This window comes from Embleya sp. AB8, assembly GCF_049739465.1.
GTDB lineage: Bacteria > Actinomycetota > Actinomycetes > Streptomycetales > Streptomycetaceae > Embleya.
On record NZ_JBMHHY010000019.1, the window covers coordinates 172,730 to 229,945 of the forward strand.

The 57,216-nt window shown below is 71.2% G+C and carries 49 protein-coding genes and 2 pseudogenes (1 of these 51 running past the window's edge); 32 read left to right on the forward strand and 19 right to left on the reverse strand.

From position 1 onward, the window contains the following. The 4 genes from ABIA38_RS27830 to ABIA38_RS27845 all read right to left on the reverse strand — a co-directional run. Positions 1 to 172, reverse strand: the beginning of a protein-coding gene (locus tag ABIA38_RS27830) for a hypothetical protein (RefSeq protein WP_424641593.1). It extends 1,025 nt beyond the left edge of the window; 172 of the gene's 1,197 nt are visible here — the first part of the coding sequence; the start codon lies at positions 170 to 172; its stop codon lies beyond the left edge, outside the window. 773 nt (positions 173 to 945) lie between these two features. Further along, a complete protein-coding gene (locus tag ABIA38_RS27835; protein ID WP_424641594.1) occupies positions 946 to 1,242 on the reverse strand; it encodes a hypothetical protein in 297 nt (98 codons plus the stop codon). Further along, positions 1,239 to 1,430 (reverse strand): toxin-antitoxin system HicB family antitoxin, encoded by a 192-nt coding sequence (locus ABIA38_RS27840; RefSeq protein WP_424641595.1) that lies wholly within the window; start codon positions 1,428 to 1,430, stop codon positions 1,239 to 1,241. Before ABIA38_RS27840 ends, ABIA38_RS27835 begins: the two co-directional genes overlap by 4 nt. A 508-nt stretch (positions 1,431 to 1,938) precedes the next feature. Beyond that, positions 1,939 to 2,808, reverse strand: coding sequence for a hypothetical protein (locus tag ABIA38_RS27845; protein ID WP_424641596.1), 870 nt, complete (start codon positions 2,806 to 2,808; stop codon positions 1,939 to 1,941). 555 nt (positions 2,809 to 3,363) lie between these two features. Between ABIA38_RS27845 and ABIA38_RS27850 the strand changes: the two genes are divergently transcribed. Further along, positions 3,364 to 4,683, forward strand: a complete 1,320-nt coding sequence (locus tag ABIA38_RS27850) for a cryptochrome/photolyase family protein (protein WP_424641597.1) — start codon at positions 3,364 to 3,366, stop codon at positions 4,681 to 4,683. Between the two features lie 160 nt (positions 4,684 to 4,843). Here the strand turns inward: ABIA38_RS27850 and ABIA38_RS27855 are convergent, their stop codons facing one another. Further along, positions 4,844 to 5,824 (reverse strand): aldo/keto reductase, encoded by a 981-nt coding sequence (locus tag ABIA38_RS27855; protein ID WP_424641598.1) that lies wholly within the window; start codon positions 5,822 to 5,824, stop codon positions 4,844 to 4,846. A 191-nt stretch (positions 5,825 to 6,015) separates the two neighbouring features. Then, complete coding sequence (locus tag ABIA38_RS27860) at positions 6,016 to 7,014, reverse strand: alpha/beta hydrolase (protein WP_424641599.1); 999 nt, start codon at positions 7,012 to 7,014, stop codon at positions 6,016 to 6,018. A gap of 77 nt (positions 7,015 to 7,091) precedes the next feature. On the opposite strand from ABIA38_RS27860, the gene ABIA38_RS27865 reads away from it, so the two are divergent. Continuing rightward, a complete protein-coding gene (locus tag ABIA38_RS27865; RefSeq protein WP_424641600.1) occupies positions 7,092 to 7,670 on the forward strand; it encodes a TetR/AcrR family transcriptional regulator in 579 nt (192 codons plus the stop codon). A gap of 135 nt (positions 7,671 to 7,805) precedes the next feature. On the opposite strand, the gene ABIA38_RS27870 is transcribed toward ABIA38_RS27865, so the two are convergent. Then, positions 7,806 to 8,405 carry a TetR/AcrR family transcriptional regulator gene (locus ABIA38_RS27870; protein WP_424641601.1) on the reverse strand — a complete coding sequence of 200 codons (600 nt, stop codon included), beginning with the start codon at positions 8,403 to 8,405 and terminating at the stop codon, positions 7,806 to 7,808. A gap of 61 nt (positions 8,406 to 8,466) precedes the next feature. Between ABIA38_RS27870 and ABIA38_RS27875 the strand changes: the two genes are divergently transcribed. From ABIA38_RS27875 to ABIA38_RS27890, 4 genes and pseudogenes are all read left to right on the forward strand, one after another. After that, entirely contained in the window at positions 8,467 to 8,967 is a 501-nt protein-coding gene (locus tag ABIA38_RS27875; RefSeq protein WP_424641602.1) for a DUF3995 domain-containing protein, read from the forward strand. 129 nt (positions 8,968 to 9,096) lie between these two features. Further along, positions 9,097 to 9,639 (forward strand): annotated as a pseudogene (locus tag ABIA38_RS27880) (YbhB/YbcL family Raf kinase inhibitor-like protein); the annotation flags it as partial. Between the two features lie 33 nt (positions 9,640 to 9,672). Beyond that, a pseudogene (locus ABIA38_RS27885) lies at positions 9,673 to 10,125 on the forward strand (SRPBCC family protein); the annotation flags it as partial. Positions 10,126 to 10,250: 125 nt separating this feature from the next. Next, a complete protein-coding gene (locus tag ABIA38_RS27890; RefSeq protein WP_424641603.1) occupies positions 10,251 to 10,895 on the forward strand; it encodes an L-threonylcarbamoyladenylate synthase in 645 nt (214 codons plus the stop codon). Between the two features lie 102 nt (positions 10,896 to 10,997). On the opposite strand, the gene ABIA38_RS27895 is transcribed toward ABIA38_RS27890, so the two are convergent. Next, positions 10,998 to 11,738, reverse strand: coding sequence for a helix-turn-helix domain-containing protein (locus tag ABIA38_RS27895; protein WP_424641643.1), 741 nt, complete (start codon positions 11,736 to 11,738; stop codon positions 10,998 to 11,000). Between the two features lie 542 nt (positions 11,739 to 12,280). On the opposite strand from ABIA38_RS27895, the gene ABIA38_RS27900 reads away from it, so the two are divergent. Next, complete coding sequence (locus ABIA38_RS27900) at positions 12,281 to 14,593, forward strand: HelD family protein (protein ID WP_424641644.1); 2,313 nt, start codon at positions 12,281 to 12,283, stop codon at positions 14,591 to 14,593. 245 nt (positions 14,594 to 14,838) lie between these two features. Here ABIA38_RS27900 and ABIA38_RS27905 read toward each other — a convergent pair whose 3' ends face one another. Further along, positions 14,839 to 15,612 (reverse strand): TIGR03084 family metal-binding protein, encoded by a 774-nt coding sequence (locus ABIA38_RS27905; RefSeq protein ID WP_424641604.1) that lies wholly within the window; start codon positions 15,610 to 15,612, stop codon positions 14,839 to 14,841. 602 nt (positions 15,613 to 16,214) lie between these two features. Here ABIA38_RS27905 and ABIA38_RS27910 point away from each other — a divergent pair. The 7 genes from ABIA38_RS27910 to ABIA38_RS27940 all read left to right on the forward strand — a co-directional run bounded on the left by ABIA38_RS27910 (position 16,215) and on the right by ABIA38_RS27940 (position 24,287). Continuing rightward, positions 16,215 to 16,823, forward strand: coding sequence for a hypothetical protein (locus ABIA38_RS27910; RefSeq protein WP_424641605.1), 609 nt, complete (start codon positions 16,215 to 16,217; stop codon positions 16,821 to 16,823). Between the two features lie 154 nt (positions 16,824 to 16,977). Beyond that, positions 16,978 to 17,094, forward strand: coding sequence for a lasso RiPP family leader peptide-containing protein (locus tag ABIA38_RS27915; protein ID WP_424641606.1), 117 nt, complete (start codon positions 16,978 to 16,980; stop codon positions 17,092 to 17,094). A gap of 235 nt (positions 17,095 to 17,329) precedes the next feature. Next, positions 17,330 to 19,081 (forward strand): asparagine synthase-related protein, encoded by a 1,752-nt coding sequence (locus ABIA38_RS27920; RefSeq protein WP_424641607.1) that lies wholly within the window; start codon positions 17,330 to 17,332, stop codon positions 19,079 to 19,081. Further along, entirely contained in the window at positions 19,081 to 19,398 is a 318-nt protein-coding gene (locus ABIA38_RS27925) for a lasso peptide biosynthesis PqqD family chaperone (protein WP_424641608.1), read from the forward strand. Before ABIA38_RS27920 ends, ABIA38_RS27925 begins: the two co-directional genes overlap by 1 nt. Further along, positions 19,395 to 19,811: a lasso peptide biosynthesis B2 protein gene (locus ABIA38_RS27930; RefSeq protein WP_424641609.1), complete on the forward strand. Its 417-nt coding sequence runs from the start codon at positions 19,395 to 19,397 to the stop codon at positions 19,809 to 19,811. The genes ABIA38_RS27925 and ABIA38_RS27930 overlap by 4 nt, the downstream gene beginning before the upstream one ends. 19 nt (positions 19,812 to 19,830) lie before the next feature. Then, positions 19,831 to 21,696, forward strand: coding sequence for an ABC transporter ATP-binding protein (locus ABIA38_RS27935; RefSeq protein ID WP_424641610.1), 1,866 nt, complete (start codon positions 19,831 to 19,833; stop codon positions 21,694 to 21,696). A gap of 647 nt (positions 21,697 to 22,343) precedes the next feature. Continuing rightward, positions 22,344 to 24,287, forward strand: a complete 1,944-nt coding sequence (locus ABIA38_RS27940) for a spherulation-specific family 4 protein (protein WP_424641611.1) — start codon at positions 22,344 to 22,346, stop codon at positions 24,285 to 24,287. Between the two features lie 99 nt (positions 24,288 to 24,386). Here the strand turns inward: ABIA38_RS27940 and ABIA38_RS27945 are convergent, their stop codons facing one another. The 3 genes from ABIA38_RS27945 to ABIA38_RS27955 all read right to left on the reverse strand — a co-directional run bounded on the left by ABIA38_RS27945 (position 24,387) and on the right by ABIA38_RS27955 (position 26,903). Further along, positions 24,387 to 25,628 carry an MAB_1171c family putative transporter gene (locus ABIA38_RS27945; protein ID WP_424641612.1) on the reverse strand — a complete coding sequence of 414 codons (1,242 nt, stop codon included), beginning with the start codon at positions 25,626 to 25,628 and terminating at the stop codon, positions 24,387 to 24,389. A 1-nt stretch (position 25,629) separates the two neighbouring features. Further along, complete coding sequence (locus ABIA38_RS27950) at positions 25,630 to 26,136, reverse strand: hypothetical protein (RefSeq protein ID WP_424641613.1); 507 nt, start codon at positions 26,134 to 26,136, stop codon at positions 25,630 to 25,632. Positions 26,137 to 26,411: 275 nt separating this feature from the next. Continuing rightward, positions 26,412 to 26,903, reverse strand: coding sequence for a hypothetical protein (locus tag ABIA38_RS27955; RefSeq protein ID WP_424641614.1), 492 nt, complete (start codon positions 26,901 to 26,903; stop codon positions 26,412 to 26,414). Between the two features lie 504 nt (positions 26,904 to 27,407). Here ABIA38_RS27955 and ABIA38_RS27960 point away from each other — a divergent pair. The 10 genes from ABIA38_RS27960 to ABIA38_RS28005 all read left to right on the forward strand — a co-directional run bounded on the left by ABIA38_RS27960 (position 27,408) and on the right by ABIA38_RS28005 (position 37,757). Then, complete coding sequence (locus tag ABIA38_RS27960) at positions 27,408 to 28,640, forward strand: DegT/DnrJ/EryC1/StrS family aminotransferase (protein ID WP_424641615.1); 1,233 nt, start codon at positions 27,408 to 27,410, stop codon at positions 28,638 to 28,640. Positions 28,641 to 29,328: 688 nt separating this feature from the next. Then, positions 29,329 to 30,390 (forward strand): hypothetical protein, encoded by a 1,062-nt coding sequence (locus tag ABIA38_RS27965; protein WP_424641616.1) that lies wholly within the window; start codon positions 29,329 to 29,331, stop codon positions 30,388 to 30,390. Next, positions 30,387 to 31,220 (forward strand): glycosyltransferase family A protein, encoded by an 834-nt coding sequence (locus ABIA38_RS27970; RefSeq protein ID WP_424641617.1) that lies wholly within the window; start codon positions 30,387 to 30,389, stop codon positions 31,218 to 31,220. Before ABIA38_RS27965 ends, ABIA38_RS27970 begins: the two co-directional genes overlap by 4 nt. Positions 31,221 to 31,229: 9 nt before the next feature. Continuing rightward, entirely contained in the window at positions 31,230 to 32,219 is a 990-nt protein-coding gene (locus tag ABIA38_RS27975) for a radical SAM protein (RefSeq protein WP_424641618.1), read from the forward strand. Beyond that, entirely contained in the window at positions 32,219 to 33,175 is a 957-nt protein-coding gene (locus tag ABIA38_RS27980; protein WP_424641619.1) for an NAD-dependent epimerase/dehydratase family protein, read from the forward strand. Before ABIA38_RS27975 ends, ABIA38_RS27980 begins: the two co-directional genes overlap by 1 nt. After that, the gene (locus ABIA38_RS27985; RefSeq protein ID WP_424641620.1) at positions 33,172 to 34,371 is read left to right on the forward strand and encodes a DegT/DnrJ/EryC1/StrS family aminotransferase; all 1,200 of its coding nucleotides are present in this window, start codon (positions 33,172 to 33,174) and stop codon (positions 34,369 to 34,371) included. The genes ABIA38_RS27980 and ABIA38_RS27985 overlap by 4 nt, the downstream gene beginning before the upstream one ends. A gap of 5 nt (positions 34,372 to 34,376) precedes the next feature. Next, positions 34,377 to 35,171, forward strand: coding sequence for a phytanoyl-CoA dioxygenase family protein (locus ABIA38_RS27990; RefSeq protein ID WP_424641621.1), 795 nt, complete (start codon positions 34,377 to 34,379; stop codon positions 35,169 to 35,171). Between the two features lie 74 nt (positions 35,172 to 35,245). Further along, positions 35,246 to 35,845 (forward strand): SIS domain-containing protein, encoded by a 600-nt coding sequence (locus ABIA38_RS27995; protein ID WP_424641622.1) that lies wholly within the window; start codon positions 35,246 to 35,248, stop codon positions 35,843 to 35,845. A gap of 13 nt (positions 35,846 to 35,858) precedes the next feature. Continuing rightward, positions 35,859 to 36,875, forward strand: a complete 1,017-nt coding sequence (locus tag ABIA38_RS28000) for a zinc-dependent alcohol dehydrogenase (RefSeq protein WP_424641623.1) — start codon at positions 35,859 to 35,861, stop codon at positions 36,873 to 36,875. A gap of 21 nt (positions 36,876 to 36,896) precedes the next feature. Continuing rightward, positions 36,897 to 37,757, forward strand: coding sequence for a galactose-1-phosphate uridylyltransferase (locus ABIA38_RS28005; RefSeq protein WP_424641624.1), 861 nt, complete (start codon positions 36,897 to 36,899; stop codon positions 37,755 to 37,757). 68 nt (positions 37,758 to 37,825) lie between these two features. On the opposite strand, the gene ABIA38_RS28010 is transcribed toward ABIA38_RS28005, so the two are convergent. Beyond that, positions 37,826 to 38,965, reverse strand: coding sequence for a glycosyltransferase family 4 protein (locus tag ABIA38_RS28010; protein ID WP_424641625.1), 1,140 nt, complete (start codon positions 38,963 to 38,965; stop codon positions 37,826 to 37,828). 151 nt (positions 38,966 to 39,116) lie between these two features. Between ABIA38_RS28010 and ABIA38_RS28015 the strand changes: the two genes are divergently transcribed. After that, positions 39,117 to 39,749 carry a D-glycero-alpha-D-manno-heptose-1,7-bisphosphate 7-phosphatase gene (locus tag ABIA38_RS28015; protein WP_424641626.1) on the forward strand — a complete coding sequence of 211 codons (633 nt, stop codon included), beginning with the start codon at positions 39,117 to 39,119 and terminating at the stop codon, positions 39,747 to 39,749. After that, positions 39,746 to 40,708 carry a UDP-glucose 4-epimerase GalE gene (galE, locus tag ABIA38_RS28020; protein ID WP_424641627.1) on the forward strand — a complete coding sequence of 321 codons (963 nt, stop codon included), beginning with the start codon at positions 39,746 to 39,748 and terminating at the stop codon, positions 40,706 to 40,708. The genes ABIA38_RS28015 and galE overlap by 4 nt, the downstream gene beginning before the upstream one ends. 32 nt (positions 40,709 to 40,740) lie before the next feature. Here galE and ABIA38_RS28025 read toward each other — a convergent pair whose 3' ends face one another. Next, positions 40,741 to 41,718 (reverse strand): phosphotransferase family protein, encoded by a 978-nt coding sequence (locus tag ABIA38_RS28025; RefSeq protein ID WP_424641628.1) that lies wholly within the window; start codon positions 41,716 to 41,718, stop codon positions 40,741 to 40,743. 161 nt (positions 41,719 to 41,879) lie between these two features. Between ABIA38_RS28025 and ABIA38_RS28030 the strand changes: the two genes are divergently transcribed. Beyond that, positions 41,880 to 43,703: an ABC transporter ATP-binding protein gene (locus tag ABIA38_RS28030; protein WP_424641629.1), complete on the forward strand. Its 1,824-nt coding sequence runs from the start codon at positions 41,880 to 41,882 to the stop codon at positions 43,701 to 43,703. After that, complete coding sequence (locus ABIA38_RS28035; protein WP_424641630.1) at positions 43,700 to 45,559, forward strand: ABC transporter ATP-binding protein; 1,860 nt, start codon at positions 43,700 to 43,702, stop codon at positions 45,557 to 45,559. Before ABIA38_RS28030 ends, ABIA38_RS28035 begins: the two co-directional genes overlap by 4 nt. A gap of 398 nt (positions 45,560 to 45,957) precedes the next feature. Here the strand turns inward: ABIA38_RS28035 and ABIA38_RS28040 are convergent, their stop codons facing one another. Then, on the reverse strand, positions 45,958 to 47,655 hold the full coding sequence (locus ABIA38_RS28040) for a hypothetical protein (protein ID WP_424641631.1): 1,698 nt from the start codon (positions 47,653 to 47,655) through the stop codon (positions 45,958 to 45,960). A gap of 731 nt (positions 47,656 to 48,386) precedes the next feature. On the opposite strand from ABIA38_RS28040, the gene ABIA38_RS28045 reads away from it, so the two are divergent. Next, on the forward strand, positions 48,387 to 48,806 hold the full coding sequence (locus tag ABIA38_RS28045) for a hypothetical protein (protein ID WP_424641632.1): 420 nt from the start codon (positions 48,387 to 48,389) through the stop codon (positions 48,804 to 48,806). A 142-nt stretch (positions 48,807 to 48,948) separates the two neighbouring features. Here ABIA38_RS28045 and ABIA38_RS28050 read toward each other — a convergent pair whose 3' ends face one another. Beyond that, positions 48,949 to 50,121, reverse strand: coding sequence for a serine hydrolase domain-containing protein (locus tag ABIA38_RS28050; protein ID WP_424641633.1), 1,173 nt, complete (start codon positions 50,119 to 50,121; stop codon positions 48,949 to 48,951). A 470-nt stretch (positions 50,122 to 50,591) separates the two neighbouring features. On the opposite strand from ABIA38_RS28050, the gene ABIA38_RS28055 reads away from it, so the two are divergent. After that, a complete protein-coding gene (locus ABIA38_RS28055) occupies positions 50,592 to 51,332 on the forward strand; it encodes a class I SAM-dependent methyltransferase (RefSeq protein ID WP_424641634.1) in 741 nt (246 codons plus the stop codon). 228 nt (positions 51,333 to 51,560) lie between these two features. Here ABIA38_RS28055 and ABIA38_RS28060 read toward each other — a convergent pair whose 3' ends face one another. Continuing rightward, positions 51,561 to 52,457: an SAM-dependent methyltransferase gene (locus ABIA38_RS28060; RefSeq protein ID WP_424641635.1), complete on the reverse strand. Its 897-nt coding sequence runs from the start codon at positions 52,455 to 52,457 to the stop codon at positions 51,561 to 51,563. Positions 52,458 to 53,281: 824 nt separating this feature from the next. Here ABIA38_RS28060 and ABIA38_RS28065 point away from each other — a divergent pair. Further along, entirely contained in the window at positions 53,282 to 54,412 is a 1,131-nt protein-coding gene (locus ABIA38_RS28065) for a CapA family protein (protein WP_424641636.1), read from the forward strand. 49 nt (positions 54,413 to 54,461) lie between these two features. On the opposite strand, the gene ABIA38_RS28070 is transcribed toward ABIA38_RS28065, so the two are convergent. Both ABIA38_RS28070 and ABIA38_RS28075 read right to left on the reverse strand, forming a co-directional pair. Next, complete coding sequence (locus ABIA38_RS28070) at positions 54,462 to 54,899, reverse strand: MarR family winged helix-turn-helix transcriptional regulator (protein WP_424641637.1); 438 nt, start codon at positions 54,897 to 54,899, stop codon at positions 54,462 to 54,464. A 189-nt stretch (positions 54,900 to 55,088) separates the two neighbouring features. Further along, positions 55,089 to 56,330, reverse strand: coding sequence for an FAD-dependent oxidoreductase (locus ABIA38_RS28075; RefSeq protein ID WP_424641638.1), 1,242 nt, complete (start codon positions 56,328 to 56,330; stop codon positions 55,089 to 55,091). Positions 56,331 to 56,414: 84 nt separating this feature from the next. On the opposite strand from ABIA38_RS28075, the gene ABIA38_RS28080 reads away from it, so the two are divergent. After that, positions 56,415 to 57,209, forward strand: coding sequence for a TetR/AcrR family transcriptional regulator (locus ABIA38_RS28080; protein WP_424641639.1), 795 nt, complete (start codon positions 56,415 to 56,417; stop codon positions 57,207 to 57,209). The last annotated feature ends 7 nt before the right edge of the window (positions 57,210 to 57,216 follow it).

Here is a 57,216-nt window from a genome sequence, read left to right on the forward strand (position 1 = left end):
GCAGGGTCAGCCGGCGGTCGCGCACCACCTCCGCGACCATGGCCCGACGGCTCGCGGTGCCGCCCCGGGCGCCCGTGCACAGCAGGCGGAGCAGGTCGACCGCGGTGTGCAGCGGTGAGATCGCGAACCGTGTCCTCCCGAGCGCCGCCGCGTCCATGGACATGCGCAACACGTCGTTTCCCGTCTCTCGTCTCGCGTCGGTCGGGTGCGCCGCAACCCGCGCCTGCCGCGTCGGGGCATCACTCGAACGTCATCGAATCATGCGCCGGCGCACCGATCGCGGCGCTTTCCGGGAGCGGGCCGAAAGCTCTCGTGCGGGCGTCGGTGTGTAGGCGTCGATCGGGAGAGATATCGCGAACACGACCGCTGCGAGCTTCCCGCGCATATTCACGATTCTCCGAATCGGTGGTCGAAGGTGCGCTCCGGACCTCCGGGAATCGGGCCCGGATCCAGTGAATCGAACGCCGGGACGACCGTCGAATGATTCGATCAGATTCGAATTCGCGACGGATTTCCGACCCCGTCGAGCCGCGGCGCGGACCCGGAACCGGCCACAAAACCCCCGAGAGCTACCTCGCCGGCCTCCACCTCCGCGCCGCGATGATCTGGATCAAAGACCTCAGCCGCAGTACCTGTTGATCTCAACTGGATACGCACCCTAGGGCCAGTCCTATGGGCGGCTCACGAACTGCCAGGTGGTGTCTGCAAAGTGAGGGCGCGGGAACACGGGATCCGGGATCCAGGATCCAGCGCCAGGAACCCACCTCGGAACATGTCAGGAACCCACCTCGGAACATTCCTCGCCACCGCCCGCAAACCCCTCGCCCCCCGCAGGAACTCGCAGTGGTGGGAGCAGTGTTGGGCGCAGCGCTGGGGCGCAGCCGAACGCGAGCGACCCCGTGCTGCTCTGTTGTGCCGGCGGGACGGCGCCGCTCGATGAATGTTCTACAGGTCCAGGACCGCGCGCAGGGCTTGGTCGACGCGTGCCATCACGGTGGGGTCGACGGCGCCGACGAGCTTGGCGTCGTCGAAGCGCGTGGTCCGCAGGTGTTGAATGTTGACGGCTACCGCGGTGCACGCCAACGGCTCGTCGAGGACGACGGACATGGCGGTGTCCGGGTAGCGCCCGGCGGGGTGCAGCACGATCGCCAGCAGTGCGGCGTAGGCCTGTTCGAGGCCGTCGAGGGAGACGATCAGGACGTCGCGGCCGTCGCCGAGCGTCCAGATCTCGCCTCGCCTCACAGGGCGTCGCCCTCGTCGCACAGTTCCTCGCCCAGGCCGAGCGCGGCGAGTCGGCGGGCGGCGTCCAGGACGGCCTGTCGGCGGGCGGCGCGCACGATGTACGCGTTCAGGGACATGCCCGCCGCTGCCGCGCCCGCGCGGATCGAGGCGTCGAGGTCGTCGGGGATCCGCAGCGTCATCACCGTCATGCCACCACTCTAGCCACCGTCTAGCGGTGGCATGAAGTGGTGGTATGAAGTGGTGGCGGAGGTGGTGGCGGAGCGTGCCTCGGTCGTCACGGCCGACCGACGAGCCCGAACGTCCCACCGATCCGGCGGAGCTCCGCCGGCGGGTACGCGGTCCCTGGTCTCGCGCCGGAGCTCGCGCAAGAAGTCCGCCATCACCCGCGATGAGCGGCGCGCCGGGGCGATGTTTGCGGCAGCCGTCTCTGGGGTTCCCGGTCACCGAACGCGATCTCGACCAAGCCCGGCCCACGTCGTCCGGCCGTTCCCGTACCGGGCGGGAAGCCCGGTACGCCGCCGCGTGAAACGTGAAAGGGGCCACCGGTGCGGGTCGATCGGGAAGTCCCGGGAGGCGGCGGCTCGTTGCCGCGCTCCATCGGAGGAGACGGGTCGGCGGGCCCGGGCCGAGGTCTGCCTGCGCCGAGGAGGTGACCTACGCCGGGCGCGGGGTGGCGGCCCGGCGTCGTGCCCGGGCTCACAGGAGGTGTGCGAGGGGTAGTGCCGCGACGTCGGCGGCGGGGCGGGAAAGATACAGGTCGGTGTGGTAGTAGCCGTCCGCTTCCTTGCCGGCCGGGTGCAGGCCGTTCGCGGCCAGGGCGGCGAACGTCGCCCGGCGTTCGGCGCTGCCGGTGAAGCGGCGCTGCCGGAAGCTGCGGGCATGGAGCTTTTCCGTTACCAGGCCCGAGCGCGCCATCAGGTCGGCGACCGGCCGGTAGGGCACGGTGCGCAGGACGAACGCCGCGACCCAGGGCGGGCGCGGCGTGCAGGCGAGGAGTCGGGTGAAGGTGGCGGTGAAGATGTAGCCGACGCCGCCCGTGACGGTGATCAGGTCGGCTCCGGCCAGGGCCAGGCGCAGCGCCGGACTCGGTTCGGTGACTTCGAGGTTCTCCGCGAAGGCGTGTTCGAGCAGGCCGGTCGTGTGGGCGTATGCGGTGGCCCGGGCCGCCGTGTCGATGCCCGTCACCCGTGCGGGTTCCGGTCGGCGGCGGTCCGTGAAGAAGGCCCGGTCGTCGGCCGCCAGGTGTCGGGCCGACAGTGCGGCAAGGTGCGGGGATGTGTACCGGGCGTACAGGTCGGCCAGGGACACCCGGTGGTTGAGGAGCGCGGCGTTGATCCCGTAGGAGCAGCACAGGTCGACCACGGTCGGCGGCGTCCGTTCGGGGTGCAGCCGGCCCAGGGCGGCGGCCAGTGCGCGAAACACGGCCTGGCCGTGGTGGGGAACCTGATAGTCGAGGCGGCCGAGTGTGGCGAAGTACGGCCGGGGGTCGGGGCGGTCGTAGATGGCGCCGAAGTCTGCCTTGCCCCAGTCGGTATGCGAGAGGCTGCTGCTCGATCCCGCTGCCATGGGTGGCCTCCTGACGTACGTCGCGGGGGAAGTACCGGACGGCCGCGGCCACGTGGGCCGGGCTCCGCGCGGCCGGCGACCCACGGCCCCCACTGTGACCCGACCGGCGGCCGGCGGCACCCGGAGTTCCGCCGATCGCCGCGTCGGGCCACGCGGAGCCGTGGACGAGATCGTGTCCATCCCGCCCCGCGGCGGCCTACCGGTTCCCCCCGCTCGGCGGTACGGGACAGGCGGGCGTCGGACGTGGCGCCGCGCATCGCGGCCGCGAGGAGTGGTTTGTCGGCGTAGGGGGTGGTGCGTTCGCGCGCGCAGCCGGCCGGGCGGGCCGGCGGGGGACGGCCGGATCGTCGAGGTAGGGGAGGTGGGCGGTGCCCGGTTTCCGGCGTCCGGTCGCGTCGGGCAACGGATTCGGCGGCGGCGGGCCGATACTCGAACGACAGCCGGGTGTCGAACGGTCCGGCTGGGCCGAGTACGCGCTCCGCACCGGCGGCTTCCTGCCGCTGCCGCCGCCCCACGCCCCGGCATCCCCGAACCCACCGACCCCGAGGCCCGCCGATGACCGTAGCGATCGCCCTGTTCACCCAGGACCTGCGTCTGCACGACAACCCCGTTCTGCATGCCGCCGCCCTCGCGGCCGATGAGGTCGTGCCGTTGTTCGTGTGCGATCCCGCCGTCCTGGCGGCGGGCTTCGCCGCCCCCAATCGGCAGGCGTTCCTCACCGAGTGCCTCGCCGATCTGGACGCCTCACTGCGCCGCATCGGCTCCCGTCTGATCGTGCGCCGCGGTGACACCGCCGAGCGGGCGGCCCAAGTCGCCGCGGAGGCCGACGCGGCCACCGTGCACGTCGCCGCGGGCGTCAGCACGTTCGCCCACCGGCGCGAGGAACGGCTGCGTGCGCTGTTCGGCTCCCGGCTTCACGTCCACGACGCCTCGCTGACCGTGGTCGGAGCGGGTCGGATCACCCCGGCCGGTCGCGACCACTACGCGGTCTTCACCCCCTACCACCGCGCCTGGCAGCAGGCGCCCCGTCGCACGGTCCTGGACGCGCCCCGGAAACTCGCCACCCCGAGCAACATCGGCGGCGACGATCCGATCGCCGGCCGCCCGCTCTCCCCCGCCCTGCCCCGCGGCGGCGAGACGGCCGCCCGGGCACGATGGCGGCACTGGGACATCGACGCGTACGCCGACGTGCACGACGACCTCGCGGCCGACGCGACTTCCAGGCTCTCCCCCTACCTCCACTTCGGCTGCCTCTCCGCCACCGAACTCGCCGTGCGCGCCCTGGAACGCGACGGCGAGGGAGCGCGGGCGTTCGTGCGGCAACTCGCCTGGCGCGATTTCCACCACCAGGTGCTCGCCGCACGCCCCGACGCCGCACGCCGCGACTACCGCCCCAGGGGCGACCACTGGCACCGCGACGACCGCGAGGCCGAGGCCTGGCGACAAGGCCGCACCGGCTATCCGATCGTCGACGCCGCGATGCGCCAACTCGCCCACGAGGGTTGGCTGCACAACCGCGCCCGGCTGCTGACCGCGAGCTTCCTCGCGAAGAGCCTGTACTTGGACTGGCGGATCGGCGCCGCCCACTTCCTGTCCCTGCTGGTCGACGGCGACGTTGCCGACAACCAGCTCAACTGGCAGTGGGTCGCGGGCACCGGCACCGACACCCGGCCCAACCGGATCCTCAACCCGCTGCGCCAGGCCGACCGTTACGACCCGGACGGAGCCTACGTGCGCCGTTGGCTGCCCGAACTCGCCCATCTGCCCGGACGGACCGTGCACCGCCCCTGGCTGCTCGCGCCCGACTACCCGGCCCCCATCCTCGAACCGGACGCCCTTACCATCCGGTTCCGGCACGCCCGGGCCCTGGACTGAGCCCGTCATCCGGTGAGTCGCGTGAACCCGCCCGTGCCGGCACGTGCGGGTGGGTGGCGGGGGCGCGGGCCCGGCCCGGCTCGGTTCTCGGGTCCGTGGTCCGGTCGTGGTCGTGGATTGTGTCCGGCCGGCGCGGCCGGCGGAGCGCGCCGGGCCGGTTTCACTGGTCGATCAGGCGGATGCCGTGGTCGCCGTAGCGGGCTCCTTGGGCGCCGGTGCTGGGGACGGCGGCGTCGATGTGGTCGAGGTCGGTCGGGGTCAGGCGCACGTCGAGTGCGGCCAGATTGTCGCGCAGGTGGGGGCGGCGGGAGCTGCCCGGGATGGGGATGATGTCGCTGCCTCGGGTGAGGAGCCAGGCGAGGGCGATCCGGGCGGGGGTGGTGTTCCTGCTGGTGGCGAGTGCGGTGATGGCCTCGACGACGGTGAGGTTGGCCTTCAGGTTGTCGCCGTTGTAGCGGGGCGCGGTGGCGCGGAAGTCGCCGCTGTCGTAGCGGGTGCCGGCGCCGACGGCTCCGGTGAGTACGCCTCGGCCGAGGGGGCTGTAGGCGACCAGGGCGGCACCGAGGTTGCGGAGGGTGGGCAGGATGTCGTTTTCGACGTGGCGTTCCCACAGCGAGTACTCGGTCTGGACGGCGGTGATCGGGTGGATGCCATGGGCGCGGCGGAGGGTACCGGCCGAGACCTCGGAGAGGCCGAGGTGGCCTACCTTGCCCTCGGTGACGAGTTCGGCCAGTGCGCCCACCGACTCCTCGACGGGCACGGCGGGATCGATGCGGGCGAGGTAGTACAGGTCGATGTGGTCGGTGTGGAGGCGGCGCAGGGACGCTTCGCAGGCGCGGCGCAGGTGGTCGGGTGAGCCGTCGGGAACCAACCCCTCGGCGGTACGCCGCACGCCCGTCTTGGTGGCCAACACGATGCGGTCGCGGTGCGGGGCGAGGGTCGTGCCGAGCAGTTCCTCGTTTGCTCCGTCGCCGTAGAAGTCGCCGGTGTCGAACATGGTGACGCCGGAGTCGAAGGCTTCCAGGAGGGTGGCCGCGGCCTCGTGCGGGTCGGCGGGTCCGTAGGTGCCGGTCATGCTCATGCAGCCGAGGCCGAGCCGCGAGACCGCGGGACCGTCGGGGCCCAGGGTGGTGGTGGTCATCGTTTCTCCGTGTTTCTCCGTCAGGGTTGGTGGGGCGATCGGGTGGGCGGGCCGGATCCGCCGGCCCGATGGTGTCGCTGCCTTCCGATGGTGTCGCTGCCTTCTTCTGTATGTGGACAACGTTGTGTCGGCCGTTTGACGACGATGGCCGGCGCGGGATGCGCGTTGAGACGTATCGCCCGGTCACCCGGTCACCCGGCCAGGTGGCCCCGGAGGAACTCGAAGGTCTCCGCTCGGGCGGCCTCGGCCTGTGGCACCACGCCCGGCATGCTGAGGAACGCGTGCCCTGTTCCGGGATATTCGGTAAGGCGCGTGGGCGTCCCGGCGGCTTGCAGTCGTTCGGCGTAGCGGCGGCCGTGATCGGCCAGTGGGTCCCGGGTCGGCACCAGCACGAGCGCCGGCGGCGGCGCGTTCAGGTTGTCGACGTGCAGCGGCGACAGCGCACGAGGATCGGCTCCCGGCGAAACGGCCAACCGGTGGACCAGCCGCAGTTGCGCCACGGTGAGGGTCGGGCTGTGGGCGTGCTCGGTCATCGAGGCGTGGTCGAACATCGTCTCGGTCACCTCGACAACGGGATTGACCAGCACCTGAGCCCGCAGGGGCAGCCCGGACTCGCCGGCCCGGATCGTGGCCAGGGCGGCGATCAGTGCGCCGCAGCTCTCGCCGAAGACGGCGGTGCGTGCCGGGTCGACGCCCCACTGCGCGGCCTGCCGTACCACGAGGCGGAGCACGTCCCAGCAGTCGTCGACGGCCGCCGGCAGTGGGTTTTCCGGGTCGAGCAGGCGGTGTTCGACCGAGACGACGACTGCGGGCAGTCGGGCCGCGAGGTGGCTGTTCACCCAGTCGCTCTGCACGGCCGTGCCGACGAATCCGCCTCCGTGTACGTGGACCACGAGCGGCAGGCCGGGCCGGTCGGTGCCGCTGCGGTCGCGCCCGGGCGAGGGTCGGTACACCCGGACCGGCAACCTGCGGCCGGGCAGCGCCAGTTGGTGCCATCGGATCTCGGCGCCGGGATCGGGAATCCCGGTGATCGCCCGCATCTCGGGGGACGACCGCCTGCGGTTCTCCTCTTCGCGGTAGGCGAAGAGTTCCTCGGCCGTCATCGCCGACCAGTCCCGATCCCCGCCCAGGGCCTGCCGCCGCAACCGGATGTCCGTCGACGGCTGCTCCGCGCCGGTGACCTTGCTCATGTCTGCTCCCCACTCGAATTAGTTTCGCTACCCGAAGTATCGATACCTAAGGTAGCGCAAATGGCTATCGTGTGGGCATGAAACCTGCGGCTGCCTCCGCCAGACCACCCGGTCGCCCGCGAACCAGCGTCGACACAGCGGTGTTCGCCGCCACGCTGGGCACGATCCGCGAACTCGGCTACGCACGTGCCACCGTCGAACGCATCGCCGCCGCGGCGGGCGTCGCCAAGACGACGGTCTACCGCCGCTGGCCCTCGAAGGGCACGCTGATCGTGGACTGCCTCCTGGACACGTTCGGGCCGGCGCCGCTGGAGGGCACCGGTCGAGCCGCGCTCATGGCCTCGACCATGCGCTGGATCGTGGCGAAGATCGGCGAGCCCGGCGTGGGCGACGCGTTCGCAGGCGTGTTCAGCGACGCCGTCAGCGACCCGGCGCTGCGCGAGATCCTGCTCACTCGGCTACAGGACCCTTACCGGCTCGCGCTCCAGGACGCGCTCGGCGAATCGGAGACCCGGGTCCTGTTCTTCATCGACGTCGTCGTCGGAACGTTGCTGCACCGGATGGGCATGACCGGCGAGCCGATGGCCGACGCCGACGTCACCGCTCTGGCCGAGATGGTTCTGCTGTACTTCGCCGACGGTTCCGATCCGGCCTAGAACCTGCGCTTCGGACGCCGCGCGGTGGACCAGGACGGCGGACGAGGGCTGTGCATCGTCGACCGGATCTGCAACCTGCTCCGGATCCGCTCGAACGAAACGGGAACGACCGCACGGTTGCGCGTGAACGTGGCTCTACTGCGGCTGCGTCCGGTGCGGCATGGCGGGTCGGGCCAGTTCGGTGACGAGGTGCTCGAGCGCGGCGGTGGCGATGGCGCCGGTGGTGGCGACTTCGGGCACGATGTCGCAGACGGAGTGGCGCAGTTCGTGCCATCCGAGGTAGGCGGCGTAGGTGACGACCGCCTGACGCCGGGCCGGGGCGGGGGCCAGGCCCAGCTCGGCGAAGAGGTCCGTGAGGTAGGCGATCCGCCGCTCGGTGACCCGGCGCAGGACCTGGGCGACGGCGGGGTGGTCGGCATGGGCGACGATCGCGGGCTCCAAGCCGTTGATGCTCTCCCGCCCCAGTGCGGTGGCGAACAGGACCGTCAGTCGCTGCCGGGGATCGGTGATGTCGCCCAGCTCGGAGATCAGCGCTGTGGTGGTGTGCTGCTCCCACATTTCCAGCGCGGCCGTCAGTAGTGCGTCGCGATCCTTGAAGTGCCAGTAGAAGCTGCCCCGGGTCGCCCCCAGTTCGCCCGCGAGTGCGTTGACCGATACCGCGGCCACTCCGCCGCGTGCCATCGCGCGCAGCGCGGCGTTCGACCAGTCCTGGGGGGTGAGGTGCTCTCTTGCCATGTCCGTACAGTACTGTACGGTCATTCCATACAAGGGTGTATGGAAGAGTTGGGAGAGCGGTATGACGCTGACGAAACTCGCTGGTGGGACAACGGCAATCGCCCTCGGCGCGGCCGGGGCACTGCACGGAATCTGGACCTTCTCCCCTTGGCCACTGGCCGACCGTGCCGAGTTCGCCCGTAAGGTCGTCGGGGTTGCCGAAGCGGACCTGCCCGCACCGGAGTTGACGGCCGCGGTCGCGGCGGCGCTCGGGGCGGCGTCCTATGTGATCGCGGCCGGGGCCGACCTGGTTCCGCAGTTGGGGCCTCGTCGTTTGTTGCGCCAGGGCGTATGGGGCGTCGCAGGCGTGTTGCTGCTGCGCGGTGCGGTTGGTCTGGTCTCCTCCGGTCTGACCGGCCGGTCGACCGATTTCACCCGCCGGGACCTGGCGCTGTACTCCCCACTGTGTCTGACGCTCGGGGGGCTGACGGCATACGTCGCCGTCTCCACTCGTGCCCCTCGCCGCCAAGACCGGCAGCACACCATCAGTGCGCCGGAGGGCCGCGGGAACGAGGGAGGCTGACACCGACCCGGTTGGTTCCCGACTCTTCATGGCGTTCGTGTCCTACGTGCCGTAAGAAGAAGCGCGTGCGGCAACAGCCGCATCACCGCCACTCCGCGACACAACACGACACGACACGGCACGAAAGGCATGACGTTGACGAGCGCCGACGATCCCTTCGCCCGCTTCCCCGAAGCGGCATCCTTCATCGTCACCAGCACGACCGTCACCGACGACGCCGCCCGGTCGCCCGAGCGGCTCTCCGCCATCTCGGGGATTCCCGGCGGGCCGGACGTCTCCCCGCAGTTGTCCTGGAGCGGCGCCCCGGAAGGGACCAAGAGCTACGCCGTCACCGTCTTCGACCCCGACGCCCCCACCGGGTCCGGATTCTGGCACTGGGCGGTCGTCGACATCCCCGCCGCCGTCACCGAGTTGGCCGAGGGTGTCGGCGACGACACCGGCTCGGGCCTGCCGGAGGGCGCCTTTCAGTTGCCCAACGACGCCCGCACGGCCCGCTTCATCGGCGCCGCCCCGTCGGTCGGGCACGACCCCCACCGCTACCTCGTCGTGGTGCACGCCCTCGACGTCGAGTCCCTCGGCATCCCGGTCGACGCCACCCCGGCCCTCCTCGGCCTGACCATGGCCCCGCACATCCTCGGCCGCGCGGTGCTGACCGCCACCGCGGCAACGCCGCGCGTGGGCGAGGACATCGAACGAATCCAGGTTTCCCGACTCGTCCCCGCCCCCGCCGACGCCATCTTCGCGGTCCTGACCGACCCGAAGGGACACGTGGACATCGACGCGTCGGGAATGCTCATCGACGCCGAGGGACAGCCGGTCGAGCGGCCCGGCGACCGGTTCCTGGTCCACATGGATCGGGAAGCCCTCGGGGACCTTCCGCTGGGCAGGTACGACGTCGAGGTCGTCATCACCAAGCTCGTCCCGGGCGAGGAGATCGCCTGGACCGTCGAAGGCTGGATCCGGCCCCATGTCCGCCACCTCTACGGCTATCGGCTGGAGCCGGCCGAGGGCGGCACGCTCGTCACGTCCTACTACGACTGGTCGCAGATCGACGACGCGTGGAGGAGGCGCTTCGTCTTCCCCGTGATCCCCGAATCCGCCCTCAAGGCCACCCTCGGCATCCTCGAGCGCACCGTCCGCCGACGAGCCGCCGCCTGAACACACGCCGCCACCGCTCGCCGGTTCCGACGTCGCTGTGTGCGCTGCGCATCGCCGAGAGTCGGTAACCTGCCGGAGTCAGCGAGCGGGTGCGGGCTGAATGCCCGATGGGATGGAGAACGGCAATGGCTCGTCGTTACGACTGCTCCACGGTGTCCGGGCGTTCCGCCGGGCTGCGCGAGGCCGCTGCGGCGGTGGCCCGGGGTGAACTGGTGGTGTTGCCGACGGACACCGTGTACGGCATCGGCGCCGATGCCTTCGACCGTGGAGCGGTGAATACTCTGCTGGAGGCCAAGGGCCGGGGCCGGGCGATGCCTTCGCCGGTCCTGGTCGCCTCCCCGGATGCCTTGCCCGACCTGGTCACCGACCTCTCCGCGCCGGGCCGGGCGCTGGTCGACGCGTTCTGGCCGGGCGGGTTGACCCTGGTCCTCCGCCACCGGCCGTCGCTGGATTGGGACCTTGGTGAAACCCACGGCACGGTGGCGGTCCGGATGCCGTCGCACCCGGTGGCTCTCGAACTGCTCGCCCGGACCGGCCCGATGGCGGTCTCCAGCGCCAACCTGACGGGACGGCCGTCCCCGCAGGACTGCGATGCCGCCCAGGGCATGCTCGGCGACTCGGTCGCCGTCTACCTGGACGCGGGCCCCACCGAGGCCGCTGTCGCCTCCTCGATCGTGGATCTCACCGGCGCGGTCCCGGTCCTGAAGCGCGCGGGCGCGATCGGCACCGTGCGCCTGCGTACCGTGGTACCCGACCTGCGGGAGCCGTGACCCGGTCCCTCCGTCGACGGCGCTGAGGAGTTCCAACGTTTCCTGTCGGTCACGGTGACTCCCCCGGTCGGCGCGCGTACCTCGCGGCCCGCCGCCGCGTTCTCAACCGACGCGCGGAACCCCGGGCAGGCAATCGACCCACCCCGCCACACCGACACTTCGCCGCACCATCCGGTCGGACCGGAAGCGGCCGGGCGTGCACCCGACCATGCCCTTGAAGGTACGGACGAAATGCGGCTGATCGTGGTAGCCGGCCCCCGTCGCCACCTCCGACCACGACAGCCCCGCCTCCTCGAGCCGCAGCGCCGCACGCAGGCGCAGGACCTGGGCCATCGCCTTGGGCGACGCGCCGACCTGCTCCCGGAACCGCCGCTCCAGGCGCCGTACGCTCCAACCGGTCGAGGCGGCCAGCCTGTCCACCCGGGTCCGTCCGGACACCCGCACCAACTCCTGCCAGACGCCGACGACTTCGGGACAACATCGCGGACCGTCGCGAAGCCGGGAGGCGAGCAGCGCCTCGATCAACGCGAAACGACCGGGCCAGTCGGGGCATTCGGCCAGTCGTTCACCGAAGTACCGCTCCCGCGCGCCGAGCAGATGGACCGGATCCAGCGGACGGTCGACCCACTCGGCCATCGGCAGGGCACAGATCCGGTAGGCCGCGAGCGGATTCAGCAACACCGTGACACCCGCCATGACACCGGTGTGCTCGCCGATCACGGCCTTCGTACATCCTCCGTTGACCAACGAAACGCCGGACACCGAGCGCCGCGGATCGACCGCGTCGATCACCCGCACCGGATCGCCGAACCCGATCATCACCTTGACGACGCCGTCCGGCACGATCAACCGCCGCCTCGTCCCCGCGGCACCGAACCGGAAACCACGCAGCCCCAACACGTACCCGCGCAACGCCGGATCCGCCCGCCGGGACACCAACTCCCGTGCCTCCGAGCCGACTACCGCCGGGCCAGCCCCGCGGCTGCATCCCCGCCCCGCTCGTACCACCACGCCCGTCACGGTGCCTCCCCCTACAGTTGGTCGGCCCCTCGCGTCCTGACGGACGGTATCGCGGTGTTCACGGAACCGACGAGCCCGGAACAGGACGTCCCTCGGCTCGAACCCGCCACGCCCCCCGCGGTGACGCATTCGTGCGATACACGCGCCGGCCGACCCGCCACCCTGGTGGTCGTAGACCGGAGCAACCGGGACACCACCCGGCGGCGCGGCGCGTATTCGGCGATATGAAAAGCCCCGGGCGTCTTGACGCTCGGGGCCTTTTCGCGAGGTATCCTGGGTGGTTCTGAATACTGGTACCACACGGTATTCAAGAACACTATTGACGGCATGATATCCGCCCTGGAGTCGAATTGTCAAACGCCGAATTGCGATACGAGCAGGAATTCGTCGACGTGCTGTACGCGCGCCTCGCGGACCTGCGCGCCCGGGCGGAGGCCGCCGTGACGGGCGCGCTCGGGCGCGAGCACGACGGCACCCGGCAGGCGCGCGTCGAGCGGGACATCGCCGTGTTCGAGTATTCGAGCCTGCTCGCGGCGTTCGACGCCGGTGCGAACGGCCTGTGCTTCGGGCGATTGTTGTTCCGCGACGGCGCCGATCATCACATCGGCAGGATCGGTATCCGCCGCGACGACGCCGAGCACACCCCGATGGTCGTCGACTGGCGTGCCGACGTGGCCCGGCCGTTCTATCTGGCGACCGGGCACACCCCGATGGGCCTGCGACGCCGGCGGCACATCACCACGTCCGGGCAGCGGATCACCGCGCTGCACGACGAGATCCTCGACCTCACGGACGACACCCGCACCGGCTTCGAGGGCTCGGACGCCGACGCGGTGCTGCTCGCGTCGCTCGACGCGGCCCGCACCGGGCGCATGCACGACATCGTGCAGACCATCCGGGCCGAGCAGGATCGCATCATCCGTGCGCCGCACCGCGGCGTCCTCGTGGTCGAGGGCGGCCCGGGTACCGGCAAGACGGTCGTCGCGCTGCACCGCGCGGCGTACCTGCTGTACGCGAACCGCGAGCAGCTGACCCGCCGCGTCGTACTCGTGGTCGGCCCCAACCCCGCCTTCCTCGGCTACATCGAGGACGTCCTGCCCTCACTCGGCGAGACGGGCGTGCAATTCGCCACACCCGGCGAGTTGTTCCCCGGCATCACCGCGACCGCCGTCGACCCGCCGGAGGCCGCCGAGGTCAAGGGCCGGGCCGCGATGGCCGAGGTGATCGCCCGCTTCGTGGCCGACCGACAGGCGGTGCCCGAGACGCCGTTGGTGATCGAGCACGACGACGGCGACCTGTTCCTCGACGCGGGGATCGCGCAGGCCGCCCGGAGCGCGGCGCGCGCAACCCTGTTGCCGCACAACCTGGCCCGTCCGGCGTTCGCGTCGCGCGTGATCGACGGCCTTACCGAGCAGTTGGTCGACCGGCTCGGCGCCGACCCGTTCGGCGGGCCGAACTTCCTCGGCTCTGGGGAGATCGCGCAGTTGGCGATGTCGGTCGCCGAGAATCCGGCCGTCCAGGCGGCCGTCGACGAGCTGTGGCCGCGCCTGACCCCGCAGGGGCTGCTCACGGACTACCTTGCCGAACCGGTCTACCTGTCCGACGAGGACGCCGCGGCGGTCCGGCGTCCGGCCGCGTACGACCCGGTCTTCGGAGCCCGGACGTCCGGCGAATGGACGGTGGCCGACGTGCCATTGCTCGACGAGGCCGCCGAACTCCTGGGCACGGACGACTCGTTGGCGCGAGCCGCGGCGACGGCCGAGCACCGCCGGCGGATCGCGTACGCCCAGGGCGTGCTCGACCTGTCGTACGGCTCGCGCACGCAGGAGTTCGAGGATCGCGACGACGAGGACTCCGAAGTGCTGAGCGCCCACGACCTCGTGGACGCCGAGCGCCTTGCCGAACGCCAGGAGGAGCTCGACCACCGCACCTCCGCGCAGCGCGCGGCGGCGGATCGCACCTGGGCGTACGGCCACATCGTGGTCGACGAGGCCCAGGAACTCTCGGCGATGGCCTGGCGGTTGCTGATGCGGCGCAGCCCCACCCGGTCGATGACCCTGGTCGGCGACCCCGCGCAGGCCTCGGAGCCGGGCGGGTGCGGCTCGTGGGAGCGCATCCTGGTGCCCTATGTCGAGGGCCGCTGGGAGCGGGTCCGGCTGGGTGTGAACTACCGTACGCCAACCGAGATCATGGAGGTCGCGGCGGACGTCATGCGCGCCGTGGACCCGGGGTTCGAGCCACCGGACTCGGTGCGCTCGACCGGCGTGAAACCGTGGTCGCGGCACACCGCGGACCTGCCGGCGACCGTGGCGTGGGCGGTCGACCACGAGGAGGGCGCCCGGCGGGCGGAGCCGGGGAGGGGAACCGGCGGCGACGATTCGCAGGTTTCGGCCCAAGGGCGCCTCGCCGTGATCGCGCCGCGCGAGCTGATCGATGCGCTGGCGGCGGCGATCCCGCGCGCCGAACGAGGCGTCGAGCCGGACCTGACCCGGCCGTTGGTGCTGCTCGACCCCAAGCAGGCCAAGGGCCTGGAGTTCGACGCCGTGATCGTCGTGGAGCCGGCCGCGTTCGCCCTGGCCGACCTGTATGTGGCGCTGACCCGGGCAACGCAGCGGCTCGGCGTCGTGCACACCCGCGACCTCCCGCCGGGGCTCACCGGTCTCGCCCAGGCGGGGTGACCAGGGGCGGTACCGGCGAGGTGGCCGCGGCGCACCTCGGGGCGTCTGCGTCGAGGCCGGCGTGGCCGTGCTCGCGCGCAGTGCGCGGCGCGGCCACGCGGTACTGCGGGTGGTCCCGGCCGGTGGTGAATCGGCCGGGACTCGGCCTCGTTCGGCCGACACCGTCTCCCTCTGTCGGGGTGTTCGCCCGCCCGGTGCCGGTGTCGATCTCCGCGAGTACCCGGGCCGGTTCGGCACCGACCTTCTCAAAGGAACACGCGCGCGATCTCCAGCCACTTCCGCGCGTCCGCACCGACCGCCGTGAGGTCGGTCTCGGCTCGGGGCCTGCGTTGGGTGACGCGGAGGCAGAAGTCGAGGGCGCTGCCCTGGACCCGTTGCGTCGCATGCTCCGGGCCCCACGCCCAGGTCCGGCCGTCGGGACCGGTCAGCTCGACGCGGAACGGCTCTGCCGGAGCCGGAAGTCGGGCGGCGTGGAAGGACAACTCTCGTCCTGCCATGCCCAAGGAGGCCACCTGCCGGAGCCGACTCGTCGGACGGCGTGCGACACCCAGTGCATCGAAGATGTCCTGCCCGTGGGCCCACACTTCCATCAGTCGAAGCGGTGCCATGAGCGCTGCGCTCACCTGCGATCCGTACCAGGGAAACCCTTGATCCCGCGGTACGTCACCCAGCGCCGCCGCCACCTCGGTGCGACCGGCGCGCCAGCGTTCCAGCAGTACCGATCGCGGTTCGGCCGCTCCCGCCGCGGCGTCCAGATCGGCAGATCGGCTGCCCGCGGCTGCCGCCTGTTTCAGCACGGCGTCGAACGCCTCCGGGGTCCGGATGGCGATGAGCACGTTCGCGTCGGCCGCGGCGAGATGCGCGATCTGGTGGGCGATCGTCCACCCCGCTGCCGGTGTGGGCTCGGTCCAGTCGGCGTGCGCCGATACCAGGGCGTCGAGTTCGTCTCCTTCGGCCACCAAGTCGGGCAGGGCAACGTCGCGTTCCAGACCGGACATGTCGAGGTCGTAGTTCAGCATCCGATATCACCCTCCGGTTTCGTCTCCCGGGAAGCAGCTGTCGCAGCTGCACGTCGACAGGCTACGGCCGGGGCGAGTCGGTGCCCGGGTCGGCGGTAGGGCGACAGTTGGGGGCGCACGGCCGCATCGGAGCAGTCCTCGGGAGCTCGCGCACGACCCCCCACGCCCCGCGGCCGACCCACGACCAAACGGTCGTCGCAGCCGCCGCAGCCCCGGGTTCACCGTCCCCAGCCGCGCTCCCGGATCCCGCGAATCGCGCGTGCACGCACCCGAGTTCCGTCGGCCGATCGAAACAACGCCCCGTGACCCGCTCGCTCCGCGAAGTGACGCCTGCGATAATTGCGCGGTCTTGGGCCGACGGATGCCCGAAAGACGAACTCCAAGTGGACGCGAACGCAGCCGGTCGCCGGGCGACCCGTACTCCTTCGGTGGGGTCGAGGCCCGCGCGGCCCGGGGACGACACACTTCGTGTGGCGATGGGCGGCAACCTGCGTGACGCCAAGTGGTGTGCGTCGGCGGATCCTCCACCCGACCTCGAGGGGGAGCACATGTGTTCCGACATAGCCAACTCACCTGCGACGAGGCAAGACGAAGTCCTGGTCGTGCACAGCGCACCCGCGTATCGGTACGGGCTGTCCCTCGGACTCGCCGAACTGGGCTTCACCGTCCACCAGTCCGATTCGATCGACGTGTCCGCGCGGATCGACTGGGACGCCTGCCTGATGCACGTCCCGTCCGCCGACGTGTCGGCGATCGCCCGGTTGCGGCGGGCCCGGCCGTCCCGGACCGTCGTCGCCCTGCTCAACGAGCCCACCGTGGACAGCTATCACTCCGCACTTCGGGTGGGAGCCACTGGACTGGTCACCCACGACGCGGATATCGGCGAGATCGGCGAGGTCTTGCGCTGCGCCCTGCGGGGCAACGTGCGATTACCGATCGCGGTGGTCCGAGCGCTCGTCGATCGGACCACCGTCGCGCCCGGCGAACTGGTCCTCAGCGGGTCGGAGACGGAACTGCTGCGCCAACTCGCCTCCGGGAGAACGGTGGCGGACATCGCCAAGTCCCGCGACTACTCCGAACGGCAGATGTATCGGCTGGTGCGCGATCTGTACCACCGCGTCGGTGCCCGCAACCGCAGCGAGGCGATCGCCACGACGGCGAAGTGGGGGCTGCTCGCGGACGCCAACCACATCCGCAGGGCAGTGGTCTGACATTCCCATGTCAGGCAATTCCCGTTCTCCGGCAGGGGTTTCGCCGAGGCGACATGGTTTGTCCGCAGGTGCGTTCGTAGTCTCGGTGGTGCGGGAGACAGTACGAGCCCGCGGATCGAACGCAGTGATCGGAAATGGAGAGGAGGACTTCGCAATGTACTCCAAGCCCACCGCACTGAAGGTCGGCTCGTTCCGGAAGCTCACTCTGGGCAGCCGTCCGACCAAGAAGGACAACAAGCACCGTCGCCGCCCGAAGGGCACGCTGCTCTGACCGACGATCTTCGATCGGTTCCGGTCCGTGATCGGTTCCGGTCCGCGATCGGCGAACGGTGAAGCGGTGGCGCGAGCCGAAGCACCCTGCGGCTCGCGCCACTTCGCCTTGTTCGAGTCTCGAAGGGACATTGCCGGTGCGCCAATTCAATCGGGACGGCGAATGGCTCGTCGCCCTCCCGGATCACCCGGATACCGCGGCGACGACCGCGGCGATCGGACCGACGTCGCAACGCGTGAACCATCCCTCGGGGCATCCCTGGCTGATCGGCGACTGGGACGCCGCGGACTTCCGGCTCGGCGAGGCCGGCCCGGTCAAGGTGGCCACACTCGGTTTCTGCTCCGCGAGTTCGGCGGAACTCGACGAGTTCGCCGGCGGCGGCAACCTCACCGCCTGGGACGACGTGCACGACGGACCGGCCGGCTGCTTTCACCTCTTCGTCACCGCGCATGGCACGGTGCGCGCGCATGGGAGTCTGTCCGGGCTGCGCCGACTGGTCCACGCCCGCGTCGACGGGCTGACCATCGCCGCGACCCGGGCCGACGTGCTGGCCGCGATCACCGACGCGCAACTGGACGAACGTCGGCTGGTCCTGCGGTTGTTGGTGTCCGAAGCCGCGCTGCACACCGCGGGCGATCCACTGTGGCGAGGGCTCGGCGCGGTGCCGGACGACCACCGTCTGCTGCTCGACCGACAAGGCCGCGGGCGCACGGTGGTGCGTTGGCAACCGCCGGTGGACTCGCTGCCGCTCGACGAGGCGGCCGACCGGCTTCGGGTGGCGCTCGGCCGCGCGGTCCGCACCCGCGTCGACTTCGGGCTCCCGCTGAGCAGTGACCTGTCCGGGGGGCTCGACTCGACGACACTGTGTTTCCTGGCGGCGGGCGAGAGCGCGTTGCTGACCACGTTCACCACCGACACCGCGGATCCGGGCGACGACGATCCGCGGTGGGCGAACCTCGCCGCCGAACACCTGCCGGGGGTACGCCGGTTGGTGGTTCCCGGCGTGGAACTCCCGACGCCGTACGAGGACCTGCTCCGTCCCGGGCCGGCCGGCGAGGAACCGTTCCCCGGCATCGAGGACCGGGCGTCCTATCGGGCGATCGCCACCCTCCTGCGTACCGCGTCCGCCCGGGTCCACCTGACCGGGGACGGCGGCGACGAGGTGGTCACGATCGCCACGACGGGCGTGCTCGACCTGCTGCGTGCCCGGCCGCTGGCGGCGCTGGCCCGGCTGCGCGACTACCGCGCCCTGGAGCACTGGTCCTGGTGGGGCATCGGGCGCATGGCGCTGGACCGACGGCGCGCCTACCCGGCCTGGCTGGCGGACCGTGCCCAACGCATCGTCGCGTCGTCGCTCGACGAGGAAGGCTCGGCCATCCTGCAACTCCCCCCGTGGGCCACCCCGGACGCGGTGGCCATCGCCCGCGAGGTGATCGGCGCCGAGGCCGGGCGCGCCCGCCGACACGGCCACAACTGGACCGCCCACGACACCATCTGGGGCATCCGGGCCGCCGGGCAGCTGACTCGGGGCACCGTCCCGCTGTATGCCGCCGAGGGAATCCGGCTGACCGCGCCGTACCTGGACGACGCCGTCATCGACGCCTGCATGTCCGCCCGGGCGTACGAACGGCGCAGCCCGCGACGGTACAAACCGCTGCTGGTCGAGGCCATGCGGGGGATCGTCCCCGATCGGTCGCTGAACCGGACCACCAAGGCCGAGGGATCCAGCCTGGAGTTCACCGGCATCCGCCGGAACATCGATCAACTGGCGGCGCTGTGCCAGGACTCCCGGCTCGCGTCCCTGGGGCTCGTCGACGCCGACACGCTGCGCGCGGTCTGCACCGGCTACCAGTACCGGCTGTTCACGCCGTACGCGCTGTCCACCACGTTCAGCTGTGAACGCTGGTTGCGTGATCTCGAGGACCCCGTGTCGGTATCGGCGTCGGCGTCGGGGGAACGGGGTCGAATCGACGGGGAGGATGCCTGATGGCCGTTCGGCTGCGCAAGCACGTCTCGATCACCGACACCGAGGACGGCGCGGTGTTGCTCGACGAGCGCTCGGGAGAGTACTGGCAACTCAACCACAGCGCGTCGATCGTCCTGCGGGTGCTGCTGGCCGGCGCCGACGAGCGGGAGGCCGCCCGAGCCCTGGTCGAGGCCGGCGGGCCCGGCGCGTCGTCGCACGCGACGACCGACGAAGCGTCGGACGGGGCGCCCGACGGGGTCGGCCTGGAGCGCGTCGTCCTCGACATCCGGGAGCTGACCGAGCAGTTGACCGCCGCGGAACTGATGGTGCGGACGTGAGTACGTCCGAGGCACTGCTCCGGGACGACGAACGGCCGTCGCCGGGCACCCGCCTCGCCGCGCGCGCCACCGTCGCGGTGGCCTTGGCGATGTCGCGCCTACCACCGCGACACATCCGTACAATACTGACCGTACTTCGTGGCCGGGCGGGCGCGGCGGACTACCGACAGGCGGATGCCGCCCGCCGGGCCGTCGTATCGGTGAGCGTGACCTGCGCGGGGAAAGGGTGTCTGCCACGATCGATCGCAACCGCGTTGTTGTGCCGGACCCGTGGGCACTGGCCGGTCTGGCGGGTCGGGGCGCGCACCGCCCCGTTCGGCGCACACGCCTGGGTCGAGGCCGAGGGACTCGCCGTCGGCGAAGGACCCGGGATCTCCGCGTTCCACCCCCTGTTGTCGGTAGAACCCAGGTGACGTCCGAGGAGACGAGCACGTGCGCACCCGATTCCTCTCCACCCGCAGCGACGACGAGCCGGAGCACGACAAACCAGTGCACGACGAACCGGAGCACGACAAACCGGAGCACGACGAACCCGACGCCTTAGGACCGGAATCGACCGAAGAGGTACCCCTGCGGGTCGGCGTGTCCGACCTCCTGCGGGTGACCCGGGGGCATCGCAGATCGATCGGGTTCGCCATGGGCCTGTCGCTGGTGGGCGCGATCATGGGCCTGGCGCAGCCGCTCCTGGCGACCAGGACCATCGACCGATTCTCCGACCACCGCTCCTACCTGCCGCTGATCATCGTGCTGGGCGTGGTGTTCGTCGCGGAGGCGGTCCTCCAGGCGTTCGCCCACTATTGGCTGGAGCGATCCGGCGAGGGCCTGGTACTCGGGCTGCGGCTGCGCATCATCGACAAGCTCCTGCGACTGCCGCTGCGCCGCTACGAGCGGGAACGGCTCGGCGACCTGCTCACCCGCACCACGGGCGACACCACGCTGCTCCGGGACACCCTCGCCTACGACCTGTCCGAGGTGGTGGTGGGTTCCTTCGTGGTCGTCGGCGGCATCTCCATGATGATCTGGCTGGACGCCACCCTGTTCCTGATCGTGCTGGCCATCGTCGGCACGATCGGCGGGTTGACCATGCTGCTGCTTGCCGGCATCCGCAAGTCGGTCGAGGACGCCCAGGACAGTCTGGGCGCGATGTCGGCGGAACTCGAGCGGGCGTTGTCGGCGATCCGCACCGTGCGCATCATGCGCGCCGAGGACCGCGAGAGCGAGCGCATCGGCCGGCAGGCCCGACAGACCTACGAACAGAACCTGCGGGCCGCCAAGCGGGACGCGGTGGTCGGGCCGGCGATGACCCTGGCCATGCACGGCTCGACGATGGTGGTGCTGGTGGTCGGCGGGATCCGGGTGGCCGGGGGCCACTCCTCCCTCGCCGAACTCGTCGGCTTCCTGCTGTACATCACGTATGTCACGCAGCCGATAGCCAACATGTTCGACATCATGGCCACCATGCAGAAGGGTCTCGCGGCCCTGCAACGCATCGAGGAAGTGGCGCAGTTGCCCGGCGAGACCGATCACGCGCCGATCGCGGCGGGTCCCGGCACGTTTCCCCCGCCCGTCGACGAGGCGACGCCCGCCGTCGAGTTCCGCGACGTCGGGTTCGGCTACGACCCGGACCGACCCGTCCTGCACGATGTCTCCTTCACCGTGCGGCGCAACACCCATGTCGCCCTGATCGGCCCGTCCGGCGCCGGCAAGTCCACCGTGTTCGCGTTGTTGGCCCGATTCCACGACGCGGACCGCGGGCGGATGTTGCTCGACGGCATGGACATCACGACCGCGATGAGCCGCGAACAGTGCCGGTCGATGATGAGCCTGGTCGAGCAGAACGCCCCCGTGCTGCACGGCACCCTGCGCGAGAACATCGCCTACGCCCGGCCGGACGCCGGCGAGGAGGAACTGCGCCACGTGGTCGAGTTGGCCTGTCTCGACACGCTGGTACGCAGGCTGCCGATGGGCCTGGAGACCCCGGTCGGGGAGCACGGCGACATGCTTTCCGGCGGGGAGCGTCAGCGCGTGGCCATCGCCCGGGCGCTGCTGGCCCGGCCGCGACTGCTGCTCCTCGACGAACCGACGTCCCAACTGGACAGCGCCAACGAGGCGGCCCTGACCCGCACGATCGAACAGATCTCCGCGGAGTGCACCCTCCTGGTGATCGCCCACCGACCGTCGACCATCCGGGCCGCCGACTCGGTGATCGTGCTGGAATCCGGCCGCGTCGTCGCCACCGGCACCTACGCGCAGGTCGCGGAGCGCGCCCCGGTCCCCCTCCAACCCAACGCACTGTGACCCACGGCCCCCGGGCGGGCAACATCCGCCCGGGGGCCGGTCGATCGGTGGCCGGGTGGGCCGCCGGCCGGACCGGAGCGTTCGGCCACCCACTTGCTTTCGCTTTGTCGGCAAAACCGTAGCAGCGTTCCATCAGGCGGTCCAGGATTCCGTCATACGGAACCCCTTACGGCGAGTATGGAAAGCGAAACCGTCGGCCACCGTGTGCCGCGATCGACCGCCCTGGCGACGCGAATCCGCCCGCGATATCCAACCCCGCCCGTCGAGCCGAGGCGTCCACTCCGACGACGGTCGTGCGAGTGGCGCACCGTGCACTCCAACACCCCCTTCGACCTGGGCACTTGCGTACCGCGACGGCTCCGGAAGCCGCCCCGACACCGGTCCGCGCGCACCGTGTCGGCGGCGCCTTCGAAGCGGCGCGGAGCGCTTTACCCGCGGTCCGTCGGAATATCCGACCCATTGACTTCGGCGCGATGGAGATGTTTTATCAGGGCCTGTCGGACGGAACTGCATTCCGTCTGTTGGAATAACCACGACAATGCGTTCCGTCTGACGGAACAGCCGTGATATTTCACCCACTTCATCTGTTGTTCCTGCGCAGCACCTTGACGACGTCGCATCCTGCGACGGACAAACAGGAGTTGATCATGCGAAAAAGACTCCACCATCGATCCCGGCTCGGCAGCGCGGCGGTCGGCCTCGCCGCGGCCGGCGCGCTGATCGGCGCCTCGCTCACGGTCGGCGCGAGCAGCGCAACGGCCGTGCCCGGCCCCGGCATCGGTCAGAAGATCGCGGTTCCGGCGTACATTCACCCCGGTGTTCATCCGGAGGACTGGACCACACTCGGCAACGCCGCCACGAAGGCCGACGTGGTGATCGCCAACGTCTACAACGGGCCGACCGAGGACCGGGTCGACACGTTCGCCGCCAGGTTCGCCGCCGCGCACGCGGCCGGTTCCAAGGTGATCGGCTACGTCGACACCGGGTACCTCGGCACCTCCTCGGAGCACCTGGCGGCGCGTACCGGCGACTCCGGCATCGCCGCGTGGCGGGCCCAGATCGAGCGCGACATCGACACCTGGTACCGGCTCTACGGCTCGGACATCGGCGGCATCTTCTTCGACCAGGTGCAGAACGTGTGCGGCACGGCCGGTGACCCGGAGGCGTACGTCTCCGTGTACCGCGAACTCAACGAGTACGCCAAGAAGTACCACCCCGGGGCGTACACGATCGACAACCCCGGCGCGCCGACCGACCAGTGCTACGTGACCGCGGCCGACACGCTCGCGACGTTCGAGGGCACCCGCAACACGTACCTCGGCCTCGACACCACCGACGAGGCGAAGAAGTATCATCCGGCACCCTGGGAGGCCACGGTCGACCCGGAGAAGATCTACCACCTGGTCTACGCCACGGCCGAGAACCAGGTCCCGGAAGTGCTCGCGAAGAGCAAGGAGCGCAACGCCGGGTACGTCTACGTCACCGACGACGTCATGCCGAACCCGTGGGACACCCTGCCCCACGGGACGTACTGGACCACGGAGCTCGCCGGTGCGAAGGTGACGCCCACCACGGCGCCGGCGGTGCCCGCGCTGCCGACCGCGACCGCCGTCTCGGCGACCTCGGTCACCCTGTCCTGGCCGGCGGCCGGTGGCACCACGGTGGCCGGCTACGACGTGTACTCGGGGTCCGACTACCTGGGTTCGGTCGCGCCACAGGCGAGCGGCAACCCGCAGTTCACCGCCAAGGGGCTGACCGCCGGGACGGCGTACTCGTTCACCGTCAAGGCCCGCAACGACGCCCGTGTGGTGTCGGCCGCGAGCCCCGCCCTGGTGGTGACCACCTCGCCGCCCTCCACCGCCGATCCCGGTGTCCCGGGCTCGTTCACCGGTACCACGCCCGGTCCCACGTCGGTGAGCCTGTCCTGGACGGCGGCCGCGCAGACCGCCGCGCCGATCGTGGGCTACGACGTCTACCAGAACGGCGTACGCAACCTGTCGCTGCCCGCGAACCAGCTCTCGGCCCTCGTCGGTGACCTGGAGCCGGGCCGGGCCTACACCTATTCGGTGCAGGCCCGCGACATCACCGGCCGGACCTCGGCGGCCACCGCGAACGTCGTGCTGACCCCGCCGGCGCCGCCGAACGGGCCGATCTACCCGGCGTCCGCGTCGTACAACTCGACCCTGGCCACCTACAACGCGCAGTACAACCTGCCGTACAGCAGTCACCACGTGTTCATCGACACCGACAACAGCTGGAACAGCGGCTACCAGATCTGGGTCAACGGCAAGGCTCTGGGCGCCGACATCATGATCGAGAACGGGGCCGCCCTCAGGTGGGTCCGCGACCCGGTCAAGTACCCGGAGACCAGCGACCCGGCGACCAACAAGCGCAACGCCTGGGAGCAGTGGCAGCCGATCCCGAACTTCACCCCGGTGATCCAGAGCACCAACGGCAACTACATCTGGCGGATCCCGACCTCCTACTTCGCGCCCGGGTGGACCACCACCCAGCAGGTGGCCTTCCACGGGGTGGGCGGTTCCAAGGAGTTCTGGCTCACGCCGTTCGCGGTGAACCAGTCGGCCGGCTGACCGACGACACCACTCGTCTCGTCCCTCGTGTCGGTGGGCCGCCGTTCCCGGCGACCGCGGCACGGGGGCGGGACGCGTGGTGCGTGGTGCGGTGCCGGTCTACCGGGGTTGCGCGGGCTCGCCGTTCGAGCAGGAGGGGGTCTCCGCGTATCGGAGCGCCGTGAAGGAGCGCACGTCCGGCGAGTCGTATGCTCCGGCCACCTTCAGCAGGAACGCCGCTTCCGCGTCCAGGTCGCCGCGGTCCGCGCCGACGGTGAGTTCATGGTCTCCCGCCTGGCCCGAGCCGGTGCGCTTGACCCGGCAGGCTTCCCTGATCACGCAGGCCAGTACGGCGGGTTCGGTGCCGGCGGGAGGTGTGCCCGCCGCGGACACATGGCGGCGGGCGCGGTCCAGGAGCGCCGGGTGGGCGTAGCCCTGGAGGTCGAGCAGCGCGTCGTGGGCCTCGATCACCTTGCGGTACAGCAGCAGCCGCCAGTGCGCGGGTGCGGTCAACAACTCCCGGTGTCGGGGCCGGCGTTGGAAGAGTTCGACGTGTGGCACGGCCTGTACCAGGTCGTGCCACAACGGCCACAGTCGCCAGATGGTCCGCACGTCCGACAGTCTGCGTGCGGCGGTGGCCGCGGTGGGTACCAGCAGGGCGGCGGCCCGCAGGAGCGCGTGCAGGCCGATCGCGAGTCGCGCGTACTGCGCGCCGCTGACCCGCGGCAGCAGGAAGTACGCCAGGGCGGTCCCCCAGTACACCCCGGCGCAGATCGCGGCCCAGCCGAACAGCCGCATGCCGAGCCGCAGTTGGCGACTACCGCGGCGGGCCGCGCCGCTGTCGCCCCGGCCCTCGGCGGCGCGGCGGGCGTAGCGTCGGCACAGGAGTGCGCAGGCGATGTTGGCGGTCAGGTGGGTGCCGGTCAGGATCACCCAGTAGGCGGTGGTGTGGCTCGGATCCAGGGCGTCGCTCAGGTCGTCGTGCCCGCCTCGGGTCTCGATCACGGTGAGCAGCGCCAGCGTCGTGGGGATGATCGGCACCAGGGCGTGCAGGGCCGATCGCACGCGTGCGTTGCCGGTGAATTGCGCCACGAAGGAGAGCAGTACGCCGGCGGACAACACGCCGAGGAGGTTGCGGCTCACCGAGACGAGGGGCGGCCGGAGGCCGAGGTCGACGAGGTGTCGATCGATCGCGGGTATGCCGAGCACCATGGCCAGCGCCGCCAACGCCACCGCGCACCAGAGCGTGCGCTGCCCGGGATTGCGCAGCGCGGACGGGGCGCACCACAACACCGTGGCCATCAGGCAGAGTGTGCTGACGAGTTCGAAGCCGTCGGACCATCCGGCTGGGTCGATCCGCATGTCAGATGTGTACGCCCAGGGCGGTGTGCAGTTTCCGTAGCGCTCCGTCCGACGGTGCGGAGCCGGCCTCTTCCGCGGTGGTGCGGATCAGGCTGGCCAGCGTCTCGGCCTCGCGCTCCTGCGGCGTGGTGTAGTTGGTCCGGCCGAGCAGGCGTCGCACCAGGTGGGGGGCCAGGTCGGGGAGCAACATCCGCATCCCGTCGCCGTCCGGGAGCGTGGTGTGGTGGTCGAGCAGGACGTGCCCGATCTCGTGGAGCACGATGTGCTCTTGGTGCAGTCTGCCGGTGCGTTGCTCGAAGAAGATGTGGTCGTCGGTATCGGTGGCCAGCCATAGACCGCACACGCCGGAGGCCGCGGCTTGTCGGGGCAGGGGATGCAGTCGCAGTGGCCGGGCGCGCTGTTCGGCCAGTTGCCGACACAGCGCCGGCACCGAGAAGGGTCGGGGCGGATCGAGCAGGGCCAGCACGGAGCGGCAGCGGCGGCGCACTTCGGCGTCCTGCAGGAACATCGAATCTCCTCGCGCGGGTCGACCGGCAGGGAGGTATCCCTCGCCCGGAGCGGTGGCCGGGAGCGTGCACCGGTCCCGGCACCGGTGCCGTCGGGGCTCCCTGTCGGTACGTGGTCGACAGGACCTCGGTCAACGACGAGTGGAGGCGGCCTCGGCCGCGAGACCCGCGTCGATTCGAGTCCCCACTCGACTCGTACGCTTAGTCTCCCCAGGCACACGCTCCGCACACATCGCCCGCCGAACTGCCTTGCTTGTCCCCTTGTTCCGAGAATTGTTCAGTGGTCCGTTGTGGGGGGATGCGGCGCCTCGTCCTCGACGGGCGACAGGTTCTGCGCCTTGCGGGCCTCGTTCACCATCGTCAGCAGGGCGTCCAGGGTCGCCGGCGAAAGGCCTTCGGTGCGCAGCGCGAGGTTGCGCACGCGCGTGTCCCGAAGGGCGATCGCCAGGGCGAGTTGGGCGTTGACGCGCTCGACGACCCCGTCGTCGAGGAAGTACGCGGGCGGCACGCCGAAGAACTCCGCGAGGACGTCCAGCTGTTCCAGGGTCACGTTGCGCTTCCTGCCGGTGGCCAGTTCCCACAGGTAGGTGCCGGAGATCGCGCCGCCGGTACTCTCGCTGATCTCCTTGGCGAGTCGGGCGTATCCCGGCCGTTTGCGCTTGTCCGGGTACAGCGTCGTGATCAATTCGGTGAGTCGTTGGTCGAATGTGCGCGGCAGTGGTCTGCCGGAGTCGGATTCGGAGTCGGGTGCCGGCTCTTTGGTGGTCATGTTCGTCCTCGCCGCGATGGCCTGTGCGGGCCGGCGGGCGGTGCCCACCGGTCGACCAATACTCGCATCCGCCACAGTTGACACACCACCGCCGGGCCGGCGCGCACGGGTGCGCTTGCCCGAGGTTCGGCTCCGTGCGGCGTCGGCGTGCGAACGATGGCGCAAGTCCCCGCCAGGTGTCCGCCGTTCGTCCGCCGTTTGTCCGCCGCGAGCCTTCCCGAGCCCGGCGCGCACCACCGTGCGCCCGCTTCGCGCCCGGTCGCCGAGCGAATCGGGCGTCCGCCATGGTTGACAGGTCCATCCACCTCAGGCTTACGCTCAACGCATCGGTCATCCACTAAAGCGGATGATGCACGGCACTTCATGACGCTTCCGCGAGCGCATGTCGTCGCACGCCGGACCTTCGGCGCGACGGCCTGCGGAATTCGTGAACCGGAGGTAGATCAGGTTGCACGCCACAGCGCCCACACTTGCTCGACGTCGGCGGCTCGTCCGAGGGACGCCATGACGACCGCCCCCGCCTGGCCGCGATGGCCGGCGCATACCGAGCAGACGAAGCAGTACCTGCTCTCCGCCCTCACCTCGGGTCGCTGGACGGTCAGCGGCGCGTACACGGGAGTGGATTCCTTCGAGCAGTCGTTCGCGGACGAGTTCGCCCGCTATATCGGCACCCGGCACGCCGTACCGACCTGCAACGGCTCGGCCGCGCTCACCATCGTGTTGGAGGCCCTCGGGGTCGGAGCCGGGGACGAGGTCCTGGTCCCCGGCCTGACCTGGGTCGCGTGTGCCTCCGCCGTGTTGCGCGTCGGAGCGGTGCCCGTGCTCGTCGACGTCGAGCCGGACACCCTGTGCATGTCGGTGCCCGCGGCGGAGGCCGCGATCACCCCGCGCACCAGGGCGATCATGGCGGTCCACCTCTACGGCTCCGCCGTCGACCTGGACGCGATGACCGCGTTGACCGCCCGCCACGACGTCGCCCTGATCGAGGACTGTTCGCACGTGCACGGCGCGATGTGGCGCGACCGCCGCCTCGGATCGCTGGGCCGGGCCGGGGCGTTCAGCCTGCAACAGACCAAGCTGCTCACCTCCGGCGAGGGCGGCGTGGCGGTCACCTCCGACCCGGAGGTCTACCACAGCCTCTACCGCAAACGCGCCGACGGTCGGCGCCGGCGCGCGGCGGTACCCCGGGGCGAATTGGAGTTGGAGGAACTGGCCGGCGTCCAGGGCTACAACTACTGCATGAGCGAGTTCAACGCCGCGGTCGCGTTGGACGGGCTCTCCCGCCTCGACGAGCAAAACGCCCGGCGACGGGTGTCGATGCGGCGGTTGGAGCACCTGCTGGCGGGCTTCGAGGGGGTGTCGCCGCTGACCAGGCCCGAGGCCCTCACCGTCGACGCCGCCTATCAGGTGTGTCTGCGGCTTGACCCGGCGGTGTTCGGCCCCGGCGCGAAGGACACGGTCGCCGCCGTGCTGACCCGGGAACTGGGCATCCACGTCGAGCCGATCGACTCGGCGCTCAACGGGAACGTCCTCTACCAACCGCTGTGCTCCGCCTGGGCCAAGGGCTCGGCCGACCGCGCCGAGGTACGGGCGCTGGACCCGACCCGGTTCCACCTGCCCGTCGCCGAACACGCGGGCGCGAACGGCGTCGTCCTGTCGCATCGGATGTTCCTCGCCCCACCGGAGCACATGGAACTCGTGGTCACCGCGCTGGAGAAGGCCAGGGCCGGGCGATGAGCACGAGCACCACCGCGAACGGGACCGCCCGGTACACCGTGACCTCCACCGCCCGCGACACCCCGACCCGGGGGGACGCGACCGCCGTCCTGCGCACGCTGCCCGCGGCGAGCGTACGCCTGGTGATCACCTCGCCCTGGTTCGCCGGTCCCCACCGCCCCGATTCCGCCGATCCCACGATGCCCGCCTACGGCGACCGGCTCGCCGGTTTCACGGCCGAGTTCCCGCGTGCCGACCCCGGACGGCAGCGTGGTCCCGGAGGCGGGCCGCACATGGGCTGCAGACAAGCCGGTCCGCACCGTGCAGCACTACGCCGCGCTCAGCCGACTCCTGGCCGGCGGCCGGTGGCACCTGCTCCAGGAGTTCCACTGGTACAACCCGGAACTCCTGGGCGACGGGGTGAACCCGGGGGCTCGGCACACCCGGCTCGACGACTGCGTCGATCCCTTCACCGGAATCGGCTCGACCACCATCGCCGCCGAGTCGGCCGGGCGCCGATGGTCGTGCAACGACGTCTCGGCCGAGGCGATCGGCATCGCCGAACAGCGCATCGAACCTGCGAGACGATCAAGAACGCGCCGGCCATCGACCCCGGCCGGATCCCCCGCCTGCGCGAACTCCTGCGCCCACGCGCCGACTACACCCCGGCCGACGTCGGCCGGCAGTGCCCGAAAGGGCACGAAGGCCCATGACCGACATCCGATACCCGGCACCGGTCGCGCTGCGCCCGGCCCCCGAGGCCCCGCCCCGAACCAGGCCCGAACTGGTCACCGCCCGCTCCCCCCTGCGCGTCTCGCTCGCGGGCGGCGGCACGGACATCCCCAGCTACGCGCTGCGCTACGGCGGCCTGGTGATCGGCTGCGCCATCGACCGGTTCGTGGCCGTCACCGTCTATCCCCGCGAGTTCCGCGGCCGACTGCGCGCGGCCACCGAGACCTACGACGTGTGCGAGCGCGCCCACGATCACCCCGACGAGATGACCCGGGCCTGCCTGTTGCGCGCCGGACTGCACACCGACACCCAGATCGCCTCCTTCGGCGACGTCCCCGCCGGCAGCGGTCTCGGCGGCTCCGGGGCGTTCACCGTCTCGCTGCTGCACGCCGCGGCGGCCTGCGACACGCGGTCCGCCCGGGCGCTGGCCACCGCGGCGAGCGAGGTGGAGATCACCGACCTGGGCCGCGCCGTCGGCCGACAGGACCACTACATGGCCGCCTACGGCGGGCTGCGCGTGCTGCGCTTCCACCCGTCGGGACACGTCGAGCCGGACCGGCTCGTGCTGACCCCGCAGACCCGGGCCGCACTGGAGGAACGGCTGATGCTCTTCCACACCGGGATCACCCGGGACGCGGGCGACATCCTCGCCGAACAGAACCGACGCACGCTCGCGGGCCACCACGGCGCGCTGCGCCGCCTGCACCGCATCCGCCGGATCGCGGACGAGATGACCGAGGCCCTGGAGCAGGGGGAGGTCGACGGCGTCGGTGCCCTCGTCGACGAACACTGGACGCTGAAGTCGCAACTCGGCTCCCGGGTCAGCAGTCCACGCCTACAGGCCCTGCACGATCGGGCCGTCGAGGCGGGAGCCGACGGCGGAAAGTTGCTCGGCTCCGGCGGCGGCGGATTCCTGCTGCTCGTCTGTGCCCCGGGACGGCAGGCCGACGTGCGCGCGAGCCTGGCCGAGGTCGGACTGCGCGAAATGCCGTTCCGGTTCACCGACAGCGGTTCCGAAGTCGTCAGGTTGCCGCTGTGAACGGCCGCTCGCCCGACGCGAGTCGACGCCGGCCGGAACCCGTGGTCACCGTCGTGACGCTCACCCGGACCCGACCCACCCTCCTCGCCCGGGCCCTGCGCAGCGTCCGGGAACAGCAGGTGGAGCACGAGTTCGAGCATCTTGTGGTCGTCGACGACTGTCACGACACCTATCGGTCCCTGCGCGAGGGGCCCCCGCCGGCGGACAACACCCGTTGGCTGGTCGCCGGCCGCGGCCCGAACGACGTCTCCGGGCCCGGCCGTTCCTCCCGTCTGCGCAACATGGCCGTGCGGATCAGCGAGGCCCCGTGGATCGCCTTCCTCGACGACGACAACGAATGGGAGCCCGACCACCTCGCCACCCTCCTCGCCTGCGCCGCCCGCACCGGACACCGCGCGATCCACTCGCATCTGCGGATGCTCAACGCGGACGGCAGCCCCTACCTGGGCCGGCGCGAGCCGTGGCCCGAGGACGACGCGGACGGTCGCGCCGAGTACGAACGCATGCGGGTCAAGGGCGTGGTCAGCCCGGGCAGTTGCGTGCGCCGCGACCGGCTCGATCCGCTCGACACCCCGGACCCGGTGATCTCGGTGGACACCGGCGAATGGCTGCTCGCCCGCGCCCTGCTGCTGAGTGTCCCCTTCCGCGACCGCTTCGACGCGCGGGACGAGGCCGAGCGCATCGGCGAGGACGACAAGCTCGCCATCGACCTGCGCAACCGAGGCGAACCCGTCTCCTGCACCGAGCGGCCCACCCTGCGCTACTACCTCGGCGGCTACTCCAACAACTTCGCCAAGCCCTTCGATTCCACCTTCTCCTGGCGAGATTGAGGCAGCACGATGACGTATCGCATGGCCGACGGAAAGGTCGTCACCCCCGAAGGGTGCGAACTCAACGTCGCCCACCACTGCAATCTCGGCTGTGCCTCGTGCAGCCACCTCTCCCCCGTCTTTCGCCGCTCGTTCCTCGAACCCGACACCGCGGCCCACGACCTCACCCTGCTGGCCCGATCCTTTCGCGCGCAGTTCGTCAAGGTGCTCGGCGGCGAGCCGCTGCTGCACCCCGAACTGGTGACGATCCTGCGGCACACCCGGGAGTCGGGCCTCGCGCCGCGCATCGTCGTGTGCACCAACGGCCTGCTCCTGCCCCGCATGCGCGACGACTTCTGGGCGGCCGTGGACGAGGTGGAGATCTCCGTCTACCCCGACCGCGAACCGTCCGAGGAGCAGATGCGCGAGATCCGGGCGTACGCCACCACCCACGGGGTCACGCTCACCGTCTCCCACTACTCGCACTTTCGCTACTCCTACTCCGAACACGGTACGCAGGACCGGGAGTTGATCCGGCGGATCTACTCGACGTGCCAGATCGCGCATGTCTGGCGCTGCCACACGGTCTTCGAGGGCCACTTCTTCAAATGCCCACAATCGGTCTTCGTCCCCCAGGTGGTCGGCGACCTGGACCAGATCTGGGCGGACGGACTGCGGATCACCGACGAGCCCGACTTCGCCGACCGACTGCTGGCCTACCTCCAGGGCTCCGAGCCGCTGCGGGCCTGCGCCAACTGCATGGGCAGCGTCGGCAAGCGTATGCCGCACCGCCAGCGCACCCGCCGTAACTTCCGCGAGCTCCAGGAACACCGCACCGAAGACCTCACCGACCACCGCTTCCTCACCCTGCTCGAGGAACGACCGGACAGCGACGACGGTTGCGCGGTCGACAGCCCCGACGCGTGGCGCGAACGGTTGAGCGCGGCCGAGCACGACACCTTCGTGCCGGCTTCCCCGACGTCCGGGCTGCCTTCCCCAACGTCCGAAAAGAGGACCTGATGCGCTGCCTGGTCACCGGTGGCTCCGGCTTCATCGGTCGGCACGTCGCCCGCCGATTCCACGACGACGGACACGAGGTGCACGTCCTCGACACCCGGTGGACACCCGACGACCCGTTCCCCGGATCCGCGATCGACGTCACCGCGAGGGACGAACTGACCGCCCTCTTCGCGTCCTGGCGGCCCGACCACGTCATGCACCTGGCCGGTGTCGCGGACGCCCGGGCCGTGCTCGCCGACCCCGTGGGCGCCATGGACGCCAATGTGACCGGCACCGCGGCGGTACTCGCCGCGGCCGCCGCGCACGACGTCTCCCGGGTGGTGATCGCGGGCAGCTGCTGGGTCTACAACGCCATGCGCGTCGAGGCGATCGACGAGGACGAGCCGTTCCTGCCCACCGGCGCGGGCCACTTCTACACCACGACGATGATCGCCAAGGAACTGCTCGCCCGCGACTTCGCCCGCCTGCACGGCCTGTCCTCCACCGTGCTGCGCTACAGCCCGATCTACGGACCGGGCATGTGGCCCGGTCTGGTCGTCTCGGCGTTCCTGCGCGCGGCGGCCGCCGGCGGCCCGCTGACCGTCTTCGGCGACGGCTCCGAACGCCGCGCCTTCCTGCACGTGCACGACCTCGCCGAGGCGTTCCTCCTGGCCGCGGCACCGGCCGCGGGCAACCAGGTCTACAACCTGGAGGGCCCGGAGGTGGTCACCACCCTGGACCTGGCCCGGCGCGTCTCCGCACTGTTCGGGGACGTACCGATCGAGCATCGCGAGGAACCCACCCGCCGCGGCGAACTGGCCTACTCCCAGCGTTTCGTATCCACCGCCAAGGCCCGCCGACAGCTCGGCTGGACGCCGCGGATCGGACTCGACGAGGGACTGCGCATGGAGCTGGAATCGGGCCGCTTCCCGGCGCCGGCCGGCCGCGACCGGGGCGCGGAGGTGAGGAGCCGGTGACGACCGCGCGTGTGGTGCCCGTACGCCCCGACTTCTCCGCCCGCGACATCGACGACATCCTGCGCGCCGTGCGCACCTGCCTGGAGACGGGACAGCTCGCCCAGGGCGCCGAAGTGGCCGCCTTCGAAGCGGAGATGGCCGCCTACACCGGCGCCCGGCACGCGGTGGCGGTGGCCACCGGCACCGCGGCCCTGGTCTGCGGGCTGCGCGCGCTCGCGCCCGAGCCGGGCGGCGAGGTCCTGGTGCCGGCCAACTCCTTCTACTCCTCGGCCGCCGCACCACTGCTCGCCGGATTGCGCACCCGCCTGGTCGACGTCGAGCCCGACACCCTCTCCCCCGGCGTCCGCGAACTGGCGGAGGCGGTCACCGAGGACACCGTGGGCGTCATGGTCGTGCACATGGGCGGCATCGTCACCCCCGCCCTGGAAGCCATCGCGAACTGGTGCGCCGAGCGCGGCCTGTGGCTGTTCGAGGACTGCGCCCACGCGCACGGCAGCCGACTGGGCGGCCGACACGTGGGGACCTTCGGCGCGGCCGGCGCGTTCTCCTTCTTCGCCACCAAGGTCATCACCTCCGGCGAGGGCGGCATGTTCGTCACCGACGACGACGACCTCGCCGCCGCGGTCCGGCTGCACCGCAACCTGGGCAAGCCGGAGGCCTGGCGCAGCTACCACACCACGCTCGGCGAGAACGCGCGCATGAGCGAACTGCACGCCGCCGTCGGCCGCACCCAACTGCGCCGCCTCGACGAATTCCTCGCCGTCCGCCGCCGACTCGCCCAGCGCTACACCACCGGGCTCAAGGCGCTGGCCGGCGTGCGACCGCTGCTCCCGGCGCACCCGTCGGCCAGTTGGTACAAGTACGTCGTGCTGCTCGACCCCGAGCTGGACCGGGCCGCGCTGCGGGCCGCGCTGGCCGAGGCCGGGGTGCAACTGGGCGGCGAGATCTACGAGATGCCCCTGGACACCCAGCCGGTCTTCGCGGACCGGATACCGCCGGGCGAGCACCCCGTCTCCGTCGACGTGTGCGCGCACCACATCTGCCTGCCCCTGCACACCCGGATGAACGAGGACGACGCCGATTTCGTCCTGGCCGCCCTGGCCGGGGCACTGCCCGCGGCGCGGCGCGAGGTCGCGGCCCGCACCGCCCCGACGCACCACCCCGGTCCGTCGCCGACCGGCCACAGCGAAAGGTGACCGCCGTGCCCGCACTCTCCCCGGAAGAGTTGTACCTGTTCGACACCACCGGATTCCTGCTCGTGCGCGATGCCTTCGGTGCGCACGAGGTGGCGTCCTTCCGCGCCGAACTCGACCGGCTCCCGGCCGGCGACTCGGGGTTCTCCAACACCGCGCGCTACACCGACCTGCCCGAGGCCAGCCCGGTCTTTCGTCGACTCGCGCTCGACGATCGCCTGGTGTTCCGGGCCCGCGAGGTCGTCAATCAACCGCTGCGCCTGCTGGAGGGCTACGCCCTGCGGCGCGGCCCGGACAGCGTGTTGTACCTGCACGGCGGCAACGCCGAACTGCTCGACCTCGGCGAGGGTTCGGTCGGTCGGGACATGTCGATCACCCACACCTACCACGACGGCAAGCTCTACTGCCCCTACGTCAAGGCGCTGATCTACCTCAGCGACGTGCAGACGCCCGACGATGGGGCGTTCTGCTACATCCAGGGCTCGCACAAGGCCAACTTCCCGCTGTTGCGCCCGCGCGCCGAACGCGGCGTGCGCACGTCGCTGATCGACGACGGATTCCCCACCCTGACCGACGTACTCGTGCGCTCCGGCGACCTGCTGCTGCTGAACGAGGCGCTGATGCACGGAACCCGCCGCAAGCGCAGCCCGGGCGACCGGCTCCTGGTGGCCTTCGGGTACGGACCCACGTTTCTCACCGATTGGCGCGAGCTGGACGGCGAGACGAGCGATCTGCGCGGCAGCGGCTACGTCGACCACGACGTGGAGGAGGACTTCGTCCGCGAGGTCGTGTCCGCGGAATAGCACCACCGGCCCGGTACCGACCGGGCCGGCCCTCGACCCCACCGGATTCCTCGACAGATTGCAGGGAAGCAGGAATGACGCACAACTCGTTCGCCGCGCCCGGCTGCCCCGGCCAGAGCCTGTGGGGCGAATACCTCACGGCGGCCGGGGCGTTGCTGGGGGCCGTCGGCGATCAGGTCCAACGATTGATCGACGAACTCGACGACGTCCGCCGGCTCGGCGCGACGGTCTTCCTGGCCGGCAACGGCGGCAGCGCATCGGCCGCCTCCCACCTGGCCCAGGACCTCCTCAAGGGCACCGATTCCGGGCAGCACCCGCCGCTGCGGGCGATCGCCCTGGCCGACAACCTGTCCCTGCTCACGGCCTACGCCAACGACTGCGGCTACGACCGGGTGTTCGCCGAGCCGCTGCGGCTGCTGGGCCGCCCGAACGATCGCCTCCTGGTCATCAGCTGCTCGGGGACCAGCCCCAACGTGGTCGCCGCGGCGCGCCATGCCCGGCAGGCGGGCCTGCGCGTGATCGCGGTGACCGCGGGCACCGGCGGCACCCTGCGCGACCTCGCGGACCTGGAGGTGAACGCCCCGACCAAGGACGTGGGACTGGCCGAGGCGATGCACAGCATGATCTTCCACTTCGTCACCCAAACCCTGCGCGACTCCGTCCCCCTGCGATGAGAGAGGCCCTCGCATGCGAGCAGCAGTACTGAACGGCCCCCGCGACGTGATCGTGCGCGACGTACCGGACCCCGAACTGCCCGACGGGTGGGCCCTGGTCCGGATCGCGTACAACTCGATCTGCGGCAGCGACGTGTCGCTGTACAACAACGCCTGGCACGGGGTGGCGTTCCCGGCCGTGCCGGGCCACGAATGGAGCGGTGTCGTCGTCGAGGACCGCAGTGGGCGCGTGGCCCCGGGCCGGTCGGTGATCGGCGATCTCACGCTCGCCTGTGGGCACTGCCGATGGTGCGGCCTGTCCCAACCGGTGATGTGCCCGGGCCTGCGCGAGTTCGGGTTCACCGATCCGGGTGGTTGCGCCGAGTACATCGCGCTGCCGGCCGCGAACCTGGTGCCTCTCCCGGACCACGTCGATCTGCTGACGGCCACTCAGGCAGAGCCGCTGGCCGTCGCGTTGCACGCACTGCACCGGGTACGCCTGGAGCCGGGCGAGTCGGTGGCGGTGGTCGGCTGCGGCGGGATCGGACTCAATGTGCTCCAGGCGGTCCGGGCGCTCGGGGCGAATGTCGTGCTCGCGGTGGACCCGATCCCCGAGCGGGCGGCGGTGGCCGGGCGGCTCGGCGCCGAGACGACGCTGAGTACGCCCGACGCGGTCGCCGCCTGGATCGACGACGCGGGTCCCGCGGGCCTGCCCGACGTGGTCCTGGACGCCTGCGGGGAGCCGGACGCACTCCGGCTGGCGACCGAACTCGTCACCCCCGGCGGCCGGGTGGGCCTGATCGGCTACCGCGTCGGCAAGCGGGTGGAACTGCTCTCCGCCAACTGGCCGCTGAAGTTGATGGAGACGATCGGTGTGATGGGTCCGGGCCGATATCTGCCCGCCGCGGCCGGCCTGGTCGCGCGCGGGGCGGTGCGTACCGACGAGATCATCACCGACGTGCTCGATCTCGCCGAGGCCGACAAGGCATTCCGACTCGCCGACAAGCCGGGCGCCGACGTGATCCGGGTGGCGATCCGTGCCCAGGGGTGACGGCCGGCAGGGGGGCGCGGCGTGGCCGAGCTGAGGACGGATCCGCTCACGGGCAACACGGTCGTGGTGAACGGTCGCCGGCAGGGCCGCCCGCGCACCCGTACCGACGACTGCCCGTTCTGCCCGGGCGGAATCGAGGCGCCGGACCCCTATCAGGTCCGGCGCTTTCCCAACCGTTGGCCCGCGCTGGACGGTGAGCGGTGCGAGGTGTTGCTGTACTCGCCGGAACACACCGCCTCGTGGGCCACGTTGGGGGCCGACCAGGCGCTGCGCACGATCGAGTTGTTGACCGACTGCACCCGAACCCTCGGCGCGCGGCCCGACGTGGGCTACGTGTTGTTGTTCGAGAACCGGGGGCCGGACGCGGGTGCCACGGTCGACCACCCGCACGGACAGGCGTTCGCGCTGGCGAAGCCGCCGCGCACGGCGGCGGTGCAGCTCGCGCGCAGCGCCGAGTCGGGCTCGTGTCCGCTGTGCGCGGGGCCGCCCGAGGAACTGGTGGTGGCCGAGGACGAGGAGTGGCGGGCGTGGGTGCCGGAGGCTCCGCTGTACCCGTACGCGCTGCGGTTGGCGCCACGCGGGCACGTCCCGGATCTGCCGCGCTGCGATCCGCGGGCACGCCGGGCCCTGGCGCGGCTGCTCGGCGCGGTCTTCGGCCGCGTCGATCGGCTCTTCGGCCGGCCGGCGCCGTACTTCCTGTGGATCCACCAGCGGCCCTTCGACGGCGGCGACTGGCCCTGGGCGCATCTGTACCTGGAGATCAACGTGGTGTGGCGGGCGCCGGGGGTGCCGCGCTACATCGCGGCGGGCGAACTGGGCAGCGGGACGTACTTCACCCCGCTGGAGCCGGAGTCGGCCGCCGAACGACTGAGGAAGGTGTGATGCGCGTGCCGCGTCCGGGTGGACCGGGGCTGCTTCCGGGCGGGGCCCGCCCGGAAGCAGCGGCCGGCTCAGACCGTCATCAGTTCCTTGAACTCCTCGACCAGGATCGCGATCGGGTCGCGCGGGATCTCCCGGCGCACCGCTCGCGCCGCCCGTCGGCCCATCTCCGGCCATTCCGCTCGGCGCTGCCACGCGCGTTCGAGCGCCTCGTCCAGGCATGCCGCCACCGGGCCGGCCGCGACGAACCCGGTCTCGTTGTCGGTGAGCAGTTCGGCGTTGCCCGCGACGTCGCTGACGATGGTGGGCCGGCCGCAGAGCATCGCCTCGATGATCACGGTGGGCAGGCCCTCGGCGCGGGAGCACAGGATCAGCGCGTGATGGGTGCGCCAGACGTCCTCGATGTCCTTGGCGTAGCCGGCGAACTCGACGTTGGTCAGCGCGAGTCGGTCGCTCAGGGCGCGCAGGACGCCCTCGTAGTCGCCGGCGCCGTACAGGGACACCGTCAGCGGCCGGTCGCGCCACTTCTGCTGCGCGAGCACGTCGAAGAGCACGTCGTGGCCCTTGCTGTTGGGGTCGAGCCGGGCCAGGCAGGCGAGCCTGACCGGTTCGTCGTCGAGCGGCCAGGGCGGCGCGGCGGCGTAGTCGACCTTGAAGTGGCAGCGCACCACGCGGGCGTTGCGGATCTCGGCGCCCACCTGCCGTTCGGTCAGGTCCCGGTTGCTCTCGGAGACGAAGAAGGAGGCGAGTCCGGCGTTGTAGGCGAGCGCCAGGCGGGCCGCGACGTCGTCGGGGGACCATTCGTACTCGGAGGCCGAGTTGGCGTACGCCACGTAGGGGAAGCCGCGGCGCGCGCACTCCTCCATCCAGCCCAGGCCCTCGTAGTTGTCGCCCTGCGAGACGACGACGAAGTCCGGTCGCACCGCCTCCAGGGTGCTCGACTGCTTTTCGGACCAGGGCAGTTCGTGCACCGGTCGGGAGTCGTAGGGCGGCAGGTCCCAGCGTCGGTGCAGCACGCAGCCGGCTCGTTCCAGGGCGGCCAGCTCGCCGGGAACCTCGTCCCAGCCCTTGACGCTGGCGTGGATCTCGGCGCCGTGGCCCAGCCAGTGGGCCGCGGCGAGCGCCCAGTTGGTCTCGCTGGGCCCCCACGGCGCCGACTCGTTGGCCGAGACGAAGAGGATTCGCGGTCGTGCTCGATCGGTCGCAACCATGTGCGTCACACCTCCGGAGAAAGCGGAATACGATGCCGCAAACCATTCCGCGCCGCCGGGGTATTGCGCATCCGGCTTTCGGCGGGGAATAACTGGAATCTAACAGCACATTCCGTCGCGAGGAAGTGCCGAGACGAAAAAGAGAAATCTCATGACCGCACCGCGGACCTTTTTCCTGGATCGGGACGGTACTTTGAATATCTCCCCGGCTCCCGGTCGTTATGTACGATCACCCGATGAATTGACATTGCTCCCGGGGGTCGCCGCGGCAATTCGTACGCTCAATCGAACCGGGCGGCGGGTGGTCGTGGTGACCAATCAACGCGGTGTGGCCCGCGGCCTGATGTCGCTCGACGACCTGGCGGCGGTACACGAACGCCTGACCGAGTCGCTGCGGGCACAGGGGGCCTTCCTGGACGCCGTGTACGCATGCACGCATCACGAGTTCGCCTGTCGATGTCGCAAGCCGCAACCGGGGCTGCTGCAGCGCGCGATGGCGGATTTCCCGGACATCGCCCCGGGCGACGCGGTGATGATCGGCGACACCGAGTCGGACGTCGGGGCCGGGCGGGCCGCTGGCACCCGAACCGTGCTGCTGGCCGAGCCCGGTCGTGCCTCGGCGGCCGACCTCGTCGCCGCCGACCTGCGCGCGGCGGTCGACGTGCTGCTGGGCGACGTCTCGCCCGGGGGCACTCCGTCCCGAGGCCTGCCGCCCGGACAAGTTCGATCCGGGGATGTCCTGCCGACGTCGCGCGACGTCCTGCCGAAAGGAGAACGACGATGAGGCTTCTGGTGACCGGAGGTGCCGGGTACATCGGCAGCGTGGTGGCGCATCGCCTGCTGGCGGAGGGCCACCGGGTCGTGGTGCTCGACGACCTGTCCAGCGGCTTCGCCGACAGCGTGCCCGAGGGGGCCGAGTTCGTGCGCGGCACGATGTCCGAGGCCGCGCGCGTCCTGGGCGGACCGAGGCGGTTCGACGGGGTGGTGCATCTCGCGGCGCGCTCGCTGATCGACGACTCGGTCCGCCGTCCCGAGCGGTATTGGCACGGCAACACGGTGGAGACGCTGACCCTGCTGGCCGCGATGTTGCGGGCCGGGGTCGAGCGGCTGGTCTTCTCCTCCACCGCCGCGACCTACGGCCAACCGGACCGGGTGCCGATCGACGAGGACGCCCCGACCGTCCCCACCAATCCGTACGGTCATTCGAAGCTCGCCGTCGACATGGCGCTCGGGGCCTACGCGCGGGCCCACCGCCTGGGCGCGGTCAGCCTGCGCTACTTCAACGTGGCGGGAGCGGTCGGCCCGTTCGGCGAACGCCACGAGCCGGAGACGCACATCATCCCGATCGCCCTGGACGCGGCACTCGGCCGGCGCCCGGAGTTCACCGTGTTCGGCGGCGACTATCCGACCCACGACGGCACGTGTGTGCGCGACTTCATCCATGTCGCCGACGTGGCCGAAGCACATCTGGCCGCGTTGCGGGACGTGTCCCCCGGCGAGCACCGGATCTACAACCTCGGCAACGGCAGCGGGTTCTCGGTGCTGCAGGTGCTGGGCGCGGTCGAACAGGTGCTCGGCCGTCCCGTCCCGAAGCGGATCGCCGATCGGCGGCCGGGCGATCCCGCGATCCTCGTCGCGGCCGGCGGCCGGATCCACCGCGAACTGGGCTGGAAGCCGGGCCGACCCGGCCTCGAGGAGATGATCGAGGACGCCTGGCACTTCCATCGGGCCCGGCACCGATGAGGGTGCCGGGCCGATCCGGACGGTATGGGGCCTCAGCCCACGCCCCACAACAGTTCGGCCAGTTCGTCGAGATCCTCGACGGCGGTCAGCTCCAGCGGGAGTTCCTCGAACACCTCGAAGTCGTGCAGGAAGGTGAACGCGAGCATCTCCCGGGCGAAGCCCCGGCCCACCTCCCAGTCCGCCCCCTCGAGCGCGGCGGCGAGGAGTTCCCGATCGCCCCGGAACGCGTTGAGGTGCAGTTGCACCAGGCCGTACCGGGGATCACCCGCGTACACGTCGGTGAAGTCGATCAGCCCGCTGACCCGCTTGCCGTCGCCGTCCACGAAGAGGTTGGTGCCGTGCAGGTCGCCGTGCACGAAGCAACGCTCACGCCCGCCGAGCAGTTCGCCGACCTCGGGCAGGAACGCCTCGACGTCGTCGAGCAGGCGCGGCGAGAGGTATCCCCACTCGCGGTGGTCCGCGACGGTGGCCGCGCGACGTTCCTCGAGCAGCGCGTCGAACACCTCGGAGTCGGGCCGCAACACCGAGGACCCGGTCAGCGGCACGGACCGCAACCGACGCAGCAGGCGCCCGATGTCGCGCGCCGGCGCCAGGCGCTCCGCGGGATCCGCGGCGTCCATGGTCTGCCGCCACGTGATGCCCTCGACCGCCTCGATCACCAGGAAGGGCCAGGACCACCCGGCACCCCCCGGCCGCAGCTCGCCCTGGGCCAGGAGTCGCGGGATCGGCAGCCCGGTGCCCTGGAGCACCCGGTACGTCTCCAGCTCCGACGCGTAGCTCTCCGGGCCGCACCAGTGTTCTCCGTACAGCTTCACCGCCAGGCCGGTGTCGGCGATCAACACCGGGTTCGTGCTCTCCCCGGGAACGCGCAGGGTCGTGGGCGCGGGAAAGCCGAGGTCGGCGAGCGCGCCCCGAACCCACGGCTCCCAGAAGTCCGCATCGTTGCGTAGTTCGGCATAGGTCTGATCGGAATTGATTCGAGCCAGCTCACCGGAATAACGATTGGACACGACATGCCTCGATTCGATATGACTCCCGTGGGAATTCAATTCAGGCTAGCACGAGGCCCCTTCGTCCCCGCAAAGATGTTTACCGGACCAGTTCCCCGGCTTCCCCCCGGACCGGTTGTCGAAATTATTTCCGGTCGACCGCTCGTCACCAGGAGCGCCCCTTGAGCGTCGAGAATTCCGGGCCCCCGAGGTCCGGTTCGTCACTTGCCACCCTCCGCCGGCTCGGACCCTATCTACGCCCGGTCCGCCGGCCCGTCGCCGGCGCGACCGGCGCGACCCTCGCGGCCCTGTTGTGCGGACTCGCCATTCCCCTGGTCGTCCAGCGGGTCATCGACGGACCGCTCCACGACGGCCGCATGGGCGCGACCATGTGGATGATCGTGCTGATCGCGGCGCTCGGCACCGCCGAAGCCTGCTTCTTCTACGCCCGCCGCAAGCTCATCGCCCGCCCCACCGCGCACATCGAGTCCACGATGCGCTCCGACTTCCTCACCCACCTGCTGCGCCTGCCCCCGTCCTTCCACAACGCCTGGCCGTCCGGCCAGTTGCTCTCCCGAGCGGTCAACGACCTGGTCACACTGCGCAAGTTCCTCGCCTTCGCGGCGGTCTTCCTGATCGCCAACACGCTGACCCTGGTGGCGGGGATCGCCGTGCTGTTCACGATCTCGCCGCTGCTCGCCCTGGTCGGACTGTGCGCCTCGATCCCCCTGTTGCTGGTCTCGCTCGGCTACGAGACCAAGTACAAGGTCGCCGCCCGAGCGGCCCAGGACCAGGCCGGCCACCTGACCACGACCATCGAGGAAACCATGTTGGGCACCCGGGTGCTCAGGTCCTTCGGTCAGGCCAAGACCCGCACGCACGTGTTCGTCGAGCAGGCCCACCTGCTCCGGCACGCCGAACTGCGCATCGTGCGCTTGATGGCCGCGCTCTCCACCGCCCTGCTGATCCTGCCCGAACTGGGCATCGCCGGGCAGTTCGCGGTCGGCAGCGTGGGCATCGCGCACGGCACCCTCACCATCGGCGACCTGGTGGCCGCGGTCGGCATCAGCACCTATCTGCGCTGGCCCACCGAGTGCATCGGCTGGGCCCTCGCGGAGACCAGCACGGCCGCCGCGGTGTGCGATCGCTACTGGGAGATCCGCGACATCGTCCCGGAGATCACCGACCCCGCACATCCGTGCCCACCGACCCGACCCGCGCGCGGACACCTGCGCTTCGAGAACGTCAGCTTCCGCTTCCCCGGTGCCGCAACTCCCGTGCTGCGCCACATCGACCTCGAAGTACGCCCCGGCGAAACCCTGGCCCTGGTCGGGGCCACCGGCTCCGGCAAGACCACCCTGGCCGGCCTCGTCCCCAGACTGTCCGACGTCACGGGGGGCCGAATCACCGTGGACGGCATCGACGTCCGCGACCTGCGGCTCGCGGATCTGCGCGCGGTGGTCGGCTGCGCGTTCGAGGACGCACTGTTGTCCTCGGTGAGCGTGCGCGAGAACGTGACCCTGGGCTCCCCCGGCGCCGCCGAGGCCGACGTGCTCGCGGCGCTGCGCGTGGCCAGCGCCGAGGAGTTCGTCCTCGCCCTGGAGCCGGACGGCCTCGACACGCGCATCGGCGAGCAGGGCCTGTCGCTCTCCGGCGGCCAACGCCAACGACTCGCCCTCGCCCGGGCGGTGGTCGGTCGACCGGCGTTGCTCGTGTTGGACGACCCCCTGTCGGCCCTCGACCTGCACACGGAGGCGGAGGTGGAGCAGGCGCTGCGCCGCGTGCTCCGGCACTCGACCGCGCTGGTGGTGGCCCACCGTCCGAACACGGCTCGGCTGGCCGACCGCGTGGCGGTACTGGCCGACGGCCGGATCGCGGCGATCGGGACGCATCGCGAACTCCTCGACACATCCGCCGAATATCGCGCGCTGATGGCCACCCCGCCGGTGTCGACGGCGCCGCGGTGGTCCGGGGAGTCGCCGGCCGGAGGGGTGATGAGCGGATGACCGAGGCCGTTGCCGCCCGCCCGGACCCGAACACGTCCGATGCCGCCGCCCAGGACCGCGCCGAGGACGCGATCGACCTCGACCGGGCCACTCACCTCCGCGTGCGGACCCGCTCGCGACGCCTGCTGCGCTCGCTGCTGCGACCGTGGGTGGGGCGGGCGTCCATCGCCCTGTTCGCGCTGATCGTCGAGAACGTCGCGCAGTTGGCCGGCCCGCTGCTGATCGCCCAGGCGATCGACACCGGCGTACCCCGGGCCGTCGCCGGCCAGGCGAACACGCTGACCTGGTACGTCGTCGGCTTCACCGCGTGTGGCCTGCTGTCGGCGGTGGCCCGCTACGCGTTCTTCCGCATCGCCGGAAGCGTCGGCCAGGCCGTGCTGCTCGACCTGCGCACGCGGATCTTCCGACACGCACAGCGACTCCCGGTCGCCTTCCACGAGTCCTACACGTCGGGGCGGGTGATCTCCCGGCTGACCTCCGACGTCGAGGCCGTGCGCGACCTCGTCGAGGCGGGCCTCGACGGCCTGTTGACGTCGCTGCTCGCGGTGGCCGGCATCACCGTCGTGTTGATGTGGCTCGACCTGCCGCTGTCCCTGGTCGTGCTCGGCTCGTTCGTCCCGCTCCTGATGATGACGCGCTGGTTCCGCGAGCGTTCGCAACGGTCCTACCGCCGGGCCAGGAACACGGTCGCGGGCATCATCGCGCAGTTCGGCGAGACCATGAACGGCATCCGGGCGGTCCAGGCGTTCCGGGCGGAGGACCGCAAGAAGAGCACGATGAACGAGCTCAACGAGACCTTCCGCGACGCCCACGCCGACGCCCTGGAGGTGGTGGCCAGGTACACGGCGGGCGTGCGACTCGTCGGCAACATCGCCTTGGCCCTGGTACTCGCGCTGGGCAGTTGGCGCTTCAGCCACGGCACCCTGCAACTGGGCGTGCTCGCCGCGTTCCTGCTCTACCTGCGCAGGTTCTACGACCCCCTGGACGAACTGGCGACGTTCACCAACCTGTACTCGTCCGCGAGCACGGCCCTGGAGAAGATCTCCGGCTTCCTGGAGACCGCGTCGTCGCTGCCGGAACCCACGAATCCGGTGCCGCTCGCGCCCGATCGTCCGGTCCGCGGCCGGCTCGACTTTCGCGCGGTGGAGTTCCGGTACGCCCGGACCGGACCGCCGGTGCTGCCGGGACTGGAACTGACCATCCCCGCCGGGCAGACCGTCGCGGTCGTCGGCGCGACCGGCGCGGGCAAGTCGACGCTGGCCAAGCTCACCGCCAGGTTCTACGACCCCACCCACGGCACAGTCACACTCGACGGCGTCGACCTGCGCGACCTGGCGGACGCGACCCTGCGCCGGGAACTGACCCTGGTCACCCAGGAGAACTTCCTGTTCACCGGCACGGTCGCGGAGAACATCGCGCTGGCCCGGGCCGGCACGAACCGGGAGGAGATCCGAGCCGCCGCGGTCGCGCTGGGCACGGACACGTTCTTCGCCGGACTGCCCGAAGGCTACGACACGCAGATCCGCAAACGCGGCAACCGACTCTCCGCCGGGCAACGCCAAATGGTGGCGCTGACCCGCGCCTTCGTCGCCGATCCGAGCGTGCTGATCCTCGACGAGGCCACCTCGAGCCTGGACATCCCGACGGAACGCGCGGTCCAGGCGGCCCTGGCCACCGTGCTCGCCGACCGAACGGCGGTGATCATCGCCCACCGCCTGTCGACGGTGCTGCTGGCCGACCGCGTCCTGGTGATGGCGGCCGGGCGCATCGTCGAGGACGGCCCACCATCGGACCTGATCGACGCCGACGGCCCGTTCGCCCGGTTGTACCGAAGGTGGATGACGTCACTGCTCTGACGGCGGTACGGCAACTGATGGCGGTACGGCAACAGTAAAGGTCAAGGTGAGGGTGAGGGTTAGGCTGAACCAGGCGACAAGCCGGACCGCGTCCCGGGACGACCGCGCAGCGGACCGGCGGGGCGGCCCCGGCCACTCGGTGCTGATCGTCGTCCTGCTGACGCTCCCCGCGCTGAAGGTGGCGTGGACGATCGGCGAGGGCCTGGTGGCGCCGCTGAGGCAACAACCGCCCGGCTGCCCCGGGCCGGACCCGGCGGGTCGGGCAGAGCGCCGAGTCCACGGCGCAGCGGGACTCGGGCTTCGCCTCCACCTCCACCTCAACCTCCGCCCGGGCCCGGGGCTTCGCCCACCGTCGGGCCACCGGCGCGGTATCGCGCGTCGGAGCGCCTCGGGTTCGTTCACGGAGCCGGAGCCGGATCCACGGCGTGCAACATCGCGCGGTCCGCGTCCCCGGTGAGCAGGATCGCGCGGCCGGCGCTGACGGCCCACGGGATGGCGGTGTGGTCCGGCACGACGACCACACCGCGCACCGTCGACGCGACGGGGTGGCCGTCGCGCGTGCCGTACACCCGGCCGCCGGCGATGGAGCGGGCAACGACGCCCGGGGTGACCAAAGCGCGCCCGTCGGCGAGATCGATGACGACGGGTCCCAAGGCTGCGACCGGACCGCCGTCCGGGTGGACCCAGGCGCTCGACAGGGATCCGGCGGGGGCGTCGGCGCCGGTGAGCACCTGGCCCGAAGCGGAATCGTGCACGGCGAGCGTTTCGCTGCCCTCCTCGGATCCGGACCACACGACGGCGACCGACCCGTGCCCGCCCCCGGCGATGCGCACCATGCGCGCGCCGGGGTGCGGCGGCGCCGGAGTCACCACGCGCGTCGTACCGTCGAAGCCGAGCAGCTCCCAGGGGCCGACGGCGCGCCCCGCGAGGATGTGCGTCGCGTCGGCGGCCATCGCGACGGCTCCGGCAGGAACCCGCACCGGAACGAGGACATCGCCGCGCAGCGCGGCGGCCGATCCGTCGGGCCCGGTCACCAGGGGCAGGGCGCCGGCGTAACTGACGTGGGCGCCGGGCGCGAGCACGACGGTGGTGGGGACGCGCGAGGGTCCGCGAGCGCCGGGTGTGGACCACACCACGAGTCGGCCCTCGGTCTCGGCGACGAGCACCGGGGCGGCCGGGTCGCCGGTCGCATGCAGTGCGAGGTGTCCGGCGGGCAGCGGCTCGCCGGCCCAGTCGACGCGTCCGTCGTCCGGATCGAGGAGGGCGACCCGACGGTCCGGCGTGAGCACGGCCAGGACACCCCCGAGGGCGGCCACACTCGGCCGACCGGCTCCCGGCGGCGCGATCGACCGCGACCAGGCGGACCTCTGCCGCCAGCCGGCCGGAGCGGTGATCGCGGCGGACTCGGCACGCGAGGTCGTGGTCGCTCCGGAGCCGGCCGAGTCGTCGTCCGGCCACGCCACGATCGCGACGAGTGTGATCGCCGCGGCGACCGCGAGGCCGATCACGGTGGGTGCGCCCCCAAGGGGGGACCGGGACGCGCGGCGCGGCGCGCGACGGGGCCGCACGGGCCTGGTCACCGGCGGCTGCTCGGCCGGCGGCCGGGCGACCACGAGCGGGTGCGGCGTCTCGCGCGGGTCGTGTCGATCCGTGTGATGTCCGTCGCCGGCGGGCCCGCGCGGGTCGGGCCCGCCTGTGTCGTACCCGTCGGTCTCCTCGGCCCGCCACCCGCCGAACGTGCCGTCGTAGTCGCCATAGCCGTCGGTCGGTGTCCCGGCGTCCCCGAACGACGAAGCGGGCGCCTCCTCGTCCGGGACCTCTTCACCCGGGTCGGGATGGGGTTCGGCCAGGAACGTGAGCGTCCCGTCCGGGTCGACGAGCAGCGGGTAGCGCGTGCCGTCCGGGTCGACGTCGATCGCGCGCACGGGCCGGTCGAGCAGGGACGCGGTGAAACGGACCTCGTCGATGGCGGCATGCCGGGCTTCCGTCCCCTCGGGCACGTGGACGGGCGTGCCGTCCACGGTCGCGGTGCCGTCCTCGGGGTACTCGATGACGAACAGGGGCGTGGCCGGGACGGCGGAGGCGTGAGTGGTCAACGGTTCTCCCGAGATCTCGGACGGTTCGGGCGGGGGTGTCGACCTCGTACGCCCGTGCGGGTAGGCACGCCGGCGGCGAGAGGTCGGTGGCGCGCCGGCGGCCGGACCGGTACGGCCCCGCGCGCGGAGCACGGCGTCCGCCGCCCCGGTGCCGGATCGCGCGGCCCCGGTGGCGCGGTCCGCGAACGGGATCCTCGGGGCGAGCCGGCGTCCGGCCCGGCGCTGAGGACGATCCTCTCGGCCATTCGGCTCCTCGCTGGCGTCGATCGAACGATTCCCGGCATCCGCACCGTCACCGTGCACGCGCGCCGGTCGGGGGTACCGGTTCAACGAGCGACCCGCGCCCCGGCAACGGATCAGTCGGCAGGTCGCGCCCGTGGCCGCGCGGGCCGGTCCGCCCTGATCGGTTCTCGGCAGCCGGCGTGTACCGGGTCGCGGGTGCCGCGCCCGACGACGTTTGCCCCGGCGCGGTGTTGGGTGCGGTGCCTGGGCGCGTTGCCTGGGTGCGGTGCCTGGGTGCGGTGCCTGGGTGCGGTGCCTGGGTGCGGTGCCTGGGTGCGGTGCCTGGGCGCGTTGCCTGGGCGCGTTGCCTGGGTGCGGTGCCTGGGCGCGTTGCCTGGGTGCGTTGCCTCGGTGCGTTGCCTCGGTGCGGTGCTCCCAGCAGGTGAGTGACTCCGCGAGCGTCCACGCGTTACCCGTACGGGACAAACCTCGTGCTCACGGAGGAACGCGTGCATATCACCCGACTGGCCGCCGCTGCGGCCCTCCTGCTCCTGGCGGCCTGCGACACCGCGCCGTCGACCACCCCTTCGCAGGCCCTGGATCCCGCCCTGACCACGATCAGCGCACCCCTCCCCGACCCCGCGACACTCGCGGGGTCGGCGTCCGACCCGCTCGACCCTCGGCGAGCCGGTTCGCACGCCGACTCCCAATCGGCCGTATCCACCCCGTTGCCCCGCAAGTCCGGTGCCTCGGACCGCGCCGACCATCCCTCCGCGTCCGACACTTCGGGTCGACGGGGTCAATCCGAGCGCGGGTCGGGGCGACCGGATGGCGTCGATGCCCGGGCGGTTTGTGGCTTCGGCATCCGGTTCGGCGGGATGGGGGACGACTCCCCCGAGGCCCGCATCTGCCGTGCCGCCCACGGCTGACCTTCGCCGGCGGAGGTCGCCTCCGCCCGGGGGTGTCACCTCCGCCCGCGGCACAACCTCGGGCACACGATTCCGAGCGTGTTACCGAGCCTGCGCGAACACGCCGGCCGGCTTGGCTTGGGCATGGTGAGGTGAGGTTTGGTTACTTGGGGGCGCAGAAGGTGTGTTCCAGGGTATCCGTGACTGCTTTTCCCTGAGCCGGCGTCGGGCCGTCGTGGGTCGGGTTGAAGGAGACGGATATCGTGCGCTTGGCGTCGGGGGTGCTGTAGACGGCGGCTCGGTAGCCGACGGAGGCGCCGCCCTGGCCCCAGACGTCGCCGCAGGACAGGGTCCAGCGGTCGATGCCCAGGCCGTAGCCGTGTCCCGGTTCGCTGATGTTGGTTTTGCGCATTTCGTTCAACTGGGCCGGGTGCAGGAGTCGTCCGGTGAGCAGGGCCCTGTTGAAGCGGATCAGGTCGGTCGTGGTGGAGATGATTTCGCCGGCGGCACCGGCCAGGGACATGTTCATCTCGGTGACGTCGACGTAGGTGGAGCCGCTGAGCACGTAGCCGTGCGTGTGTGGGCCGGGGATCGTGGCGGCGGTGCCGGGCAGCGAGGTGTCGGTCATGCCGACCGGGCGCAGGATGCGGTGTTCGACCTCGTGCGCGTATGTGTGTCCGGTGAGGCGTTCGATCAGCATTCCGGCGATGAGGTAGTTGGTGCTGGAGTAGTGGAACTCGCCGGGGGCGCCGGGGTATGGGCCGTGTGCCAGGGCCCGGCGGACCAGTTCGGCGGCCGGCCAGGTCTGCCAACGGTCGGTGGTCAGCCAGGTGTGCAGCTCCTTCGGGTCGAGCAGGTCGTGGGCGAATTCCGGGAGTTGGGTGTAGTCGTACAGTCCCGAGGTGTGGTCGAGCAGTTGTCGAACGGTGATCGTGCTGCCGGCGGGGAGCACGCCGGGCAGTCGGCGCTCGACCGGGTCGTCGAGGTCGAGGCGGCGCTCGCCGACCAGTTGCAGCAGTACCGTCGCGGTGATCAGCTTGGTCGCGCTGCCGATCCGGAACCGGCTGTCGGCGCGCACGGGTTCGCCGGTGGTCACGTTCGCCGTGCCGGCCGTGCCGCGCCACGACGTCGAGCCGTCGCGGACCTCGGCCAGGCTCGCGGTGCCGCCGCCGGTGACCAACGCGCGCAGGTCGGCCCGCAGTTCGGCGGTGTCCACGGGGGTGGCGCCGGGCCGGGAGCCGGGGGCGGCGGGGGCCGCGGGGGCCGCCAGGAGCAGGGTCAGGGCACCGGCGGCCAGGCCGCCGGTGACGCGCAACATGCGGGAGTGGGGGCGCACATCCGTTCCTTTCGGAAGCCGGTGAGGGACGGGCCCCACTCTCGGCCCCGGCCCGACGCAGCCACATCCGCCGTACGGCCGGCTCGACCCGGATTCGTCTCGGGGTAGACCCCGAGATCCGGATCGGGGACGACCCGCATCGCCGGCGCGGACGAACAGCTCGCCGGCCGACCGACGGGCGTGGGCCCGGATGTCCGGTCCCGGTTGGTGGCGCGGGCGGCTCCCGGGGCTTCGTCTCACCCGGTGGCCCGGCGAACTGCCTGTCAAGATAGGCGACTTGCTGTACGCCGAGGCGCCGCGGGGGCCGGGGGTTCGCTCCGGACCAGGCATCGGAGCCTGCGGCGGCGGATGGTTCGACGATCGTTGAATCTGGGCGCCTCGGTGGCGTACAGTCGCGAATCGTCACCACATGGTGAAGGTTTCCGTCGACGCACGGGTACGCCGGAAGCCACCGGACCCGGGGAGACGCAATGGCGGAGGAATCGCATGACGGGGCAAGGACGCCGGGAGGCGTCGACTTCGATGCCCTCTACCGAGGGGAACCGCTCCTGCCGGACTCGGGATTGACCCTGGTGCCGTGGGACATCGGTGAACCGCAGCCGTTTCTCGTCGCGCTCGCGGACAGCGGGCAGTTGTCCGGCGACATCCTCGACGCCGGTTGCGGGCTCGGCGAGAACTCGCTGTTCCTCGCCGCACGCGGCTACCGGGTGACCGGCTTCGACGGGGCCGCGAGCGCCCTGGAGCAGGCCGCGGCCCGGGCGACCGCCCGGGGCCTGGACGTCTCGTTCGTACGCGCCGACGCCACCACCCTCGACGGACTCGCCCAGGGGTTCGACACCGTCCTCGACAGCGCCCTCTATCACTGCCTCGACGAATCCGGGCGCAGTGCGTACGCCGCAGCGCTGCACCGAGTGACCCGCCCCGGGGCACAGTTGCACCTGGTCTGCTTCGCCGACGTGAAGGAACCCGGCCTCAATCTCCCCCTGTTGGCGGTCACCCAGGAGAACCTGCGCACGCACCTGAGCGAGCACTGGGACATCACCCGGATCGAACCCACGCACTACGTGACCGCGTTCAACCGCGAGGACCTGCAACGACACCGGACGGACCTGGAGGCGGCGGGCGTCACCATCGACCTCGACGGCGTGCGCACCGACGACACCGGCCGGGCGGTGGGCCCCGCCTGGCACCTGCACGCCGTTCGCCGATAGCCCACCGGCCACCGGGGCCTCGCGCGTCGGCCGCGCCGAGGGTGGTGTCCGTCGTGTCGTCGAGAGGCCCGGCCGCCGTGGGCGGGAGGACGGCGGTCGGGCCCGGTGTCCGTCAGCCGCCAGGGGTGGGCTGGTTCGCCGTGCGTCAGGCGCAGGGCCGGGGCAGGCGCTCGTCCAGCGGCGCGCGCACCCGGCCCTCCTACGGCTCCGATCGGGCGTTCCGGGGCGTCAGCGCGGTTTGCGGGCCACGAAGACGTAGTAGCCGAGGTGGTTACGGATGAACTCGCGCAGCTTCGGCATCGCCGCATCCATGCCGGCGGTGGTCTCGGCGCCGTAGTGCTCCAGGATCTCGTCGTGGTGATCGCGGTAGAGGGTGTCCATCAATTCGCCGGTCACCGCAAAGTTCTCGGTGTGATCCTCCAGCCGCTCCAGCTCGAATCCGGCCTCGACCACCCGGGCCAACACCGTGGGCGGATCCAGCGGCGGTGGCGAGGTCCACACCGCGCGCCACACGGCGAGGTATTCGGGATCGGGTTCGCTGCGCAGGGTGAACTCGGTGAACAACAGCCGTCCGCCGGGGCGCAATACGCGCCGGGCCTGCCCCAGCGCGGCGAGGCGGTCGGACATGTGCGCGAACGAGTCGATGGCCCAGGCGGCATCGTACGACTCGTCCTCGTACTCCTTGCCCAAATCCATCGCATTGGCCAGGGCGAAGTTCACCCGATCGGCGAGTCCCGCCTCGCGGGCCCGCGCCCGGCCCAGCTCGACCTGGGAGCGGCTGACCGTGATCCCGGTGGCCCGGCCCCCGGTCGAGCGGGCGGCCCGGACCGCCGGGCCACCGGTGCCACAGCCGATGTCGAGCAGGTGGTCGTCGGCGGTCAGGCCCAACGTCTCGATGTAGTAGTCGGTTTGCCGATCCATCGCGAGGTTGGCCAGATCGGGCAGGGTGGACGCGGGCGCGCGACCGCCGGGCGGCGTCCACATGCCCACGTGGATGGCGGAGTCGCCGAGGATCAGTCCGTAGAGGGCGCCGAACTCGTCGTAGGAGGAGCCGACCTCCTCGGGTGTAGGGGCAACGGCGTCGCCGCCGTCGCCGGAGAATCCCATGCTTGCGCTGTCGGCCATGGTGGCACTCCATTCCTTGTCGCACCGCTTCGAGAGGCGTGCCACTCGGTGTGGCCTTCTTGTCGGACCTCTCGGGCCGTCCGTGAGGGGCAGGGTCCGCAACGCAAGCGAACACGCGAGTCGTCGCACGCACCCTCGTCGACACCATCCCCACGCCGTCCATGGCCCACGCCGTCGCGCTCAAACTCCCCGGCATGCGGCCGGAGTCGCGCAGCGGGCGGTATGGCGGCTGTGGGGCGGGGAACGTTCCCGAGCGCTGGTCGACCGGCCGGGGTCGGCGTGGCCGTCCGGGACGGGCGCAGCCGACGGAGGGACAAAATCTCCGCCGCCCTCGCGTGACAGGACGAACTCCGCATCAACGGCTACGACTTCGGCGTCACCCTCGCAGCCGAGCCCGGCCGGCGGCGGCCCGGGCCGAACGCCCCGAACGCTGCGGAGACTGTTCGCGGCCGCCTCCTCTGGCTCACGCGATGTCACGGTGGCCGCGAACTCGGCACCCGCCGCGCCGTTTCCGACCATCCACGGCACACAGGACGACCCGCATGGGCGCACCACGTCACCGACGCCACGAACGGCCCGTTCCCAGACGACCGTGCGCACGATCTTCGATTGCACAGGAGATCTGCACAGGAGATCTGCACAGTTTAACTGTTCAGGCTGCCTGTTGTTTTGCTATCGTCGAGGCATGCCGGTGAACGGGCGGGACGGGGACTCGTCCGGGCCCGCCGAGCGTGTGTGGCTCGCGGTGCCGCCGCCGTGCAGCGCGCGGCCGGCACCGCCGAGCGCGGGATCCGGTCGGTTGACGACAGGAATCGGAGTTGATCATGTCGGAGGAAATCTCGTTTCTGGGCGTAGGCGACGTGCTGATCGATCGCGCCGCACCCAGGACCATGTTTGCGCACGTCGCCGAGGTGATTCGGGCTGCGGACATCACATTCGCCAATTGCGAGCAGATGTACTCCGACCGCCGGGAAAACCCCGTGTCGCGCCACCCGTCGCACTCGGATCCGGACAACATCGACGCCCTCGAGTTCGCCGGCTTCGATGTGTTGTCGCTGGCGAACAATCACACGATGGACTGGGGCGAAAGCGCCCTCGTCGACACGTTGTCCAGGCTCCGGGACCGGGGGTTCCGGGCCGTGGGGGCGGGCGTGGACATCACCGCCGCGCGGCAGCCGGTCTGCGTGGAGGCGAAAGGCGTCAAGGTCGGCTTCCTGGCGTACGGAAACACGGGCCCGGAGGCATACGCGGCAGGTGCGCGGAACGCCGGCTACGCGCCCGTCCACGCGTGGACGGAGTACGAAACGTTGGACCGGCAGGCCGCCACGCCCAAGCTGATTCGCTCCGGGGCCGAGCCGGCCGAACTCGCGAGCATGGCCGACGACATCAGGGCGCTCAAGGAGACATGCCACGCCGTGGTGGTCTCCTTTCACTGGGGAATTCATTTCATCCCGCGCGTCATTCCGGATTATTGCCACGAGATGGGCCGGGCCGCCGTCGACGCCGGCGCGGATCTTGTTCTCGGCACGCACCCACACATCTTGAAGGGAGTCGAGACCTACCGGGGCAAAGTGATTTTCTACTCGACCGGGAACTTCGCACTCGAACTCGGCCCGGCACATCTGGCGGACCGAAATGCGGGCCCGGAACTCGAGAAGTTGCACAAACTGTATGGCGTGCGACCGGACCCGGAATATCCCACCTACCCGATGCACCCCGAGTCGAAGGCTTCGATCATCGTGAAGGCCTCGATCTCCCGCGGCGGAATCGAACGCGTCGGCTATCTTCCGGTCCACATCAATCGCAATGCCGAGCCCGAGATCGTCGGTCAGCTCGACCCGCGCGGTCAAGAGGCCTTCCGTTATCTGCGCAGTGTCACCGAGAGCGAGGAACTCACCTGCGTCTTCCGGTGGTACGGCGACGAGGTCGTCATCGACACCTCCGTCAGCGCGTAGGTCCGGAAGCCGAAGGTCCACCCGGCCGCAGCCGGGTGGACCTTCCGCTTCAGCTGTCGGCGAGACGCTCCATGATCTGCGCCGCGTTCGCCAGGGTCCGGCGTTCGGTGGGCGAGAGGTGCCGTTCGATGGCTGTTTCGAGCCAGGCCTCACGAACGGCGGGGATGCTCGAGAGGAGTTCACGGCCCGCGTCCGTGATCGAGACGAGCGTCTTGCGCCCGTCCGTCGGATCCGCGCTGCGGGTGACCAGCCCTTCCCGCAGCAGCGCGGCGACCGTCTCGGCCATCGACTGCGGGCGCACGTGCTCGGCCGCGGCGAGCGCGCTGGTCGTCACGGGTCCGTCGGCGGCGACGCGACCGAGCGTACTGATCTGCGACCACGTCCAGCGCCGGTCGGCGGGCTCGGACTCGGCCCGCAGTCGCGCTCGCAGCCGGACCATCGCGTGGGGAAGTAGGCGAGCAACGTCGCCGGGGAGCGGGGTTGTCATGGGTGGGCACTCTATGGGCCGATTCCACGGATCGCCAGTCCACCTGTTCAGGCCACCTGTACATCGCGGCGGGCGGTGGGCGGTGCACGGTGCACGGTGGGCAACGATCGGGACGCGCGTGTCGCCCTCGCTCGCCCGGTGCCGGGGCGAAACGTCCCACCCGCCCGTCCGCTCGCGAACTCGCGGGGTCTACGCCCTCGTCGGTTCCGCCGGGGAGCGTCGGGCGAAGGCCGGGGCGTGTTCCGGGCGTGGGCCCAACGCGACCAGGCGGGACGGGAGTTGGCGGAACCCGGGGAGGTATCGGGTGGCCAGGACCAGCGCGGTGGGCGGGCCGACCCGGCGGCCGGTGAGGATCGGGACGAAGAACCCGTCGTGCACCATCAGCTGCACCCGCTGCAGGATCACCGTGGGCCGCCACCGTCGCCGCTGGACCCTCGCCAGGTCGGCGGTGGTCAGCCGGCCCAGGCGCAGCGGTGCGGCGAGCAGCGTGGCCGCCGCCACCGCGTCCTGGACGGCGAGGTTGATCCCCACTCCGCCGGCCGGTGACATCGCGTGCGCGGCGTCGCCGATGCACAGGAGGCCGTCGGCGTACCACTGCGGGAGTCGGTCGAGTCGGACGTCGAGCAGGTGGACGTCGTCCATGCTCGGCAGCCGGTCGACCCGGTCCGCGTAGCGCGGCATCAGGTCGGCGATCCGCGCCCGGAAACGTTCGATGCCTTCGGTGCGCAGGCGGGCGTCGGATCCCTTGGCGATGAAGTAGGCGATCTGGAAGTAGTCGTTCCTGGTGATGCTCAGCGCGAACTCGCCGCTCCGGAACGCGGGGATCAGCCGGGGCTCCTGGGCCTGCTCCGCGAGATGTCTGGGCAGCCGGAACCACCAGGTGTCGAACGGGACCGGGAACTCCCGGGGCACCAGGCCGGCGGCCCGGCGCAGCGTGGAGTGGCGGCCGTCGGCCGCGACGGTGAGGGTGGCGCGGGTCTCGCCTTCCTCGCCGTCCCGGGTGCGGTGGCGGACGCCGACGACCTTGCCGCCCTCCCGGATCAGCCCGGTCGCGGCGGTGTTCATCCGCAGGGTGAACGACGGCTCCTGCCGGGCCTCCTCGGCGAGCAGGTTGAGCAGGTCCCACTGCGGGATCATCGCGATGTAGTTGTACGGCGCGGGCAGGGCCTCGAAGTCGGTCAGCCGCACCCGGCCGCCGGCCGCCGTGGGCACCTCCATGTCGCCGAGCCTGCTCTGCGGCAGTGCGGCGAACTTCCGGCCCAGGCCCAGCTCGTCCATCAGCCGCACGGTGGACGCGTGGACGGTGTCGCCGCGGAAGTCGCGCAGGAAGTCGCCGTGCTTCTCCAGCACGGTCACCTCGATTCCGGCCCGCGCCAGCAGCAGGCCCAGCATCATGCCGGCCGGTCCACCCCCGGAGATGACGACGCTCATGGCACTCTCCCCTCGTTCCGAGTGAGACTCCAATAGATAGAGTCTCTGGAACGGTCTCAGGTGTCAAGTCGTATCATGTTTCACATGCACGGACACGAGCAGATGCAGGATCTGGTGGCCGCCGCCCTCGCGGCGGCAAGGGAACGCGGCCGGGACGTCGCGGACGTCCCGCTGACGGCGATCGCCGCGGCGGCCGGCGTCTCCCGCAGCACGTTGCTGCGCCGACTGGGCGGCTCCCGAAGCACCCTGGACGAGGCGGTCCGGCGGGCGGGCGTCGACCCCGGCGGCCGACGGCCGGTCCGCGAGCGCGCGATCGAGGCGGCGGCGCGGCTCGTCGCCGAGCGGGGCCTCGGCGCGGTGACCCTGGATGCCGTCGCGGAGCGGGCCGCATGCTCGCTGCCCAGCCTGCACACGGTCTTCGAGGGCCGAGACGGCCTGCTCGGCGCCGTCTACGAACGCCACGGCCCACTCATCGACCTGGAGGCCCTGGCCGCCGACCCGCCGGAGCGCCTGGAGGACACCGTGCGCAGCCTCTACCTGGCGGTGATCACGGCGTTCGACCGCGAGCCGCGCGTGCTCCCGGCGATCTTCGCGGACCTCTTCAGCCGACCGGACGGGCCCGCCGCGCACGCGATGCGGGCGTACCTCCCGCGCCTGTTCGACACCCTCGACCGGCTCCTGCTGCCGCACGTGGAGGCGGGCCGGATCCGACCGCTGCCGCTGCCGATCCTGGTCCACCTCCTGCTGGGCCCGATACTCACCCACATCCTGCTGCGACCGGTCCTCGAACCCATACTGGGCGCCGATCTCCCACCCGTGAACGAGGTCTGCGCACTGTTCACCGAGGCCTACCTGCGCGCGGTCGCGCAACCGGAATGACGCGGCC

Excerpts from the sequence above, each read along its gene's own strand:
- ABIA38_RS27840 (WP_424641595.1), bottom strand. The coding sequence starts at position 1,430 with ATGACGGTGATGACGCTGCGGATCCCCGACGACCTCGACGCCTCGATC.
- ABIA38_RS27845 (WP_424641596.1), bottom strand. The coding sequence starts at position 2,808 with ATGGCAGCGGGATCGAGCAGCAGCCTCTCGCATACCGACTGGGGCAAG.
- ABIA38_RS27850 (WP_424641597.1), top strand. The coding sequence starts at position 3,364 with ATGACCGTAGCGATCGCCCTGTTCACCCAGGACCTGCGTCTGCACGAC.
- ABIA38_RS27855 (WP_424641598.1), bottom strand. The coding sequence starts at position 5,824 with ATGACCACCACCACCCTGGGCCCCGACGGTCCCGCGGTCTCGCGGCTC.
- ABIA38_RS27860 (WP_424641599.1), bottom strand. The coding sequence starts at position 7,014 with ATGAGCAAGGTCACCGGCGCGGAGCAGCCGTCGACGGACATCCGGTTG.
- ABIA38_RS27865 (WP_424641600.1), top strand. The coding sequence starts at position 7,092 with ATGAAACCTGCGGCTGCCTCCGCCAGACCACCCGGTCGCCCGCGAACC.
- ABIA38_RS27870 (WP_424641601.1), bottom strand. The coding sequence starts at position 8,405 with ATGGCAAGAGAGCACCTCACCCCCCAGGACTGGTCGAACGCCGCGCTG.
- ABIA38_RS27875 (WP_424641602.1), top strand. The coding sequence starts at position 8,467 with ATGACGCTGACGAAACTCGCTGGTGGGACAACGGCAATCGCCCTCGGC.
- ABIA38_RS27890 (WP_424641603.1), top strand. The coding sequence starts at position 10,251 with ATGGCTCGTCGTTACGACTGCTCCACGGTGTCCGGGCGTTCCGCCGGG.
- ABIA38_RS27905 (WP_424641604.1), bottom strand. The coding sequence starts at position 15,612 with ATGCTGAACTACGACCTCGACATGTCCGGTCTGGAACGCGACGTTGCC.
- ABIA38_RS27915 (WP_424641606.1), top strand. The coding sequence starts at position 16,978 with ATGTACTCCAAGCCCACCGCACTGAAGGTCGGCTCGTTCCGGAAGCTC.
- ABIA38_RS27925 (WP_424641608.1), top strand. The coding sequence starts at position 19,081 with ATGGCCGTTCGGCTGCGCAAGCACGTCTCGATCACCGACACCGAGGAC.
- ABIA38_RS27940 (WP_424641611.1), top strand. The coding sequence starts at position 22,344 with ATGCGAAAAAGACTCCACCATCGATCCCGGCTCGGCAGCGCGGCGGTC.
- ABIA38_RS27945 (WP_424641612.1), bottom strand. The coding sequence starts at position 25,628 with ATGCGGATCGACCCAGCCGGATGGTCCGACGGCTTCGAACTCGTCAGC.
- ABIA38_RS27950 (WP_424641613.1), bottom strand. The coding sequence starts at position 26,136 with ATGTTCCTGCAGGACGCCGAAGTGCGCCGCCGCTGCCGCTCCGTGCTG.
- ABIA38_RS27955 (WP_424641614.1), bottom strand. The coding sequence starts at position 26,903 with ATGACCACCAAAGAGCCGGCACCCGACTCCGAATCCGACTCCGGCAGA.
- ABIA38_RS27960 (WP_424641615.1), top strand. The coding sequence starts at position 27,408 with ATGACGACCGCCCCCGCCTGGCCGCGATGGCCGGCGCATACCGAGCAG.
- ABIA38_RS27965 (WP_424641616.1), top strand. The coding sequence starts at position 29,329 with ATGACCGACATCCGATACCCGGCACCGGTCGCGCTGCGCCCGGCCCCC.
- ABIA38_RS27975 (WP_424641618.1), top strand. The coding sequence starts at position 31,230 with ATGACGTATCGCATGGCCGACGGAAAGGTCGTCACCCCCGAAGGGTGC.
- ABIA38_RS27980 (WP_424641619.1), top strand. The coding sequence starts at position 32,219 with ATGCGCTGCCTGGTCACCGGTGGCTCCGGCTTCATCGGTCGGCACGTC.
- ABIA38_RS27995 (WP_424641622.1), top strand. The coding sequence starts at position 35,246 with ATGACGCACAACTCGTTCGCCGCGCCCGGCTGCCCCGGCCAGAGCCTG.
- ABIA38_RS28000 (WP_424641623.1), top strand. The coding sequence starts at position 35,859 with ATGCGAGCAGCAGTACTGAACGGCCCCCGCGACGTGATCGTGCGCGAC.
- ABIA38_RS28010 (WP_424641625.1), bottom strand. The coding sequence starts at position 38,965 with ATGGTTGCGACCGATCGAGCACGACCGCGAATCCTCTTCGTCTCGGCC.
- ABIA38_RS28015 (WP_424641626.1), top strand. The coding sequence starts at position 39,117 with ATGACCGCACCGCGGACCTTTTTCCTGGATCGGGACGGTACTTTGAAT.
- galE (WP_424641627.1), top strand. The coding sequence starts at position 39,746 with ATGAGGCTTCTGGTGACCGGAGGTGCCGGGTACATCGGCAGCGTGGTG.
- ABIA38_RS28035 (WP_424641630.1), top strand. The coding sequence starts at position 43,700 with ATGACCGAGGCCGTTGCCGCCCGCCCGGACCCGAACACGTCCGATGCC.
- ABIA38_RS28055 (WP_424641634.1), top strand. The coding sequence starts at position 50,592 with ATGGCGGAGGAATCGCATGACGGGGCAAGGACGCCGGGAGGCGTCGAC.
- ABIA38_RS28060 (WP_424641635.1), bottom strand. The coding sequence starts at position 52,457 with ATGGCCGACAGCGCAAGCATGGGATTCTCCGGCGACGGCGGCGACGCC.
- ABIA38_RS28065 (WP_424641636.1), top strand. The coding sequence starts at position 53,282 with ATGTCGGAGGAAATCTCGTTTCTGGGCGTAGGCGACGTGCTGATCGAT.
- ABIA38_RS28070 (WP_424641637.1), bottom strand. The coding sequence starts at position 54,899 with ATGACAACCCCGCTCCCCGGCGACGTTGCTCGCCTACTTCCCCACGCG.
- ABIA38_RS28075 (WP_424641638.1), bottom strand. The coding sequence starts at position 56,330 with ATGAGCGTCGTCATCTCCGGGGGTGGACCGGCCGGCATGATGCTGGGC.
- ABIA38_RS28080 (WP_424641639.1), top strand. The coding sequence starts at position 56,415 with ATGCACGGACACGAGCAGATGCAGGATCTGGTGGCCGCCGCCCTCGCG.